The following is a 57,671-nucleotide window of genomic DNA, read 5'->3' on the forward strand; positions in this document are numbered from 1 at the left end:
GCGGCTTCGGAATCAGCTTGACGGTGATCTCCGTGACGATCGCGAACATGCCTTCACTGCCGATCATCACCGCGAGCAGATCGAGGCCGGGCGCATCGGGGCCGAGCGAGCCGAATTCGATGACATCGCCGTCCATCGTCACCGCGCGCACGCGCAGGACGTTGTGAACCGTGAGCCCGTATTTCAGGCAGTGCACGCCGCCCGAGTTTTCGGAGACGTTGCCGCCGATCGTGCACGCAATCTGCGACGACGGATCGGGCGCGTAGTAGAGGCCGAACGGCGCGGCGGCTTCCGAAATGGCGAGATTGCGGACGCCCGGTTGCACGGTCGCCGTGCGCGCGTACGGATCGACCTCGATGATCTTCCGGAAGCGCGCGAGCGACAGCACGATGCCGTGGCGGATCGGCATCGCGCCGCCGGAGAGGCCGGTGCCCGCGCCGCGCGGAACGATCGGCACGGCGAGACGCGCGCAGATCTGCACGACGCGCTGCACCTGCGCTTCAGTTTCAGGCAGCGCGACGGCGAGCGGCAAACGCCGATACGCGGCGAGGCCGTCGCATTCGTACGCGGCCGTGTCTTCCTCGCGAAAGAGCAGACAGTGCGTCGGCAGCACGGCCATCAGCGCCTGCACGACTTCACGCTGACGCGCGGCGAGCTGATCTTCGGTCAGCGCGGGCGCGTCTTCGTGCGGCAGATTCGGCGACATCTGCTCGGCTTTGAGCTCGTCGGGTGCGTTCACGTCTCCTCCTTGTTCGATGACCGCGCGGTCGGCGCCGCGTCTTCATGCGTGCATCTTGCGCGACTTCGTCAGCCTTCGAAAGCGAAGATTTTCCCCGGATTCATCAGATTCTTCGGATCGAGCGCCTGCTTGATGGCACGCATCGTGTCGACGGCGTCCTCGCCGTGTTCGTCGATCAGAAAGCCCATCTTGTGCAGCCCGACGCCGTGTTCGCCGGTGCAGGTGCCGCCCATCCTCAGCGCGCGTCCGACGATGAGCCGATTGATGCGCTCGGCTTCTTCGAGCTCTTCGGGCTTGGCCGGATCGAGCAGCATCGCGACGTGGAAATTGCCGTCGCCCACATGCCCGACGATCGGACTCGGCAAGTACGAGCCTTGCAGGTCCTTCTCCGTTTCCTCGACGCATTCGGCGAGGCGCGAGATCGGCACGCAGACGTCGGTCGTGACGGCGCGGCAGCCGGGCTTCAGTTGCAGCATCGCGAAGTAGGCGGAATGGCGCGCGTTCCAGAGACGGCTGCGATCTTCGGGGCGCGTCGCCCACTCGAAGTCCTCGCCTTTGTTTTCCGCGACGATGTCCTGCACCGTCTGCGCCTGTTCCGCGACGCCGGATTCGGTGCCGTGGAATTCGAAGAACAGCATCGGCGATTCGCGCAGCGTCAGATTCGAATGCTTGTTGATGGCGCGCACGGCGAGCTTGTCGACGAATTCGACGCGCGCGATCGGCACGCCCATCTGAATGGTTTCGATGACGGCGCGCACGGCGTCGCCCATCGACGGAAACGCGCACACGGCCGCCGAAATCGCTTCGGGTTGCGGATAGAGGCGCACGGTGATTTCGGTGATGACGCCGAGCGTGCCTTCCGAGCCGACGAAAAGACGCGTGAGGTCATAGCCCGCCGACGATTTGCGCGCGCGCGTGCCGGTTTTGATGACGCGGCCATCGGCGAGGACGACGGTGAGCGCGAGGACGTTCTCGCGCATCGAGCCGTAGCGCACGGCGTTGGTGCCGGAGGCGCGCGTCGCGGACATGCCGCCGATGCTCGCGTCCGCGCCCGGATCGATCGGAAAGAAGAGGCCGGTGTCTTTGAGCGCTTCGTTCAGTTGCTTGCGCGAGATGCCGGGCTGCACGGTGACGGTGAGGTCTTCGGCGTTGATCGAGACGACCTGGTTCATCTCCGACAAATCGATGGAGACGCCGCCTTGCACCGCGAGGAGATGGCCTTCGAGCGACGAGCCGTTGCCGTAGGGGATGATCGGGACGTCGTGTTCGGCGCAGAGCTTGACGATGGCTTGCACTTCGTCGGTGCTGCGCGCGAAGACGACGGCATCGGGAAGTTGCGGATCGAACGGCGATTCGTCGCGGCCGTGGTGTTCGCGCACTGCCTGCGCAGTGGAGACGCGGTCGGCGAATTGCTGCTTCAGGGCATCGAGAAGCACGGCGGGGAAGGGGCGTTTCTGAAGCGCCTGATGTTCGGTCGGGTGATTCACGTGCGTGTCTCCGGGCGGTGCGGCTTTGGTTTCTGTTCTGGGCGTGGCTTTCTATCTCATTTTACGCCGTCGAGGAGCCGGTCGGCGCCGCGGGCTTCGCGCGGAGGCGCGTGCCTATAATGGGTCGGGGTTTTTGTCCGCTTTTCAGGAGTCGATGATGGGTCACCGCTTGAGCAAGATCGCCACGCGTACCGGCGATGATGGAACGACGGGTCTTGGCGATGGAAGCCGCGTTTCCAAAGACGATGCGAGGATTGCGGCGATCGGGGATGTGGATGAGTTGAATTCGTGTATCGGCGTTTTGCTTTGTGAGCCGATGCCTTCAGATGTGCGCGATGCTTTAACTCGGATCCAGAACGATTTGTTCGATCTCGGCGGCGAGTTGTCGATTCCGGGGCATTCGATGATTCAGGAATCGCATCTCGCTCAATTAGACGCGTGGCTGGAGGAGTACAACGCGACATTGCCGCCGCTCAAGGAATTTATTTTGCCGGGTGGGTCAAGGGCGGCGGCGCTGGCGCATGTCGCGCGCACTGTCTGCCGTCGGGCAGAGAGGGCTATTGTCGCGTTGGGGCGCATTGAAACTGCTGGGGTTAATGAGGCGCCGCGGAGGTATGTGAATCGACTATCCGATCTTTTATTTGTTCTGGCGCGAGTACTTAATCGCGCGGATGGCGGCGAGGACATCCTCTGGATTCACATCAAATCACCTATGTGAAGGCGGCCATATTGGCATATACGTCACGCCGTGTTGCTTATTGAAGCCTTTTGTAGTTTTCCAAAGAGAAAAACCATGATTCTCCACGCTGAGCCCTTTTGCGTTCAGTTTAGACGTCGATTCAGTATTCTCTGAAATTATTTCCTGTGCGATTTTGTCGCCACTCCGACTAGAAAATCGGAGTACTCTGTGGTCATTGATAACCAATACAACACTGAGGGCGCGACTACATCATGCACAGCGAAAATGCTCCGGCAATGACGCTCGCGGAAATGAGAGGCTGCGGATGGGAGTTAATCGTAAAAAATAACCTTTGCAAAGGTTATACCGGTCTTTTCCAAGATTTTTCGAACGCCGCCACGTCCGCAGTTGGAGAGAAAGATTTAAGAAAGGGTGAGTGCTTGAGGCTTCTAGCCCATGCGACTTCGATGATGCTCGCACCGATGAGCATCAATGAGCCATTCAGGCCGATGTTGTCGCTAACCGATGGAAGGCGTTCCGCGCTTCCGTCGGACTTTTCGATCGAAGACCTGAGCCTACTCGCTAGCTTCGTTGACTTCGTAGACAACCCTTGGCTAAGAGCAAGGTTATCGGACCTCGCTTGGCTCACGTTGAGGCCGCCGAATCCGAAGTTTGCGTTGATGGCCATCAACGCCTACGTAACGATTCCGTTGAGGCTTGAAACTTGGATTGCTGGTGGAGATGACTGCTGGCGTCGCGCCGTAAGCTTGGCGAGGATGCTTAGGCGAACCGCGGAGAAGAATCTGCAAGCTATTGAGTCGGCTGCCCTGGCGCGTTTTCTCCAACTCGATGCGAGCGATGGATTCATGGCCTTCTGGCTGGCAGAGTTTATGAGGCAAAATCGATTTGGGACAGCTGCTGCTTATGCTATTTCCGAGAGTCTGGGGGCAATTGCGTTCGTCCTTGGAGAGAAAAACGAGTTTCATGCAAGCCGGACATATTTTGAAGAAGCGGAGCATTGGTTCTCGGCGATGGGGGATAAAAATAGCTCGGCGCAAATGCTCGCGAATCTCGCCAAAGCATGGGAGGCTGAAGCGGATGCAGCACTATCGTCATATGTACCCAGCAACATGGTCGCGGCAGATTTTTATGAGAAGGCTATACAATCGTATCGCCGAATCCCCGGCGCGCTTAGGGGTCAACACGCTGTCGAGAAGCGGATCGCCGAAGTGCACGAAAAGTTGACTAGAGCGGGCGCTGGGGCATTAGGTGAGATGCACGTGCTTCGCTCGGACCCGATTGATGTTACGGAGATAATCGACCGTGCAACAGATCTCGTGAAAGGAAAGGCGCCGCTGGATGCGTTAAATGCGTTTGTGAACGTTACACGAGGGATAGGTGCTGAACAGCTGCGTAAACGATCCGAGCAAAGCCTCAAAGAATTCCCGTTGTTGTCGCTTTTTGCCGCGGTTTATTACTCGCGCGACGGTAGAGTAATCGCAAAGCGGCCCGGTGCTGGGCCACGAGACCACGGCTCAGATGATCATGATGCGGCGGTCCATGCTGAGATGATGCGCGAGTACAGAATGCAATTAGGTCTGGTAACGCAAGCGCTCATTTTACCGGCACTCGACATGATAAGGCTTGAGCATCGACTGCGTCGCGCCGACTTCGCAGCGCTGGCATATAAGTCACCGATCGTTCCGGCGGATCGAGCCGAAATGTTTGGACGAGGTTTGTATGCCGGATTCGATAATGACTTTGCTGCCGCTTTACATCTGTTGGTACCTCAAGTCGAGCACGTAGTTCGATACCAACTCAAAGCGGCAGGCGCTAAGACGACGAATATTGCTAGAAACGGCGTTGAGAATGAGAATGGGCTGAGTACACTCCTGGAATTGCCAGAGTTAGAGCAGGTTTTTGGTAACGACCTCGCGTTCGAAATGCGCGCGCTCTTCTGCGATCCGTTGGGGTGGAATATCCGCAACGAACTCGCTCATGGCTTACTGAACGAGGATGACTGCTTTTCTGCAGGTTCCATCTACGCCTGGTGGTTCTGCCTGAAGCTTGTCTTCCTCCCCTTTTGGAATGCAACGCAGAACGGGGAGACAGCGGACGACGAAGGGCCAATATCGACCTGACCTACGCAATCATAGTCGTAGTATGTGGTTTGGAAATGCTGGAGTCGGAACAAATCGGCATTGTGCGTCGGCAAGCCCGCACAATGCCGAGCAAATCAGTTAATTGCCTCCACCCCTCACAACCCGCCGCTGCTTCACCGCTTCCGCCAGTCCTTCAAGCACGCCGACACTCTCATCCCACCCGATACAGGCATCGGTAATACTCTGCCCGTACGTCAACTCGCACCCTTCCTTCAAATCCTGCCGCCCGGCAACGAGATGCGATTCCACCATCACGCCGACAATCCGCTCATCTCCAGCCGCAAGCTGCTTACCAATATCCTCACAAACCGGAATTTGATTCTCATGCTTCTTCGAGCTATTAGCATGACTCGCATCGATCATCAGACGCGCCGCCAACCCCGCCTTCCCGATATCCGAGCAAGCCGCATCCACACTCGCAGCATCATAATTAGGCGCTTTCCCTCCGCGCAAAATGATATGGCAATCCTCATTCCCCGCGGTAGAAACGATCGCCGAATGCCCGCCCTTGGTCACTGAAAGAAAATGATGCGGCTGCGAAGCCGCCTTAATCGCGTCGACGGCGATCTTTACATTTCCGTCAGTGCCATTCTTGAACCCAACAGGACACGACAGCCCCGAAGCCAATTCCCGATGAACCTGCGATTCCGTCGTCCTAGCCCCAATCGCCCCCCACGAAATCAAATCGGCGATGTACTGTGGGCTAATCATGTCGAGGTATTCGGTCCCAGCCGGCAGCCCAAGCTCATTGACATGCATGAGCAATTCCCGCGCAGCCCTCAATCCATCATTGATCTTGAAGCTGTTATCCATATACGGATCGTTGATGAGCCCCTTCCATCCAACGGTGGTACGCGGCTTTTCGAAGTACACGCGCATCACGATCTCAAGCTCACCCGCAAAGCGACGACGCTGCTCGATCAGCCTCCCCGCGTATTCCATAGCGGCCTTGGGATCATGAATCGAGCAAGGCCCGATGATGACGATCAGCCGGTCATCCATCCCATGAAGAATGCGGTGCATCGACTGCCGCGCGTTATAGATCAGCTCCGAAACCGGCTCGGCGCAAGGGAATTCGCGGATCAGATGCGCGGGCGGGGTCAGCTCTTTCAGTTCACGGATACGAACGTCATCGGTGTTGTGCGGGGGCATGTCGGTTCTCCAACGGCAGCGTTCTAATCAAACTATGAGACGAAAAAAAACCGCCAGACTCGCTGGCGGTTTTTTCGGGAATTCGGTCTTTCAACCTGTGTACGACTCACCCTCTCGATCCGCCAGCGGTCTGAGATGCCAAAAAAAATAAAAATAAAACTTGGCGGACATGATGGATCGAAGGCGTGTCAAAAAAGTTGTGACTGCTTTTATAACCTCAAACGCACGGCGTTGACAACCCCGCAGCTACGAGAACGCGGACAATCCGCATCGAACGAAACAAAGACGGTACATCCACGCCCGATCGATGCGGAAATCCCGCATGCACGCGGTGGGCGATCAGACCGTGCCGCCGACCGTCATCTTCTCGATGCGCAACGTCGGCTGACCGACGCCCACCGGCACGCTCTGTCCTTCCTTGCCGCAGACGCCGACGCCGCTATCCAGCGACATGTCGTTGCCGATCATCGTCACGTACTTGAGCGACTCAGGCCCGCTGCCGATCAGCGTTGCGCCCTTCACCGGATACGTGATCTTGCCGTTCTCGATCATGTACGCCTCGGACGCCGAGAACACGAACTTGCCGTTGGTGATATCGACCTGACCGCCGCCGAAGTTCACCGCATACAAGCCGTTCTTCACCGACGCCAGAATCTCCTGCGGATCCTTGTCGCCGTTGAGCATGTACGTGTTGGTCATGCGCGGCATCGGCAGCGCGGCGTACGATTCGCGGCGCGCGTTGCCCGTCACCGGCATCTTCATCAGGCGCGCGTTCAGCGAATCCTGAATGTAGCCCTTGAGAATGCCGTCTTCGATCAGCGTCGTGCACTGCGTCGGATTGCCTTCGTCGTCGATATTGAGCGAGCCGCGCCGATTCGGCAGCGTGCCGTCATCGACGACGGTGACGCCCTTCGCCGCGACCTGCTCGCCGATGCGTCCCGCGAACGCCGACGAGCCCTTGCGGTTGAAATCGCCCTCCAGGCCGTGTCCGACCGCCTCGTGCAGCAACACGCCGGGCCAGCCCGGCCCGAGCACGACGGTCATCGCGCCGGCCGGAGCAGGGCGCGCTTCGAGATTGACGAGCGCGGCATGCACGGCATCGTCGACGTACTTCTGGAGGATCGCGTCGGTGAAATAGCCGTAGTCGAAACGCCCGCCGCCGCCGCCGGTGCCGATTTCGCGCCGGCCGTTCTGCTCGGCGATCACCGTCACGGAGACGCGCACGAGCGGGCGCACATCCGCCGCGAGCGCGCCGTCGCTGCGCGCGACCAGCACGACATCGTATTCGCCGGCCATGCCGGCCATCACTTGCGTAATGCGCGGATCTTTCGCCCGCGCCATTTGCTCGACGCGTTCCAGCAATTTCACCTTGGCGGTGGCGTCGAGCGAATGCAGCGGATCGGCGGCGAGATAAAGATCGCGGCCCGACACGCCCGTAAGCGTGCTCGCCGGCTTGATCTTGTGCTTGCCGCCGCCCGCCTTGGCGATCGCGCGCGTGGCGATCGCGGCCTGACGGATGGATTCGGGCGAGAGGTCATCGGAATACGCGAACGCGGTGCGCTCGCCCGATACGGCGCGCACGCCGACGCCCTGATCGATGCTGAAACTGCCCGATTTGACGATGCCTTCTTCGAGACTCCACGCTTCGCTGCGCGTGGACTGGAAATAGAGATCCGCGTAATCGACGCGATGCGTGAAGATTTCCGCCAGCGTGCGGGTGATCAGGCCTTCGTCGAGGCCGTAGGGCGTGAGCAAAACGTCCTTCGCCGTGACCAGGTTACGAATGCCGGGTTCGATGATATTCATGCGGTGCCTATTGCGTGTTCTGTGACGAGTTCGATGATATTTGCAGACGATTTGCAGCCTATTCTACGTTCCGATTCGCTCACATCATGTGCGGGGAGAAACCCGCGTCTTCAAGTTCGCGCGCGCTTCAACGGAGCACGCGATGCCGGTAAGCCGGCAAACTCTGTCGCACGGCGGCGATGCGCTGCAGATCGATGCCGCCGATCACGACGCCCGGTCCTTCATCCTTCACATCGACGATTTCGCCCCACGGATCGATCAGCATGCTGTGACCCCACGTGCGCCGTCCGTTCTCGTGATTGCCGCCTTGCGCCGCCGCGAGCACGTAACACTGATTCTCGACGGCGCGCGCCGTGAGCAGCGTCTGCCAGTGCGCGCGGCCGGTCGTGTAAGTGAACGCGGATGGCACGACCATCAGCGCGCAATCGCCGAGCTTTCGATACAACTCCGGAAAGCGCAGGTCGTAGCACACCGACAATCCCACGCGTCCGAACGGCGCGTCGAATGAGCGTACTTCGTTCCCCGGAAAGATCGTGCGCGCTTCGTCGAACGATTCCTCGCCCTTTTCGAAATTGAACAGATGAATCTTGTCGTAGCGCGCGACCTGCTGTCCGCGCGGATCGAAGACGAGCGTCGTGTTCATCACGCGATCCGGTTCCGGCGACTGCAACGGCAACGTCCCGCCGATGATCCATACGCCGTGTTCGCGCGCCGCGTCGGAAAGGAACCGCTGGATCGGCCCGTCGCCCGGCGTTTCGCGTATCGCGAGCTTATCGGTGTCCTTGAAACCCATGTAGCAGAAATATTCGGGCAGGAGCACCAGTTGCGCGCCGCTTCGCGCAGCCTGGGCGATAAGCCGTCCGGCGTCCGCGAGATTCCGGTCGCGATCCGGCGCGCTGACCATCTGCAGCGCGGCGACCTGAAACGGGGCCGCGCTTTCGCTCGATCTTTCGCTCATGTCTTGGGTGCGCTGTCTAAAAAGGGGACGAAAACCGCGCCGCCGAACGCCCGTTTCAGCGGGCAGCGGCCGGAGCCACGGCGGCGGGGGGTGTTTCGATCTTACCCTGATCGCCAGTGAGCCGCTTAACGACGGGTTTGCTCCACGAGCCGGTGATCGAATAGTCGAGCGCGAACGCTTTCTGAATCGACGCCGACAGCGCGAGATCGGCGGCGAGCGCGCCGAGGCCGAGCAGCGGATTGATGACCGCCGCGCCCAGTGCGACCGCGCCGGCGCCGACGGTCGGAATCACCTTGACGTGGAGGTCTTGCGTCTGCTTCGGCATATCGACGATGCCCTGCATCTGCACGCGCGCCGGCGACGTGACCATCAGGAAGTCGTCCGTGCGGCTGATGCCATCGACGATCGTCGCGTTGCCGGTGATCTTCTCGAACGGCAGGCCCTTGCCGACGACATCCTCGAAATGCAGCGTCAACAGGCTCGCGAGACTGCGCAGGCTGAAGACGCCGAGCCACTTCGCCGAGCCCGGCGCACGCAGAATCTGCCCGTGACGCAGATCGACGGCGACGTTGCCATCGAGCGTGTTCACGTCGACGGCAGTCGGCCCGCCGTTCCACGCCGCGTGACCCGACACGGTTCCGCTGCCCGAACCGACCACGTGCGGCGCGCCGAAACGGTCGATCAACTGGCCGCCGTTCTTCACGTCGAGCTTGAAGTTGAGCGACGTGCGGCGCGGAGTGACGTCATCGGCCTGACTGCGCATCGCGTCCGGTTGCGCGGCGGCCTGCACGACGCCGCCCGGCAGCGTGCGCCACGTCGCGTTCGCGGTGAGCGTCGCGTCGGGGTTCGCGAGTTCGAGTTTGTCGAGCGTCCAGATCGGCTCATCGGCGATGACTTCGTTATGTGCGTCGACTTCGAGCCGGCCGAGGTCGTGGTCGCGGAACACGATCTCGTTCACGATGAGATCGATCGTCGGCATGTTGCGCGGCGGCTTCATCACGAGCTTGCCGGCGGCATCGTGCTCCTTCTTCTCCGGAATCACGATCTTCGCGAAGCGCGCCTGCAACGCGCCGGGGCTTTCCTTCTTCGCGCCGGGCGTCCACGAGACATCGCCCGAAATCTGATTCGACGCGATGTTCGCTTGCCATGTGCGACCGGTTTCGCTTTCACTCGCGGCAATCGCGACGTTCTCCCAGCGCCGGTCGAGCAGATTGAGCGTCGTGAAATGGATGGCGGCGCGCGTTGGGATGAATTGCTTCACGTTCTCGCTCATCGGTGCGCGCGGCGCGTTCGCGTCGGCGGGCGAGTCGGCGGGCGAGTCAGGCATCGCGGCGCTGAGTTCGGCGAAAGTCTTGCGCCAGGCATCGGCATCGAATTCGTTCAGATCGGCGGTCGCGCTCACGCCTTCGGCCGGCAAATCCGCCGGCTTGTTCAGGCCGATCGCGCCGCGCACGACCTTCACGCGCGCGCGCATGTTCATCGGCTCGGCGACGTTCTGCGGATCGATCTTGACCTGAGCCTTGCCGATCTGCTGAAACACGTAATGCGCGGCCACCGGCCCGACGTTCAACTGCGCGTCATGCAGATCCGGCGCGCCGCCCGATGATGGCTGGAAGCTGAAGGTGAGCGGCATCGGCGCGCCTTTCGCCTTGCCGAACGGCGCGGGCAGATCGATGCCGAGTCCGGTCAGATCCGAACTCGCCTGCACGACCGGCAGCGCGTTCTTGACGCCGTGAACGTGCATCTCGTAAGGCGCGGCGCCGTCGATGCGCTTCATGAAAGCCGCGACTTGCGGCGTCATCGGCTTGTTGAGGCGGCCCGCGGCATCCGCGCCGATGCGTCCGTTCACGTCGAACGCATAGCTGCCGTCCGCCTGCACGCCGCCCTTGGCGCGCACATCGCCGCCGAGCAATTGCGCCGAGAGGCCATTGAGCGTGACGGTTTTCGCGGCGAAATCGGCACGGCCGCGCAGATGCGAGAGCGGCGGCAGATTGGCGTACCTGACTTCGTTGTCGGCGAAGGTGAGCGAGCCTTTGTACTCCGGCTTGATCGGCGGCTGCGGCGCGGGCGGCCGATAGCGCGGAATGCCGAGCGTGAGCGCGAGATCCGCGTTGCCTTTTGCGTCGATCTTGCGGGTCGCGTGCTTCGCCATCAGGCCGAGCGAGCTGTCGTCGACGTACTTCAGCATGTCGGCGAGCGGGCCGCGCGCCTTGCCGTCGATCCACAGCTTGGTTTCGCGATTGCCCGTATCGTCGATGCGCCCGACGACCTTCGAGACCTTCACGCCACGATAATGCCCGCGGCCGATATCGAAGCCGAGCTTGTTCTGCGCGAGCGTGAACGTCCCGTCGATACCCTCGAACGCCGGCCAGAAGTTCGGCAGGCCGTTGGCCATCTTGCGCGGCGGGAAGGGCGTGGGATCGAACTTGCCGCCGGTGAACGGCGCCTCGATGCGGAAGATGCCCGCATCGGGAAATTTCGCGTACGGAAAGCGCGTGAGATCGCCGTGCACTTCGATCGTCCCGTTCTTCGCGACGCCCGCCTGCAGCGCATGGCCGAGATAGACGCGCACGCGCTCGTTGAGGCTCGTCGGCAGATAGCGCACGAGACTCGTCACTTTCAGATGCGAGACCTTCGCCTTCAGATCGAGATTGCCGCGCCCGTGGCCCTGATTCCAGTAGTCCGCGGTGGCCTCGCCTTCGGCATCCGCGTTCTTCACGCGCAGCGTCTCCAGATGCAGCGTGAACGCGCGGCGCAGTTCGCCGGGCGCGATCGCATCGGCGACGGTCCAGCGCGCGCGGCCTTGCAGCGAATCGAAGACGAGGCGCGGATCGTCGAACGCGCCGGGAACGGTGACGGCGACGTTCTTCGTGTCGATCGTGATGTGGCCGCCTTTCTCGTTCGCGTCGACGCTGCCCCACAGATTCTCGACGCCCGGAATGCCGGCGCGCGGATGGTTGTTGATCGTGAGCCCGGGCGGCGGCTCCTGCGCCTGCACGCTCAGGCCGTTGAGATCGCCCTTGAACGCGTAGTGCAGAAGCGGCGCGTCGCCTTTCTTGCGCTGCTGCTGCGCTTCTTCCTCGGTCTTCGGCGCGGCGCGCTCGGTGTAGATCGTGTAATCGGACACCTGGCCGCGCGGATTGAAGCGCACGAGCTCGTTGAGGATCTTCGCCGGCAGCGGCAGCGCACGCGCGAATTCCGCGAGGATGCCGATATCGACGCTATCGCCCGTCAGCCGCAGCAATTGCCCCTTGCCGACCGAAGGCAGCCGGTACGTGGCCGTCAGCGCGCGCGACACGAGCAGACGCGCGACCGGCGTGCCGTCGTCGAGCGGCAACTGGCCGAACTCCGCGTGCAGGTCGCGCAGATCGAGCGTGTACGCGTTGTCCTTCTTGTCGATGTTCCAGTTGAAGCTGGCGATCGGAAGATCGAGGCGCGGCTGCGTCGGGCGCGTGCGCAGCGCGACGTTCGCGCCGGTCAGGTCGCCGGTCGCGTTCTGCAATTGGCCGCCCGCGAAGTTCAGCCAGATCTGGTTGTTGATGCGGCCGCTGTACATCTGGAACGGCAGCTTCACGTAGCGCGCGAGCGTCGGCAGATCGACGGGACCGGTCGAAACGTAGAGACGGCCGGTCCAGTTCGCGGGCGCGCCCATCGCCGAGAAGGGTTGATGACGGAAGTCCGCGCGGAAATCGAGCGGGCCGTGCAGCACGTCGCCATCGGCGGGCGCCTTGAGCGCAAGCCGATGACGCGCGCCGTCGTTGACGATCGCGAGGTGCAGGCGCTTGAACGCGATCTCGGGCGCGGCGCGCTGCGCGTCGCGCCAGCGCAGCGTGCCATCGCGCAGAAGAATGCGGTCCTGGCCGAGCAGCCAGGTCGTGAATGCGTTCGAACCGGTGCGATGCGTGGGAATCGGCACGCCCGCGACAGTAACCGCGCCATCGGCGTTGCGCGCGATGATGACATCGGGTCCGTCGACGGTCAGATCGGCGAGCTTGGGCCGCAGATGCAGCAGCGATCCCCACGCGATGCTCGCGCTCGCGTGCGGCACGGCGAGGCCCGGCGAGCCATCGGCGGCGTCGATGCGCAGGTTGTCGATATCGATCGTCGGCGAGAGCCCGGACCATCGCGCGGAAATCCTGCCGATGCGCAACTGGGCGTGAATCTGCGATGAGACGAGTTGCTCGATCCGCGGCCGGAACGAATCGACCTGCGGCATGACGATATAGCGCAGGCCGACATACACGCCCGCCACCGCGAAATACGCGATGGCCGCAATGACGAGAAGGAATTTGAAGACGCGCGCAAGCACGCGCTCGGCGTTGCCGCTGGGCCTGGCTTGTCCAACTTCGGTCGGGTCGACGGATCGTCTGCTGTCGGACATGCTGCTGCTGTTCGGCGATATGGTAGTTTTGCGTGTTTGACGCTGAAATGTAACACGGGCATTGCGGCGACGGCCGCTGCCTGCGCACTCGTGGAGGCTCGCTGAGCCGCGCCCGGCAAGACTTGCGGCGCGGTGTTATACCGCGATGCCTTTCCGGAAGCAATGAGCGAACCTAACCTTTCATGACCGACGCAACTCTTCTCAGTTCCGATTATTCCAACTATGCGGCGCGCGCGTACTCGGCGCGTCCCGAACTGGCGTCGAATGTCGCGCAATGGGCGCAGACGCGCATCACGCGTGGGTGGATCGAAGCGCGGCTGGACGCGCACTGCACGCCTTGCACCGAAAGCGGCGTGCTCGATGAAGCCGCGCTCAAGACCGCGTTGCGCCGCTTGCGGACCGAAGTCTTCTGCACGGTGATGGAGCGCGATCTCGCGGGCACCGCCGATGTCGCCGAAGTCACCGGCGCGATGACCGATCTCGCCGAAGTCACGGTGCAGCGCGCGCTGGCGGTGCTGTCGGCCGATCTCGAAGCGCTCTTCGGCGAGCCGCGCGGACCGGACGGCGAGCGGCTCACGCTCGGCGTCGTCGGCATGGGCAAGCTGGGCGGGCGCGAGCTGAACGCATCGTCGGATATCGATCTGATCTTCGTCTACGAAGAGGACGGCGAAACCTCGGGCGGCACGCGCTCGGCACTCCCGACGCAGGAATTCTTCACACGGCTCGGCCGGCGGCTGATCGGCGCGCTCGCGGAAATGACGCAAGACGGCTACGTCTTTCGCGTCGACATGCGGCTGCGTCCCAACGGCGACTCCGGCCCGCTCGTGTGCAGTCTCGGCATGCTCGAAGAGTATTTCTACGTGCAGGGCCGCGAATGGGAGCGCTACGCGTGGATCAAGGGCCGGCTCATCTCGGAGACGAAGAGCGATTCGGCGAAGCGTCTCGCGAAGCAGCTCGAAGCCATCGCGACGCCCTTCATCTACCGGCGCTATCTCGATTACGGCGTGATCGCCGCGATCCGCTCGCTGCATCAGCAGATTCGGCAGGAAGCGCGGCGGCGCGCGTCGATGCGCCCCGACAAGGCCGACGACATCAAGCTCGGGCGCGGCGGCATTCGCGAGATCGAATTCAGCGCGCAAGTATTTCAGTTGATTCGCGGCGGACAGGCAGCGGATTTCCGCATTCGTCCGACGCTCGCGGTGCTCGAACGCGCCGCTGCGCATGGCCTGCTCGCGCCGCAGGTGTGCAAGGCGCTGTCCGACGCCTATCTCTTTTTGCGCACGGTCGAGCACCGGCTGCAATACCGCAACGATGCACAGACGCACGCGATGCCCGTCGCCGACGACGAGCGCGCGTTGCTCGCGAAATCGCTCGGCTTCGCGGACTACGCCGCGCTGATGGAAACGCTCGACGCGCATCGCGAGCTCGTCGAGCAGCAGTTCGACGCGATCTTCGCCGACAAGGTGAGCGGGCAGGGCGGCTGCGGCGTCGCGGAGGATTCGGTGGCGTCGTGGATCTGGAGCGGCGCGCTCGCCGACGATTCCGCGCAGGAAGAGCTCGCCGCGCGCCTCATGGAACTCGGCTTCGCGGACCCGGCGCCGGTGCTCGCACGTCTGACGGGCGTGTGGAATTCGGCGCGTTACGCCGGCTTGCCGTCGCAGAGCCGCGAACGCTTCGATATCGTCGCTCAACGCTCGATAGAAGCCGTGCAGTCGATCGATGCGCCGCGCCGCGCCGACACCATCATGCGGCTTTTCGATCTGCTCGAAGCGACGGCCAAGCGCGGCGCGTATCTCGCGCTGCTGACCGAATATCCGGCGGCGCTCGCGCGCGTGCTCTCGGTGCTGTCGGGGTCGCGCTGGGCGGCGGGCTATCTGATCCGCCATCCGCAATTGCTCGATGAATTGCTCGACGACGAAGCCATCGCCAGCCCGTTCGACTGGGCCGCGTTCAAACGCTCGCTGATCGCACGGCTCGATGCCGCCGAGGACGCGGAACATCAAATGGATCTGCTGCGTCACGCGCATCAGGCCGAAGTATTTCGCATTCTGCTGATCGATCTCGCCGGGCATCTGAGCGTCGAGCACGTGAGCGACCGTCTCTCCGAACTCGCCGACGCCGTGCTCGACGTCACCGTGCAGACCGTGTGGAAGCAGTTCCCGAAGCGGCATCGCGAGACGCCGCGCTTTGCGGTCATCGCGTACGGAAAGCTCGGCGGCAAGGAACTGGGCTACGCGTCGGACCTCGACCTCATCTTTCTGTACGACGATCCCGACGACGCGGCCTCCGACATCTACGCGATGTTCACGCGCCGCCTCATTACGTGGCTCACGTCGGCGACGGGCGCGGGCACGCTCTTCGACGTCGACTTGCGTCTGCGGCCGAATGGCGAATCGGGCCTGCTCGTGACCGATCTCGCATCGTTTCGCCGCTATCAGATTCGCGAGGGCGACGCGGCGAACACGGCGTGGGTCTGGGAGCATCAGGCGCTTTCGCGCGCACGCTACAGCGCGGGCGATGCCGAAATCGGCGCGGAGTTCGAGCAGATTCGCGCCGACGTGCTCGTCATGGAACGCGACGCGGCCGCGCTCGCGCGCGAGATCGTGTCGATGCGCCAGCGCGTCGCCGATGGCCATCCGAATCGCAGCGACCTGTTCGATCTGAAGCACGATCGCGGCGGCATGGTCGATATCGAGTTCATCGTTCAGTACTGGGTGTTGCTGCACGCGCGCGAGCATCGCGAGTTTCTGCGCAACGCGGGGAATATCACGCTGTTGAAGATCGCCGCGAAAAGCGGATTGATCGCCGAAGCAGAAGCCGATGCGATCGGCGCGGCGTATCGCCATTACCGCAAGCTGCAGCACACGCTGCGGCTCGACGGTATGGAAAAGGCGCGCGTCGATCCGGCCACGGTTCAGACCGAACGCGACGCGGTGACGGCGCTGTGGGACCGCGTGTTCGCAGTGGCGTCGGCGGGCTGACGCGGATGCTTAAGCCGCCAGCATTTCCTTCGCGTGCTTGCGGGTGGTCGCGGTGATTTCGAGACCGCCGAGCATGCGCGCGACTTCTTCCACGCGTTTTGCGCGATCGAGTTGCTTTACCGTGCTCACCGTGCCGCCCGCATCGTCCGACGATTTCGCGACCTGGAAATGCTGATCGCCACGCGCGGCCACTTGCGGCAAGTGCGTGACGCACAGCACCTGACGGTCGCGGCCGAGCTGATGCAACAGACGCCCGACCACTTCCGCGACGCCGCCGCCGATGCCCGTGTCCACTTCGTCGAAGATGAGCGTGGGCGTCGGACTCGCCGTGCTCGCGATGACGGCGAGCGCAAGACTGATGCGCGCCAGTTCGCCGCCCGACGCGACTTTCGCGAGCGGCCGCAGCGCGACGCCCGCGTGTCCCGCGACGCGGAATTCGATCTGCTCCAGCCCGTTCGCGCCGCCTTCGGCGAGCGGCACGAGCGCGACCTCGAAGCTGCCGCCTGCCATCGACAGTTCCTGCATGCCTTCCGTGACCGCTTTCGACAGATTTTTCGCGGCCTTCGCGCGCGCCTTGGACAGCACCTTGGCTTGCGCGAGATATTCGCTCTTCGCTTTCTCGGCGGCGGCGTTGAGCGCATCGAGATCGGCGGCGGCATCGAGTTCGGCGAGCTGGCGGCGGCGCGCGTCGTGTTCTTCCGGCAGCGTTTCGGGTTGAAGGCGAAACTTGCGCGCGGTGGAGTGCAGTTGCTCCATGCGTCTTTCGACTTGCGCGAGCCGGTCAGGATCGAGCTCCAGCCGCTGCGCGTAGTGCGATAGCGAATACGACGCTTCCTGCAACTGGATTTCCGCCGGTTCGAGCGACGCGAGCACGTCGTTCAACGCGGGATCGATATCGGACAGGCCGCGCAGCTTCGAGATGATAGCGCCGAGCTGCGAGATCATCGCTTCGTCGGATTCGGAGAGCGCGCCGAGCGCACCCTGCACGCCGTCGATGAGACTCGCCGAATGCGACAGCCGATGATGCTCCGCGCTCACTTCTTCCCATTCGCCGGGCTGCGGCGCGAGCTTGTCGAACTCGCTCAGTTGCCACGCGAGACGCTCGCGTTCCAGTTGCAGCTCGCGGTCGCGATTCTGGGCGGTCTCGACGGCTTGCTGCGCGTCGCGCATCGCTCGCCACGCACGATTCACCGCGCCGGCCGTGTCGAGCAACTGCGCGTGCGTGTCGAAGAGTTCGCGTTGCGCGTCCGGTCGCATCAACAATTGATGCGCGTGCTGGCCGTGGATATCGACGAGCATTTCGCCGACTTCGCGCAACTGCGCGAGCGTCGCGGGCGTGCCATTGATGAACGCTCGCGAGCGGCCGCCCGAATCGATCACCCGCCGCAGCATGACCGAATCGGCGTCCTGCGTGAGCGCGTGTTCGTCCAGCCAGCGCACGACGAGCGGATGCGTCGAAAATTCGGCGGTGATGTCGGCGCGCGCCTGACCGGCGCGCACGACGCTCGCGTCGCCGCGCGCGCCGAGCGTGAGCGCGAGGGCGTCGATGAGGATCGACTTGCCCGCGCCGGTTTCACCCGAAAAGACCGTGAAGCCTGGATCGAAATCGATATCCAGCGTGGCGACGATGACGAAATCTCGAATGGAAAGATGACGGAGCATGGACGCTTCGGGGAAGGAAGTTCTGGCAGATCAGAGAGCGGACGAATCCTGCGACGGATGCTCGTTCCAGTGCAGCTTCTTGCGCAGCGTGGCGTACGTGCTGTAGCCGACCGGATGCAGCACCGGCACCGTATGCTTCGAGCGCCGCACTTCAATCGCGTCGTTCAGTTCGACGGCGGTGAACGACTGCATGTCGAAGTTCACGTTGACGTCGCGACCGCCGATGATCTGAATGGTCACTTTCGAATCGTCGGGCAGCACGATCGGCCGGTTCGACAGCGAATGCGGCGCGATCGGCACGAGCACGAAGCCCTGCAATTGCGGATGCAGGATCGGCCCCGCCGACGACAGCGCGTAGGCGGTCGAGCCGGTCGGCGTCGCGACGATCAGTCCGTCGGAACGCTGGTTGTACATGAAGTGGCCGTCCACCGACACGCGCAGCTCCGCCATGCCGGAGAAGCCGCTGCGATTCACCACGACGTCGTTGAACGCGAGCGCGTGGTAGATCGGCTTGTCGTTGCGCACGATGCGCGCTTCGAGCAGGCTGCGTTCCTCGCGCTCGAACTGGCCGGCGAGCATTTGCGGGACGATTTCCTGCATCGCCTTGAGCGGAATGTCGGTGATGAAGCCGAGCCGGCCATGATTCACGCCGATGAGCGGTGTTTTATACGGCGCGAGCTGCCGTCCGATGCCGAGCATCGTGCCGTCGCCGCCGAGCACGATTGCAACGTCCGCGCGCGCGCCCATCTCCGCGATGGAGAGCGCCGGGAACTCCGTCACGCCGACGTCCTTCGCGGTGCCCGCCTCGAAGACGACCTCGAAGCCCTGGCTCCTGAGGAGATCGGCGAGCGATCTCAGCGGCGCCTCGATGCCCGGCGTGTTGGTGCGCCCCACGAGGGCGACGGTCTTGAATTGGCCAATTTCCATGCCGGCATTACACCATAGTCAGAGAGCGAAAAGAACCGTGGGCGATGGCCGCCGGGCGCGCCGCGACGAGACCGTGCGGCATGACGCGGGCAGGCTCGCCGTTTGTCGCTAGAATGGAGCGGACGTTGAATGCCGACCACCCGGCGCGGCTCGCCGCTATCCGACACGTTGAGCTAAAATTTCCCCATGCTAGACCCACGTGCACAAACCCTCCTCAAAACGTTGATCGAGCGCTACATCGCCGAAGGTCAGCCGGTCGGTTCGCGCACGTTATCACGTCATTCCGGCCTCGAACTGAGCCCCGCGACGATCCGCAACGTCATGTCGGATCTCGAAGACCTCGGGCTGGTCGCGAGCCCGCATACGTCGGCGGGACGCATTCCCACGCCGCGCGGCTACCGGCTCTTCGTCGACACGATGCTGACTGTAGAAGCACCGCAAGACGAGGCCATGACCACCGCGGTCAAGACTCGCCTGCAAGGCGAGGAGCCGCAGAAGATCGTCGCGGCGGCGGCGAGCGTGCTGTCCAATCTGTCTTCGTTCGCGGGCGTCGTGCTCACGCCGCGCCGGAGCCACATGTTCAAGCAGATCGAGTTCATGCGGCTGTCGGACAAGCGCATTCTGCTCATCATCGTGACGCCCGAAGGCGACGTGCAGAACCGCATGATGGCCACGCAACGCGACTATTCGCCTTCGCAACTCGTAGAAGCCTCCAATTACATCAACGCGCATTTCGCGGGCCTGTCCTTCGACGAAGTACGCCGCCGTTTGCGCGAGGAAATCGACCAGTTGCGCGGCGACATGACCGCGCTCATGCAGGCGGCCGTGGTCGCGAGCACCGCCGAGACGGACCCCACTGACACCGTGCTGATTTCCGGCGAGCGCAACCTGCTCGAAGTGGCGGACCTTTCGTCCGACATGGCGCGGCTGCGCAAGCTTTTCGATTTGTTCGACCAAAAGACGAGCCTCCTGCAATTGCTGGATGTATCGAGTCACGCGCAAGGCGTGCAGATTTTCATCGGCGGAGAAAGCAATCTCGTGCCGATCGAGGAAATGAGCGTCGTGACGGCGCCATACGAGGTCAACGGGAAGATCGTCGGCACGCTCGGCGTGATCGGCCCGACGCGCATGGCGTACAACCGCGTGATTCCGATCGTCGATATCACCGCGCGTTTGCTGTCGATGTCGCTCAGTCATCAGTGACGCCATCTTGGCGCGCCGCGAAAGAGCGCGCCACTAGGCCGTTCGGCCAATGATGCGTCCGGAAACGCGCCGCTATAATGGTCCTCAACTTTTCCGACGACCATCTTCAGGCTCGCTTCCCTTATGCGTTTCGACCTCGAGTTGCCCTCGCAGCCCAGCGCTTCGCATCGCGTCGCGGTGCTGCTGATCAATCTCGGCACGCCGGACGCGCCCACGCCGCGGGCGGTGCGCAAGTATCTGGCGCAATTCCTGTCCGATCCGCGCGTCGTCGAAATTCCGTCATTCGTGTGGCAATTCATTCTGCGCGGCCTGATCCTGCCGTTTCGCGGGCGCGCATCGGCGAAGAAGTACGCGCAAGTGTGGATGCCCGAAGGCTCGCCGCTGCGCGTGCACACGGAAAAGCAGGTCGACGGCTTGCGGCGGCTCTTCGCGGCGAATGACTATCACGTCATCGTCGACTATGCGATGCGCTACGGCACGCCGGGCATCGGCGCGATGCTCAATCAGCTGAAGCTCGAAGGCGCCGACCGCATTCTCCTGTTGCCGATGTATCCGCAATACTCGTCGTCCACGACGGCCACCGCGTTCGACGACGCGTTCGCCGCGCTCAAGCGCGTGCGCAATCAGCCGGAAATCCGCACGATCCGCCATTACGCCGATCATCCGGCGTATATCGCGGCGCTCGCGGAGCAGGTGCGCGACTATTGGCGGCATCACGGCCAGCCGGATTTCGCCGCGGGCGACAAGCTCGTGCTGAGCTTCCACGGCGTGCCGAAGCGCACGATGGATCTCGGCGATCCGTATCACGACCAGTGCCAGCTGACCGGTTCGTTGCTCATGGCCGCGCTCGGGCTTACGCCGGTCGAATGCCGCGTGACGTTCCAGTCGCGCTTTGGGCGGGCGGAGTGGCTTCAGCCGTACACCGCGCCGACGGTCGCGGAGCTCGGCGCGGGCGGCGTTTCTCGTGTGGACGTGTTCTGTCCCGGCTTCACGGCGGATTGTCTCGAGACGATCGAGGAAATCGGCATCGAGGTGCGCGACGAATTTCTGAAGGCGGGCGGCAAGCATTTTCACCGGATTGCCTGCCTGAACTCAGCGCCCGCGTGGATCAAGGCACTGGGCGAGATCGCCGCGCAACATCTTCAGGGATGGCCCGTGCAGACTGTGCAGCCGCTCAGCGCAGTGGCCTGAGCGCGGCTTTTTCAGGCATTCACCCATGAACTACAAGATTTCGACGGAACCTGGCGCGCGTTTGCGCATCGATAAGTGGCTTTGGGCAGCGCGTTTCTTCAAGACGCGTTCGCTCGCGAGCGATGCGGTCGAGAAAGGCCGCGTGAAGATCGGCGGGGCGAATGTGAAGCCGTCTAAGGACGTGCGCGTCGGCGATATCGTCGAGATCGATATCGAACGGCTGGTGTGGCAGGTCGAAGTGCTCGGGATATGCGATGTGCGCGGCCCGGCGTCGGTCGCCCAGACGCTCTATGCCGAAACCGGGGAAGGCCGTGCGAAACGCATGGCCGAGGCCGAGCGCCGCAAGAATTTCCGCGAGCCCGCAGCGGAACTGCAGGGAAGGCCGACGAAGCGCGACCGGCGCACTATCGACAAATTTTCTCGTTCGGATTGAAGTAGCTTTCGATGGTCGCGTGAACGCCGCCGTACTCGGTGGTACGTTCGGTCACGACGCCGGACATGCAGATGGTGGTCGTTCCCGCGACGAGTACCAGGGCGACCACCGCGATAGCAAAGGTCAGTTTCATGGTATCCCCGGGAAGCGGGTTGCCCGGTCAGAAGGCGGCCGGATCAGGAAACGGGCAAGGGCTGAAAGCGGTTTGAAGCAATTCGTAGGATTAGGGTTAACGTGCGTCCTGCGCTGCTTTTTTGAAGTGTAGGCGACTCAGGGCTTTCCCTCAATCCGAAAATCGCGCGCCGCGGCGAAGTGTGTATTACGAGCCATTGCGGCGCCACCTTGCTGTCGAGATTTGTCCGAAAAACCGTTTCGAAGGCTTGAAAAAGCTTTCGGCGCCCTCATTTCGGCCGTTAGTGCGAAAAATGCGTCCGACTTTCGGTCTGGCCGCTTTCGCAGCCGATTCAACTCACTGCAATACATATTCAGCGACATGGAAAACACGCAAGAGAATCCAGCGAGCCAGAACGCAACGCCCGCCGACGATAACGCGCGCCAGTCCGCCGACCCGACCAGCGCGGCGGCTCCCGCGTCCCAAGGCGCACCGGCTGATGCCGCCGCCGCGCCGCAAGCCGCGCCGAATGAGGCCGAAGCTGCGCTCGCCGAAGCGCAGGCCACCATCGCCGCGCTCAAGGAAGACTTCCTGCGCGCGAAGGCCGAAACCGAGAACGTGCGCCGCCGCAGTCAGGAAGATGTCGCGAAGGCGCATAAATTCGCCATCGAAAATTTTGCGGAGAACCTGCTTCCGGTGCTCGACAGCCTGGAAGCCGCGCTCGCCGACCAGTCGACGGATGTCGCCAAGGTTCGCGAAGGCGTCGAACTGACGCTGCGTCAACTGACGGGCGCGTTGGAGAAAGGCCGCGTGATCGCGGTGAACCCGGTCGGCGAAAAATTCGATCCGCATCGCCATCAGGCCATCTCGATGGTTCCGGCGGAACAAGACCCGAATACTGTCGTCACGGTGCTGCAGAAGGGCTACGTCATCGCCGACCGCGTGCTGCGCCCGGCGCTTGTGACCGTCGCCGCGCCGAAGTAATCGGTCTCGCGGCGTACGTGCCGGCCGTGTCGGTCGCCGCACAAAAAAAACTTATAGACCGCATCGTTTGCAGGGTCTTGAAATCGAAACTGACGCTCTTATCTTGCGTACAGGTATGAATTTTGGGCGTTCGGCCCGGTAAATCGGCAAAAGCCGGCATCGAAAGGCCGGCCGCAACGCCACTGCGATCAAAGCTAGGAGAGGATAAAAAATGGGCAGAATCATCGGTATCGACCTCGGCACCACGAACTCGTGCGTGGCGCTGATGGAAGGCAATCAGGTCAAGGTCATCGAGAACTCGGAAGGCGCGCGCACCACGCCGTCGATCATCGCGTACATGGATGACAACGAGATCCTCGTCGGCGCGCCTGCGAAGCGCCAGTCGGTCACCAATCCGAAGAACACGCTGTACGCGGTCAAGCGCCTGATCGGCCGCCGCTTCGACGAGAAGGAAGTGCAGAAGGACATCAACCTGATGCCCTACAAGATCGTCAAGCACGACAACGGCGATGCATGGGTCGAAGCGCACGGCAAGAACCTCGCGCCGTCGCAGGTTTCGGCTGAAGTCCTGCGCAAGATGAAGAAGACCGCTGAAGACTACCTCGGCGAGCCGGTGACGGAAGCCGTCATCACGGTTCCGGCGTACTTCAACGACAGCCAGCGTCAGGCAACGAAGGACGCGGGCCGCATCGCCGGTCTGGAAGTGAAGCGCATCATCAACGAGCCGACCGCGGCCGCGCTCGCGTTCGGTCTCGACAAGGCCGAAAAGGGCGACCGCAAGATCGCCGTGTTCGACTTGGGCGGCGGCACATTCGACATCTCGATCATCGAGATCGCGGACGTGGACGGCGAAATGCAGTTCGAAGTGCTGTCGACGAACGGCGATACGTTCCTCGGCGGTGAAGACTTCGACCAGCGCATCATCGATTACATCATCGGCGAGTTCAAGAAAGAGCAGGGCGTCGACCTGTCCAAGGACGTGCTCGCGCTGCAACGCCTGAAGGAAGCCGCTGAAAAGGCGAAGATCGAACTGTCGTCGACGGCTCAGACCGACATCAACCTGCCGTACATCACGGCGGACGCGTCCGGTCCGAAGCACCTGAACCTCAAGTTCACGCGTGCCAAGCTCGAAGCGCTCGTCGAAGAGCTCATCGAGCGCACGATCGAACCGTGCCGCATCGCGATCAAGGATGCGGGCGTGAAGGTCGGCGACATCGACGACGTGATTCTCGTCGGCGGCATGACGCGTATGCCGAAGGTGCAGGAGAAGGTGAAGGAATTCTTCGGCAAGGATCCGCGCCGTGACGTGAACCCGGACGAAGCCGTCGCCGTGGGCGCCGCGATTCAAGGCCAGGTTCTGTCGGGCGACCGCAAGGACGTGCTGCTGCTCGACGTGACGCCTCTGTCGCTCGGCATCGAGACGCTCGGCGGTGTGATGACGAAGATGATCAACAAGAACACGACCATCCCGACGAAGCACTCGCAAGTGTATTCGACGGCGGACGACAACCAGGGCGCCGTGACGATCAAGGTGTTCCAGGGCGAGCGCGAAATGGCCGTCGGCAACAAGCTGCTCGGCGAGTTCAACCTCGAAGGCATTCCGCCCGCACCGCGCGGCGTGCCGCAGATCGAAGTGACCTTCGACATCGACGCGAACGGCATTCTGCACGTTGGCGCGAAGGACAAGGCGACGGGCAAGGAAAACAAGATCACCATCAAGGCGAACTCGGGTCTGACGGACGCGGAAATCGACAAGATGGTGAAGGACGCCGAAGCCAACGCCGAGGAAGATCACAAGCTGCGTGAGCTGGCCGACGCGCGCAACCAGGGCGATGCGCTGGTTCACAGCACGAAGAAGGCGGTCGCGGAGTACGGTGACAAGGTCGACGCTTCGGAGAAGGAAAAGATCGAAGCGGCGCTGAAGGACCTCGAAGAGGCGCTGAAGAGCAGCTCGAGCGACAAGGCCACGATCGAAGCAAAGGTCGAGGCGCTGGCTCAGGCTTCGCAGAAGCTCGGCGAAAAGATGTACGCCGACATGCAGGCGCAGCAAGGCGCGGCGAGCGCGGCCGCGGGTGCGGCAGGCGCGGGCGCGTCGGCGGATGCGGGCGCGAGCCAGCATCACGATGACGTCGTCGACGCCGACTTCAAGGAAGTGAAGAAGGACTAACGCCGAATCGGGCGCGTGAGTGGCGACATTCACGCGCTTTTCGGTGGTATCACCGGGACGCGTTGGCGTCTGACGTGGAGCGCGCCTGGCGAGCCTTTCGGCTCTCCGGGCACGTTGTTTTTAGAGGCGCGTTGCTTCTGGCGAGGCGCAAAAAGTTTTACGCGCGGGTTGCGAGCGACATCCGCAGCATCTCGCAGCATCTGACAGGAACCGCGGCGCTCAAGCGCGGCGGCATCGAACCGACATGGCGAAACGGGATTACTACGACGTTCTGGGCGTCGCGAAAAATGCGAGCGACGACGAGATCAAGAAGGCGTATCGCAAGCTCGCGATGAAGTATCACCCTGACCGCAACCCGGACAACAAGAAGGCGGAAGAGAATTTCAAGGAGGCGAAGGAAGCCTACGAAATGCTCTCCGACCAGCAGAAGCGGGCCGCCTACGATCAGTACGGCCACGCGGGCGTGGATCCGAACATGGCGGGCGCGGGCGCGCAAGGTTTCGGCGGTTTCGCCGATGCCTTCGGCGATATCTTCGGCGACATCTTCGGACAGACGGCGGGTGGCGCCGGCGCGCGCGGCCGCAGCGGTCCACAGGTGTATCGCGGCGCGGACTTGCGCTACAGCATGGAAATCACGCTGGAGCAGGCGGCGCACGGCTACGACACGCAGATTCGCGTGCCGAGCTGGGTGAACTGCAACGTCTGCCACGGCTCCGGTGCGAAGCCGGGCACGAAGCCCGAAACCTGCCCGACCTGTCATGGTCAGGGCCAGGTACGCATGTCGCAAGGGTTTTTCAGCATCCAGCAGACGTGCCCGAAGTGTCACGGCAGCGGCAGCTACATCCCCGATCCGTGCGCGAACTGCCACGGCGCTGGTAAGGTGAAGGAAACGAAGACGCTGGAAGTGAAGATTCCGGCGGGCATCGACGACGGCATGCGAATCCGCTCGGCGGGCAATGGCGAGCCGGGCATCAACGGTGGTCCGGCCGGCGACTTGTATGTGGAAATCCACATCAAGCAGCATTCGGTGTTCGAGCGTGACGGCGACGACCTGCATTGCCAGATGCCGATTCCGTTCACGACGGCGGCGCTCGGCGGCGAGATCGAAGTGCCGACGCTCGCGGGCCGCGCGAGCTTCACGGTGCCGGAAGGCACGCAGTCGGGCAAGACGTTCCGTTTGCGCGGCAAGGGCATCAAGGGCTTGCGTTCGAGCATCGCCGGCGATCTGTATGTGCATGTCCAGGTGGAAACGCCGGTCAAGCTCACCGACGCGCAGCGCGATTTGCTCAAGCAGTTCGAGAAGTCGCTCGTCGAGGGTGGCGCGCGGCATAGTCCGCAGAGCAAGAGCTGGTTCGACCGCGTGAAGAGCTTCTTCGATTGATGCGGTCGAGTGCGTAGTACGTCGGGCAGGTATGACGATGAAAACCGAAGAGCGCAGCGCGGTGTTCGCGCTGCTCGACGATTGCGATGCGACCGCCGAAAGGCGGTCGAGTCGTTTGTACACAGACTTCGTGCGCGAACGCGTGTGCGTGAACGCGCGCGATCTCGATGCCGTTTGCGCCGAAATCGAGCGCGATCTGCAGAGCGGCCTGCATGCGCTTGTCGTCGCGGATTACGAGTTCGGACGCAATCTCCAGTTCGGTGAAATCGGGCGTGGTGAAGATCAGGCGCTTCGCGTGCTGATGTTTCGCTCGTGCGTGTTTCTGTCGCGTAAGGAAGTGAGCGCCTGGCTCGCCGATGACGACGTTGCAGGCGTCGCGGGCATTGCGCCGAGCGTCACCCGCGACGAGTTCGACAAGGCCATCGCCACGGTTCAGGAGGCGTTGAAGGAAGGCGAGTCGTATCAGATCAACTACACGTATCGGCTGAATTTCGATGTATTCGGCACGCCGCTCGCGCTGTATCGGCGATTGCGCGAGCGGCAAGCCGTGCATTTCGGCGCGTTCATCGCGTTGCCGGACGGCAGGTCGGTCGTGTCGTGCTCGCCGGAATTGTTCGTCGAGAAACATGGCGATCTGTTGCGCGCGCGGCCGATGAAAGGCACCGCGCCGCGGGATGCCGATCCCGAATCGCTGCGCCTCGACCCGAAGAATCGCGCCGAGAACGTGATGATCGTCGACTTGTTGCGCAACGACATGTCGCGCGTGGCGGTCACGGGTTCGGTCAACGTACCCGCGCTGTTCTCGGTCGAGCCGTACGCATCGGTGTGGCAGATGACGTCGACGATCGAAGCGCGCGTCATACCCGGCACGTCGTTCGCGGACATCGTGCGCGCGCTCTTTCCGTGCGGCTCGATTACCGGCGCGCCGAAGTATCGGACGATGCAACTGATCGACGAAATCGAGAGCACGCCGCGCGGGCTTTACACCGGCGCGATCGGCTGGCTCGATGCGAGCGGCGACTTCTGCATGTCGGTGGCGATTCGTACGCTCGTCGTCGATGCGGCCGCGCGGCGCGGCGTGCTCGGCATCGGCGCGGGCATCGTGCTCGATAGTGTCGCCGCCGACGAATACGAGGAGTGTCTGTTGAAAGCGCGTTTTCTGACGGGCGCGGATCCCGGCTTCGAACTGTTCGAGACGACATACGCGACACGCGATGAAGGCGTGCGCCATTACGCGCGCCACGTCGCGCGGTTGAAGGCGAGCGCGGCGTATCTCGGTTTCACGTTCGACGAAGCTTCGTTGCATGAGCAGACCGCGCAACATATCGCGGACTTCGAAGGCCAGAAACCGTATCGAATGCGTATCGCGCTGGCCAAGAGCGGGCGCATCACGATGACGAGCGCGCCGCTTGCGCCGTTGCCATCGGATACGGTGAACGTGCTGCTCGCTTCGGAGCGCGGATTCGCGCCGCAAAGCTCGGCCGATCCGCTGCTCAGACACAAGACGACGCGTCGCGCGGATTACGATCGTGCGTGGAAAGCCGCCGAAGCCGAAGGCGCGTTCGACATGTTGTTCGTCAACGAGCGCGGCGAGTTGACCGAGGGCGGCCGCTCGAGCGTGTTCGTGAAGCTCGACGGCGAGTGGTTCACGCCGCCCATCGATGCCGGCGTGCTGCCGGGCGTGATGCGCGCGGTGTTGATGGAAGAACTCGGCGCGCGCGAACGCGCGCTTACGCCGAACGAACTCGACAACGCGCAGAGCCTGCTGATCAGCAACGCCCTGCGCGGCGCGGTCGAAGCGCGCCTCAAGCGTTAGCCAGAATCACCACTCGGCGACGCTGCCATCCGCGTGACGCCACACCGGATTGCGCCAGCGATGGCCGACCTTCGCCATTTCGCGCACTTTCTCCTCGTTCACCTCGATTCCCAAGCCCGGCCCTTGCGGAATCGACACCATCCCGTCTTCGTACTTGAAGACTTCCGGATTCCTGATGTAATCGAGCAGGTCATTGCCCTTGTTGTAGTGAATGCCGAGGCTCTGTTCCTGGATGAACGCGTTATAGCTGACCGCATCGATCTGCAGACAGGTTGCGAGCGCGATCGGACCGAGCGGGCAGTGCAGCGCGAGCGCGACATCGTAGGCTTCGGCCATCGTCGCGATCTTGCGGCATTCGGTGAGACCGCCCGCGTGCGACGCGTCCGGCTGAATGATGTCGACGTAACCGCCCGCCAGAATGTGCTTGAAATCCCAGCGCGAGTAGAGCCGCTCGCCGAGCGCGATCGGCGTGCTTGTCTGGTTGACGATATCGCGCAGCGCCTCGACGTTTTCCGAAAGCACCGGCTCTTCGATGAACATCAGCTTGAACGGATCGAGCTCCTTCGCGAGCACTTTTGCCATCGGCTTGTGCACGCGTCCGTGAAAGTCGACGCCGATGCCCACGTTCGGCCCGACCGCTTCGCGCACCGCTTGCACGTTGTCGATCACGCCCTGAACCTTGTCGAAGGTATCGATGATCTGCAGCTCTTCCGAGCCGTTCATCTTCACGGCCTTGAAGCCGCGCTCGACCACCGCCCGCGCGTTGTTCGCGACGTCGCTCGGACGGTCGCCGCCGATCCACGAATACACCTTGATCTTGTCGCGCACCTGGCCGCCGAGCAGCGCGTGCACCGGCACGCCGTGATGCTTGCCGAGAATGTCCCACAATGCCTGATCGACGCCCGCGATCGCGCTCATGCCGATCGGGCCGCCGCGATAGAAGCCCGCGCGGTACATGACCTGCCACAAGTCTTCGACATGGCGCGGGTCCTTGCCGACGAGATAGTCGGCGAGTTCATCGACGGCTGCGGCGACCGTATGCGCGCGGCCTTCCACAACCGGCTCGCCCCAGCCCGTGATGCCCTCGTCGGTTTCGATCTTGAGGAAGCACCAGCGCGGCGGAACGATGAAGGTCTCGAGTTTCGTGATTTTCATTGAGCGTCTCCTGAAGGGTTTTACATGGTAGCAAAAAGGCGATGTCTGGGCATATTAATAGTATTATTCGCGTAAAGATTGGGACTTACGAAACATCAGTCGAATGCCCGATAATCGTGCTCAAAATATGAAGGGAGACCATCATTTACCGCGATCTGCATGGCCGTGTGACGCATGAACTGGGCATGGCGATCCTGCGCGGCGACTTTGCGCCGGGTTCGCCATTGCCGCGCGAAGCGGAACTGATGGAGCGCTTCGGCGTGAGCCGCACGGTGTTGCGCGAGTCGTTGCGCACGCTGACATCGAAAGGATTGATCGAGTCGCGGCCGAAAGTCGGTACGCGCGTGCGCGCGCAAGACGCGTGGAATCTGCTCGATGCCGACATGCTCGACTGGTACTCGCGCGTCGCGCCGCCGCTGCAATTCGCACTCAAGCTTCAGGAAATGCGCGAGATGATCGAGCCGTACGCCGCCGCGCTCGCCGCCGACAACCACGAAGAACGCACGCGCGAACGACTCACGCGCGCGCATCAGGCGATGGCGGACGCGCAGAACGTCGATGAATGGGTGCGCGCCGATCTCGACTTCCATCTGGGCGTGCTCGCCGCGTGCAGCAACGAATTGCTGATTCCGCTCGGCGCGCTGATCGAGCGCACGCTCGAAGGCCAGTTGCGCCTGAACGCGAAGCGCGCCGACGTCTACAACGCGTCGCTCGCGGAACATACGGCGGTTTTCGAAGCGATCATCGCGCGCGATTCGAACGGCGCGCGCCGCGCGATGGCCGGTCTGCTTGGTGTGACACGCGGCCGGATTGAGGGCTAGAACGCGTTCAGCGGAATCTTCAGATAGGTCGTGCCGTTGCTCGCCGCGTCGGGAAAGTGGCCCGCGCGGATATTGACCTGAATGGCGGGCAAGATGAGCGTCGGCATGCCGAGCGTCGCGTCGCGCGCCTCGCGCATCGCGACGAACTCGTCCTCGGTCTTGCCGCCGCCGACGTGGATGTTCTTCTCACGCTGCTCGCGCACCGTGGCTTGCCATTGCGGAGCGCGCGTCTCCGGCGGATAGTCGTGACACACGAAAAGCCGCGTGTCGGGATCGAGCGCGAGCAGGCGCTGAATCGATCGATACATCGCGCGGGCGTCGCCGCCCGGGAAATCGCAGCGCGCGGTGCCCAAGTCCGGCATGAAGAGCGTGTCGCCGACGAACACCGCATCGCCGACGCGATACGCCATGTCGGCGGGCGTATGTCCCGGCACGAAGAGCGCGGTTGCTTCGAGCGCGCCGATCATGAACCGCTCGCCGTCGGCGAACAGATGATCGAACTGCGAGCCGTCGAGCTGGAACTCGGGTTCGAGATCGAAGATCTTCTTGAACACGCCCTGCACCGTGCGTATCGACTCGCCAATTCCGATCTTCCCGCCGAGCGTGCGTTTCAGATACGGCGCCGCCGAGAGATGATCGGCGTGCGCGTGCGTCTCCAGAATCCATTCGACGGAAAGCCGCTGGTCCCGCACGAACGCGACGACCGCATCGGCGGAATTCGTCGATGTGCGCGCGGCTTTGGGATCGTAGTCGAGCACCGGATCGACGATAGCCGCGGCGGAGCCGGGCGCTTCGTAGACGACGTACGTCATCGTGCCGGTGTTGATGTCGAAGAAGGGCTGAATGATCGCTTGCACGTTGATTCCCCCGGTGCGTCACGCGATCCTGTGCTTTTGCGGCCCGGATGGATTGGGCGTGTTTGTCAGGATCGCGATACAGTGTAACCCTTTGCGCCGGGCATCGATGCGCCGGCCGTCGTCTTCGCGAAAGCTCCATCGAGAGGTTTGAATGCCGCACGTCCCGACCGCGCTCGCGTCGTCCTGGGGCGCGTGGGCCGTGTTCGTCAGCGTCCTCGCGACGCAGCTCGGCGTGCCGGTCCCCGCCGCGCCGATGCTCATTCTCGCCGGCACGCTCGTCGCCGCCGGCAACGTGCCGTTCTGGCAAATGCTGGTGGCCGCAGTGCTCGCGGTGCTCATCGCCGATTCCTTGTGGTTCACCGCGGGCCGTCTCTACGGCCGCACCTTTCTCAATTCGCTCGTGCGCTTCTCACTGTCGATCGATACCACGCTGCGCACCGCGCGCCGATGGTTCGAGCGCTTCGGCGTGCCGCTGCTCGCGCTGTCGAAGTTCGTGCCGGGGCTCGGGCTGGTGTCGGCGCCGCTGCTCGGCACCACGCAGATCGAAGTGCGCGTCTTCGTGTTGTGGGATCTGATCGGCGCGACGGCGTGGGCGAGCTTCTGGATGCTCGGCGGCGCGGCGCTCGAGGCGCAGATCGGCCGGCTCATCGAACTGGTGCGCGCGAACGGCACGACGCTGATCGACGTGCTCGTGATCATCGCGCTCGGCTTCGTGCTGTATCGATGGATCCGGCGCGAGCAGTTTCGTCAGTGGCTCGCGAAGTATCACATCACGCCCGATCAGCTCGACGCGATGATGCACTCCGACACGCCACCCGTGATCTACGACGCGCGTCCGGCGGACATTCGCCGTCGCGAGCCGTATCGCATCGCGGGCGCGATCGCGCTCGATCTCGATTCGCCGGATCGCGTCGATCAGTTGTATGCGGAGCACGAGGTCGTCGTGTATTGCGTGTGTCCGAACGAGGCGACGGCGAAGACCATCGCGCGTCAATTGCGGGCGAAGGGCTTCAGACACGTGCGGCCGCTGAAGGGCGGGCTCGATGCGTGGGAAAAGCACGGCTATCCGACCGAGCCGATTCCGCCCGAGCACTTGCGCGCGCCCGCCGATCACGACGACATCGATCACGATATGGTGACGATCCGCGCGACCGCGCCGGAATGAGCCGACCCTAGCTGCGGCGCGCCGGCCGGTTCACGAGCGCGATGCCCGCGAGGACCATCGCGGCGGCGACCATGAAGCGCGCGGTGAAATGCTCGCCGAGCAAGAGCACGCCGAAGGTGACGCCGAAGATCGGCGTGAGAAACGAGAACACGGAAAGCCGCGACGCCATGTAGCGCGTGAGCAGCCAGAACCACGTCAGATAGCTGATGAACGCGACGACGATCGCCTGATACGCGAGACTCGCGATCGCTATGGGCGACACGGCTTCGACGTGCGTCTGCCCGATGCCCGCCGCGAGCACGAGCAGCAGAACCGCCGATACCGCCAGCTGATAGAACAGCGTCTTGCTCGCGCTCGCATGGGAGAGCGCGGACGCGCGCACGACGACCGTCGTCGCGGCCCAGAAGATGCCGGCCATGATGCCGAGCGCATCGCCAGCGATGCCTTGCAACGTCGATGCGCTATTCGGATTGCCGTGCAGAAAGCCGTCCGCGAACGCGAGCGCGATGCCGCAGAACGCGAGCACGATGCCGCTCCACTGCGTGCGCGAAAGCCGCTCGCCCGCGACGAACCAGTGCAGCCCGAGCGCGGTGAAACAGGGCGCGGTGTAGAGAAACACGGCCATGCGTGTGGCCGTCGTGAGACTCAGGCCGAAGAAGATGCAGACGAATTCGCCGCCGAACAGCACGCCCGCGAGCAGTCCGGCGGGCAGCGTGTCGTCGCGCTGAAAGAGCGGCACGCCGCGCGTGCGCGTCCAGACCCATACGAGCAATGTCGCGATCAGCGAGCGGATGCCGGCCTGCAGCATCGGCGGAATCGAGGCGTTGGCTTCCTTGATCGCGACTTGCTGGAATCCCCACGCGCCGCAGAGGGCGATCATCACGATGACGGCGGTGGCGTCGGGGGCGCGGCGCAGGGAGAGGGATGGCGAGCTCATCGGCTGTCGGTTAAGCGTGCACTGATCTGGAGCGTCGATTGTGCCAGCGAACCGCTGCGATGAACGAAAGGTCGGGACGAGCCCGTGGAGATTGCGCGCCGCGACGAGCGTGCGGCGCGCGCTTTGAAAGCGTGGATTGAGCGCGGTTCAGGAATGCTTTTCGATCAGTTCGACCTTGTAGCCGTCCGGATCTTCGACGAACGCGATCACCGTCGTGCCGCCCTTCACCGGACCGGCTTCGCGCGTCACCTTGCCGCCCGCCTGACGGATGCGCTCGCACGCATCGGCGGCGTTATCGACTTCGAGCGCGATATGACCGTAAGCCGTGCCGAGATCGTACTTGTCGGTGCCCCAGTTGTAGGTCAGTTCAAGCACGCTGTTCTCGCTTTCCGGGCCGTAGCCGACGAACGCGAGCGTGTACTTGTACTCGGTGTTTTCGCTTTGACGCAGCACATGCATGCCGAGAATGCGCGTGTAGAAATCGATGGAACGCTGCAGGTCGCCGACGCGCAGCATCGTGTGGAGGAGTCGCATGGTGGGATTCCTGTTTGTAGGTTTGCGGGGACAGGAATGAAATTGTACCGTCGGCGCTTTTTACGCGCTGACCGCGCTCACAGTGCCGGCAGCAAGTCCGGCGGATGATGCTTGAGCGTATGCCGCGCCTCGCGGAACTCGGGGAAGATCGATTCCACCGTCTGCCAGAAACGCGGGCTGTGATTCATCTCGCGCAGATGCGCCAGCTCGTGCGCGACGACGTAATCGATGATCGACATCGGAAAATGGATGAGCCGCCAGTTGAGGCGAATCTTGCCGTCGCTGGAGCAACTGCCCCAGCGCGTCGCCGCCGACGACAGCGCATACGCGCGGTACTCGACGCCGAGCTTCGCCGCATAGACCGCGAGCCGCGCACCGAAGATGCGCTTCGCTTCGCTTTGCAGCCAGCCTTGCACGCGATCCTTGATCTGCTGCGCGTCGGCGGATGCTGGCAGCGGAAGCGTGAGCACGCTGGTTTCGTCATCGAACGAAAGCGCGCTCGCAGAGTTGAGCGACACGCTGATCGTCTTGCCGAGAAACGGAAACTGCGCGCCGTCCTTCCATTCGATGCGCGGCAGCGCGCGCTGCTCCACGCGCGTCTGCCATTCGGTGAGCTTCCTGACGATCCAGTTCTGCTTGTCGAGAATCGCGCTTTCGATATCGGCGATCGTCACCCAGCGCGGCGCGGTGATCGCGAGCCCGGTTCCGTCGATGCAAAAGCCGATCGTGCGCCGCGACGAACGACGCAACCGGTATTCGAGCGCGCCCGCTTTGAGCACGATGCGACGCAGGCGCACGCCATCGGGCAGCGGTGCGGTGGGCGCGTTCGGTGCAGCGGGCGTGAGGACGGGAACGGGATCGGCGGGGGGAACATCGCCGCGCAGCGGAGCCGGTCCGTTCGCGGGCGGCGCGCCGGAGTAAGCCGGCGCATGCTCGAACGGCAGATCGAGTTGCAGGGTATCGAGCGCGACGGCGGGGCGCTGTCGCGAAGGGGCTTTCTGCATCGGCTCCGCTTTGCGCTCACGGCGCAGGAATGACGAGAAGAAAGAGTAGGGCACGCCTCGGCTCGAATCGACCGCCGCCGCGTCAGCGGCCCGCGCCCGCAGCGCCGGCTTTGGCCGGCTGCGCGTTCGACACGGCGTAAGCGTGCGGATCGATGCGGCGCATTTCCGTCTCGATCCAGCTTTCGACGCGCGCGTTCACTTCCTCGGGCGTGAGACCGGCCGTATCGATCGGCTTGCCGACCGACACCGTGACTATACCCGGATATTTGATGAACGAATTGCGTGGCCACACGTGACCGGCGTTGTGCGCGATGGGCACGACCGGCGCGCCGGTTGCAACCGCGAAGCGTGCGCCGCCGGTCTTGTACTTGCCCTGGCTGCCGACGCGTGTGCGCGTGCCTTCGGGGAACATGATGATCCACGCGCCTTCGTCCATGCGCGCGCGGCCTTGCCTGGTGACGGAGACGAAGGCGTCGCGGCCCTGCTTGCGATCGATGTGCACCATCTTCAGGAGTCCGAGCGCCCAGCCGAAGAACGGCACATAGAGCAGCTCGCGCTTGAACACGTAGCAGAGCGGCCGCGGCATCAGCGCGGGAAACGCGAGCGTCTCCCATGCGGACTGATGCTTCGACAGCAGCACGGCCGGACCATTCGGCAGGTTCTCCATGCCTTCGATCGTGTAGCGAATGCCGATCAGATGCCGCAGCACGACGATCGTCGACTTGCACCAGCCGGCGGCCATCCAGTAGCGCTTGTCGGCGCGCATGAACGGAAACGCGATGAAGCAGGCGATCGCGTACGGCACCGTGTACACGACGAAGTAAAGCATCAACAGCAACGAACGGATGAAGCGCATGGAATGTCTGTTACTGAGCCGCGGCGCGATCCTGATGCCGCGCGAGGAAATCGAGCGCGAATGCGCGCAAGTCCTTGTGAACGAGGGTGCCTTCGGGCAACTGGCCTTCCTTGAGCGTCTTTTCGCCTTTGCCGGTCAGCACGAGATGCGTGGGAAAGCCGAGCGCCGCGCCCGCCTGGAGATCGCGCAATGAATCGCCGACGACCGGCGTATCTTCCGGATCGATCTCGAAGCGGTCGATGATCTGTTGCAGCATGCCGGGCCGGGGCTTTCTGCAATCGCACTGATCTTCGGCCGTGTGCGGGCAGAAAAACACCGCGTCGATGCGCCCGCCGACGGCCGCGACCGCGCGATTCATCTTCTGATGCATTGCGTTGAGTGCGGCCATGTCGAATAGACCGCGCCCGATGCCCGACTGATTCGACGCGATCGCCACGCGATAGCCCGACTGGTTCAGCCGCGCGATCGCTTCGAGACTGCCGGGAATGGCGACCCATTCGTCCGGCGACTTGATGAAGGCATCCGAATCGACGTTGATGACGCCGTCGCGATCGAGGATGACCAGTTTGCGGTTCATGACCATGGGCGGCGTTTCTTAAGCAGCGAGCTTCGAGATGTCGGCGACGCAGTTCATCTGCTGATGCAGCGCGTTGAGCAGCGCAAGACGATTGTTGCGCAGCGCCGGGTCTTCCGCGTTCACCATCACGTCGTTGAAGAACGTATCGACGGATTCGCGCAACGCGGCGAGCGCGGTGAGCGCCTCCGTATAGTTGCGCGCGGCGAGCTGGCTTTGCACGCGCGGCGTCACTTGCTCGATCTGCGCGTACAGATCCTTCTCGGCCGCTTCGACGAGCAGTTCCTTGTTGACCACCGAAGGCGCGCCTTGCTCCGACTTCTTCAGAATGTTCGAGATGCGCTTGTTGGCCGCCGCGAGCGCCGCGGCTTCCGGCAGCGCCGCGAATTCGCGCACGGCGTCGAGGCGCGCGACGATGTCGTCGAGGCGCGTCGGGTTCAGGCTCAGGACCGCTTCGATATCGTTCGCTTCGAAGCCGCGCTCGCGCAACAGTCCGCGCAGACGATCGAGGAAGAAGGCGTAGACCGCTTCGGTCGAATCGGCGACTTGCGGCATGCCCGCGAACTGACGTTGCGCCGCGCCGACGAGATCGCGCAGATCGACCGGCAGCTTCTTTTCGAGCAGGATGCGCAGCACGCCCAGCGCGTGACGGCGCAGCGCGAACGGATCTTTCTCGCCCGTCGGCGCGAGCCCGATGCCCCAGATGCCGACGATCGTTTCGAGCTTGTCCGCGAGCGCGACCGCGGCACCGACGCCCGTCGACGGCGTTTCGTCGCCCGAGAAGCGCGGCTGATAATGCTCCGAGCACGCGAGCGCGACTTCTTCCGGCTCGCCGTCGTGACGCGCGTAGTACGTGCCCATCGTGCCTTGCAGCTCGGGGAATTCACCGACCATGTCGGTCAGCAGATCCGCCTTCGCGAGACGCGCGGCGTGGCGCGTCAGCGCGGGATCGACCCCGACCATCGGCGCGATTTCGCCCGCGAGCGCTTCGAGACGCTCGACGCGCTGCAGCGTCGAGCCGAGCTTGTTGTGATAGACGACGTTCGCGAGCAGCGGCACGCGATCTTCGAGGCGCTTCTTCTTGTCCTGCGTAAAGAAGAACTTTGCGTCGGCGAGGCGCGGGCGCACGACGCGCTCGTTGCCTTCGACGATCTCGCCGGGCGTCTTCGTATCGATATTCGACACGATCAGAAAACGCGAGCGCAGCTTGCCGTTCTGGTCCGTGAGCGCGAAGTATTTCTGGTTCGTCTGCATCGTGAGGATCAGGCATTCCTGCGGCACCTGCAGGAATTCCTCGTCGAAGCGGCATTCGTAGACGACCGGCCATTCGACGAGCGCGTTCACTTCGTCGAGCAGCGCTTCGGGCATCACGACGCGATCTTCGCCCGCAAACGCCTGCAGTTGCGTGCGGATCGATTCGCGGCGATCGTCGAAGTTCGCGACGACGCGGCCTTTGTCGAGCAGGGTGTCGGCGTAGTCGTCGGCATGAGCGATCGCGACGAAGCCTTCCGACATGAAGCGATGCCCGATGGTCGTATCGCCCGCATCGACGCCAAGCGCGCTGACCGGCACGACGTCGCGGCCGTGCATCGCGATCAGGCGCTGCACCGGACGCACGAACTGCACGCTGGTGCCGTCCGGACGCTGATACGTCATGACCTTCGGAATGGGCAGCTTGCCGAGGGTTTCGTCGAGCGCGGCTTGCAGGCCGTCGGCGAGCGTCGCGCCGGGCGCGGCGTAGCGCAGGAAGAAGGCTTCGGCCTTGCCGTCCTGCGCGCGTTCGAGTTCGGCGATGGGAAAGTCGGGGAAGCCGAGCGCCGCGAGTTTCTTCGCGAGCGGCGGCGTGGGGTTGCCTTCCTTATCGAGCGCGACCGTTACCGGCAAGACTTTCTCGCGCACCTGCTTTTCCGGCGCGACATCGCGCACATTGCGGATGAGCACGGCGAGGCGGCGCGGCGTCGCGTACTTTTCGAACGAAGGCGCGCCGTCGATGAGATCGCGCGCGGCGAGACGCTCGACGATGCCATCGGCGAAAGCGGTGCCGAGACGCGCAAGCGCTTTCGGCGGCAGTTCTTCGGTGAGCAGCTCGACGAGGAGCGAAGCGTGGTTGGATTGCGTCATTGTTCTAGCGAGCCTCGTCAAGCCTGTTCGTTGTTGCTGGGTTCGCCCGGCGGCGTGCTTTCCACCTTGAGCGGCGGCGCCCATGCCGGACGCTGCGCTTCCTGCTCGTCGCTGACGAGATCGCGATCGCCCTTGACCGGATTGCCGAGCATCGGGAAGCCGAGCGCTTCGCGCGAATCGTAATAAGCCTGCGCCACGAGGCGCGACAACGCACGGATGCGGCCGATATACGCCGCGCGCTCAGTCACGGAAATGGCGCCGCGCGCATCGAGCAGATTGAACGTATGGCCGGCCTTCAGCACGAGCTCATACGCGGGTAGCGCGAGCTTCGCATCGATCATCTTCTTCGCTTCTTCTTCGTAGCTCTTGAAGAACGTGAACAGCAGATCGACGTTCGCGTGCTCGAAGTTGTACGTGGACTGCTCGACCTCGTTCTGGTGATACACGTCGCCGTAGGTGAGGCGGCGCAGTTCGCGGCCGTTCGGGCCGTCTTCTTCCCATTCGGTCCAGATGAGGTCGTACACGTTCTCGACCTTCTGCAGGTACATGGCGAGGCGTTCGAGACCGTAGGTGATTTCGCCGAGCACGGGCTTGCAGTCGATGCCGCCCGCTTGCTGGAAGTACGTGAACTGCGTCACTTCCATGCCGTTGAGCCACACTTCCCAGCCGAGTCCCCAGGCGCCGAGCGTCGGGTTCTCCCAGTCGTCCTCGACGAAGCGCACGTCGTTCTGCTTCAGATCGAAGCCGAGCGCTTCGAGCGAGCCGAGGTACAAATCGAGGATGTTTTCCGGCGCGGGCTTCAGCACGACCTGATACTGATAGTAGTGCTGCAGGCGGTTGGGATTCTCGCCATAGCGGCCGTCCTTCGGGCGGCGCGACGGTTGAACGTAGGCCGCGCGCCACGGCTCCGGGCCGATCGCGCGCAGGAACGTGTGGACGTGCGAGGTGCCTGCGCCGACTTCCATGTCGATCGGCTGGAGGAGCGCGCAGCCCTTTTCGTTCCAGTAGGACTGCAGCGTCAGAATGATTTGCTGGAAAGTGAGCATGATTGCCTTTTGCGGGCGAACGCGGCGCGGCCATCGTCGTGACGACGCGACTCGGAGGCTCGGCCGAAGTACTTAAACGGAGAATTTTAGCCGAACGGACGGGCGGGTGCGGCTTTTTGGGAGAAGGCGGGCCGCGTCGCATCGCGCGACGCGGCTTTGTTTCAGCCGATGTTCAACGCTCGCCCGAACGTTTCCGATTCGGCGCGAATGCAAACGCGAACGCCAGCAGAATCAGCGATACCGCGATCACCGTCATGTTCCCGCTCGTCACATACGGCGTGCTGCCCGACGTGCCTTGCACGCGCGCTTCGAGCACGCCCGTGGCGAACGTCGGCAGCTTCGAGATGACATCGCCGTTGGCCGCGATCGCCGCCGTCATGCCCGTGTTGGTCGCGCGCAGCATCGGCCGGCCGGTTTCCATCGACCGCATCCGTGCGATCTGCAAGTGCTGATCGAGCGCGATGGTATTGCCGAACCACGCGAGATTCGTCGAGTTGATGAGAATGCCCGCGGGCGTTTCCTGCTCGCGGATCGTGCGCGCGATCTCTTCGCCGAAGATGTCCTCGTAGCAGATATCGACGGCGACCGGCTGGTTGTGCACGACGAATGCCTTCTGCGCGATCGGCCCGCGCGCGAGATCGCCGAGCGGAATGCCCATCATGCGCACGAACCAGTGAAAGCCGGGCGGCACGAATTCGCCGAAGGGCACGAGATGATGCTTGTCGTAGCGATACACGCCGTTCACATGCGGCGTGACGCCGAAGAGACTGTTGGTGAAATCGGTTGCGCGGCCATCGGGCAGAATCGTGACGCCGATCGCGCCGAAGAGAATCGACGAGTTCGTGTCGTCGGCGAAATTGCGGATCGCGACGGCGAAATCCTGCGGAATCTGCACCGACAGCACCGGCAGCGCGGTTTCCGGCGTGACGATCAGATCAGCGGGCTTCTCGGTGATGAGGCGCTTGTAGAGCGCGAGCGAGTCATCGACGCCCGACTGCTCGAACTTCATTTCCTGCTTCACGTTGCCTTGCAAGAGACGCACGTCGAGCGGTGCGTTGGCGGGCGTCGTCCATTGGACGAGCGACAGCAGCATGCCCGCGACGATCAGCGCAACCGCGACGACGCCCGGCGCGAACGCGAGCCGCCGCGTCTTGCGCAAGTGATAGACGGCCTGCACGATCAGCGCGGCGACGAGCGCGAGCACCCAGCCGACGCCGTACACGCCGACGATCGCGCCGAAGCCCTTGAGCGGACCGTCGACTTGCGCATAACCGCTCGCGAGCCAGGGAAAGCCGGTGAACACGAGGCCGCGCAGCCATTCGCCGAGCGCCCAGGCGCTCGCGAACGCGAACGCGCCGTGCCATGTCGGCGCATAGCGCGGCGATGCTTCGATGTCGCGTGCGGTGGCGGCGTCTTCATCGCCGAAGCGCGCGCGCCCCGCGACGAACGACCAGACCACGCTCGACAACGCCGGATAGATCGCGAGATACAGCGAGAACAGTGCGACGGCGGCGGCGGCGAGCGGCGCGGCCATGCCGCCGTAGACATGCATGCTGATGTAGAGCCACCACACGCCCGTCACGAAGTTGCCGAAGCCGAATGCCCAGCCGGTCGCGGCGGCGCTTTTCCAGCCGTTCGTGCGCGAGAGCCACGAGAAGAACAACGCGAACACGGCGAGCTCGATCCATCCGCCGTGCGGCGTCGGCGCGAAGGAGAGCGTATTGATCGCGCCGAGCACGGCGGCGACGAGGTAATGCCAGAACGGCAATGCGCGACGCGTATCGGGTGTCACGGAGACGTCGCGTTGACGGGAGAGAAAGCGAAACGATGAATCGGCCATTGATGACGGTCGAGATGAAACGGCAAAAGCGAGTGTAGGACTGACAGCGGGCGCCGTTCGGCTGCGGCGCCCGCGAAGCGCTTAGTCGCGCAGTTCGTCTTCGTCGTCGCCCGCGTGGTGATGTTGCTGCGCGAGATTCGGCACGCGCCGCACGAGAAGAACGTGAATCTGGCGGGCGTCGCCGCGCAGGATCTCGAACACGAAATCGTCGATGCGTACTTTTTCGCCGCGATGCGGCACGCGCCCGAAGCGATGCGTGACGAGTCCGCCGATGGTATCGACTTCTTCGTCGGAGAAATCGGTGCCGAATTCCTCGTTGAATTGCTCGATGCCGGTGAGCGCGCGCACGCGATACTTGCCGTCGGGCGTCGCGATGATATTGCCGGCTTCCTCGTCGAAGTCGTATTCGTCCTCGATGTCGCCGACGATCTGTTCGAGCACGTCCTCGATCGTGATGAGGCCGGCGACGCCGCCGTATTCATCGACGACGATCGCGATGTGATTGCGGTTCACGCGAAAGTCGTGCAGCAGTACGTTCAGACGCTTCGATTCGGGGATGAAGACGGCGGGGCGCAGCATGCCGCGCACGTCGAATTCTTCTTCGGCGTAGTAGCGCAGCAGGTCTTTCGCGAGCAGCACGCCGATGACGTTGTCGCGATTGCCTTCGTACACCGGATAGCGCGAGTGTGCTTTTTCGAGCACGAAGGGGATGAATTCCGCGGGCGTTTCCGCGATGTTGATGGCGTCCATCTGGGCGCGCGGCACCATGATGTCGCGCGCGCAGAGGTCGGACACCTGAAAGACGCCTTCGATCATCGAGAGCGAGTCGGCGTCGAGCAGGTTGCGCTCGTGCGCGTCCTGAAGCACTTCGAGAAGTTCGTCGCGCGATTCCGGCTCGTGCGAGATGAAATCGGTCAGGCGTTCGAGGAGCGAGCGCTTTTCTTGCGGTTTGTCGGTGTGGCGTCGACTGGGATAGGGATCGTTCATAGCGGAGCGCCCGGGAGTTCCCGGGCGCAGGTTAGCGGAAAGTTAAGCATACACCAAGGCAAAAAGCGGGCTGCGTGGCGCGGCGCGCATGACTTCAGCCATGCTAGCCGATAAATGTGCGAGAAGTATGTCCAGCGGAAAGCGTTGGCCGAATGGACGATATCAGGCGCGAAAATCATATGGAGGCAAAAAGCGCCAACGTCAGCGTCCGCCCTGCGCCTGGCAACGCTTCAACAACGCCTCCAGCGCCCGATCCGGCATGCCGCTCTCGCGCAGCGCCTCCACCGTCCGGCTGACGTAATCCAGCGTCGTCCCATATCGGCCGCTCGCGCAGCCGAGCACCGTGCGCACGACCGGATCGGCGAGCTTGCCGGTATAAGACGCCGCATCGCGCCGCATGACGAACGCGAGCGCATCGACGCGCCGTCCGTCCGCGAGCGTACAGGGCAGCCACGCGGGGCGGTACGAACCCATCGCCATTTCGCGGCGCCACAGCACGTCGAGATGCTCGATCGCTCCGACGCCCGCGAGCCGGAACGCCATGCCGGTGCACGAGCCGCCGCGATCGAGCGCGAGCACGAGACCCGGCTGCTCCGGCGTGCCGCGATTCACGCGCGACCACAGATAAAGCCCGCGATGATAGCCATGCACTTTGCCGCGCACCGCTTCGACTGTCGGCAGCCCCGGGTTCCAGATCAGCGAACCGTAGCCGAAGAGCCACACGTCCGACTCGCCGTCCCAATGCGCGAACGCCGCCTCGCGCGATGCCGCAAGTTCGGCATCCGTCCACAATGCGGATTCGCCGAGCGCGGGCGGATAGCCGGCGCACGGCTCGGGCGCGATGTCAGGAAGTGACTCGGGATGCGTGGGTTCGGGCAGCTTGTCGTTCACGGCGCGTTGGGAACATCGGGGACATCGGACCGGCTTCAGGTCGAAGGCACGTAAGGATCGGAAAATCCCAGAGACTGCATGATATCCGTCTCGATGGATTCCATCTCTTGCGCTTCGCTCTCGACTTCATGGTCGTAGCCCTGCGCATGGAGCGTGCCGTGGACGATCAGATGCGCGTAATGCGCGGCGAGCGGCTTGCCCTGTTCGGCCGCCTCGCGCTCGACGACCGGGCAGCACAGAATCAGATCGCCCGCGACCGGATCGTCCTCCGATTCTGCATACGCGAAAGTCAGCACGTTCGTCGCGTAATCCTTCTGCCGATACGTGCGGTTGAGCATCCGGCCTTCTTCTTCGTCGACGAAGCGCACGGTCAGTTCGGCGTCTGCGAACAGCGACGCCTTGATCCAGCGCGCGACCGTCGCGCGCGGCAGGATCGCCTTGTGCGACGGATACGCCTTCGCCGCTGGAAACTGCAGGGTCAACGTGAGGCGCGGCATTATTCGGGCTTCTGCGCTTGCTGTTGCGCAGCGCGCGCGGCCTCGGCGAGCGCGGCGTCTTTCTGCGATTGCGCGTCGTAAGCCTCGACGATGCGCGCGACGAGCGGATGCCGCACCACGTCCGCCGACGTGAAATGCGTGATCGCGATGCCGCGCACTTCCGACAGCACATACTGCGCCTCGATCAGGCCGCTCTTGTGGCCGCGCGGCAAGTCGACCTGCGTCGTATCGCCGGTGACGACCGCCTTCGAGCCGAAGCCGATCCGCGTCAGGAACATCTTCATCTGCTCGGGCGTGGTGTTCTGCGCCTCGTCGAGGATGATGAACGCGTGATTCAGCGTGCGCCCGCGCATGTACGCGAGCGGCGCGATTTCGATCATCTGGCGCTCGAACATCTTCGCGGTCTTGTCGAAGCCGAGCAGATCGTAAAGCGCGTCGTAAAGCGGACGCAGATACGGATCGACCTTCTGCGCGAGATCGCCCGGCAGAAAACCGAGCCGCTCGCCCGCTTCGACGGCGGGGCGCGTCAGCACGATGCGCTTGACCTGATCGCGCTCGAGCGCATCGACCGCGCACGCGACCGCGAGATACGTCTTGCCCGTGCCCGCCGGCCCGATACCGAAGGTCACGTCGTGCGCGATGATCTGCTTCAGATACTCGCGCTGCGCGGGCGTGCGTCCGCGCAGATCGGCGCGTCGCGTGTAGAGCTTCGGACCGTGGTCTTCGTCTTCGCCGAGATCGATCGTCGCGCTCGGTTCATCGAACGGATGATCGGGATCGCCACGAAAACGCGGATCGATTTCGCCTTCTTCGCCGTTAGCTTCGCGCGCATCCTTCGCGCGACGCGTCGCATGACGCGCTTCGACGAGCGCGAGCTGAATGTCGTCGACGGAAATCGGATCCCGCGCGCGGTTGTAGAAGTTTTCGAGCGCCGCGAGCGCGACTTTGGCGCCGCGTCCGCGAATCGCGATCTTGTGGCCGCGTCGCGAAAGCGTCACATCGAGCGCCTGCTCGATCTGCCGCAGGTTTTCGTCGAGCGGGCCGCAGAGGTTGGCGAGCCGCGCGTTGTCGTCGCGCGGAGCGGTGAATTCCAGATGCTGCGTGGGAGCGTTCTTCAAAGTGAACTTGAGTTCCTGTCTTTAGTGCGCAAGCTCGGGCGCCATGACCAGTTCGCCGCGCAGCGAGTGCGGATAGGCATGCACGATCTTCACGTCGATCATCTGGCCGATGAGCCGCGCGTGCGATTCTGCCGGCGCCGGGAAATTGACGACGCGATTGTTCTGCGTGCGTCCCGCGAGTTCGTTCGGATCCTTGCGCGCCGGGCGTTCGACCAGAATGCGCTCGACCTTGCCGACCATCGATTCGCTGATGCGCTGCACGTTTTCCTCGATCGTCGCCTGCAAATGCTGCAGACGCTTCAGCTTGACTTCGCGCGGCGTGTCGTCGTGCAGATTCGCTGCCGGCGTGCCGGGGCGCGGGCTGTAGATGAACGAGAAGCTCGTGTCGTAGCTCATCTCGTCGACGAGCGCCATCATCTTGTTGAAATCGTCTTCGGTCTCGCCGGGAAAGCCGACGATGAAATCCGTCGACAGCGACAGATCCGGGCGGATCGCGCGCAACTTGCGGATGACCGACTTGTATTCGAGCACGCTGTAGCCGCGCTTCATCGCCATCAGAATGCGATCCGAGCCGTGCTGCACCGGTAAATGCAGATGCGAGACGAGCTTCGGCACTTTCGCGTAAGTGTCGATCAGGCGCTGCGTGAATTCCTTCGGATGCGACGTCGTATAGCGGATGCGTTCGATGCCCGGAATGTCCGCGACGTATTCGATGAGCGTCGCGAAATCCGCGATCTCGCTCGAACCGAGCGTCAGCGCGCCGCGATAAGCGTTCACGTTCTGGCCGAGCAGCGTGACTTCGCGCACGCCCTGGTCCGCGAGACCGGCGACTTCGGTGAGCACGTCGTCGAGCGGGCGAGACACTTCCTCGCCGCGCGTGTACGGCACGACGCAGTAGCTGCAGTATTTCGAGCAGCCTTCCATGATCGACACGAACGCGCTCGGGCCATCGACGCGCGCCGGCGGCAGATGATCGAACTTCTCGATTTCCGGAAACGTGATGTCGACCTGCGCGCGGCCGGTCGCGCGGCGCTGATCGATCATCGCGGGCAGACGATGCAGCGTCTGCGGACCGAACACGAGATCGACATACGGCGCACGCGCGACGATCGACGCGCCTTCCTGACTCGCGACGCAACCGCCGACGCCGATCAGCAGATTCGGGTTCGCTTCCTTCAGCTCGCGCACACGGCCGAGATCGGAGAACACCTTCTCCTGGGCTTTTTCGCGCACCGAGCACGTATTGAACAGAATGACGTCCGCGTCTTCGGGCGTATCCGTCTTGATGAGTCCTTCCGCCGCGCCGAGCACGTCGACCATCTTGTCGGAGTCGTACTCGTTCATCTGGCAGCCGAAGGTCTTTACATAAACTTTCTTGGTCATGAATCGTCGCCGGTCGCAGTGGTTAACCTGGGGGCGCTGTAAAAGAGATTAAAGAGGGAATTTGCGGCGCAATTACACTGATCTGCACCGCTTTTTACTGTATTTGACCCAATATTATAGCTCTGGCCGCCATTCCCGACGCTTCCCGCGCGCGTCGGGCGGATACGCCAGGTCGCCGAGCAGGTCGTTCGTCGTTTTTTCGAAACGCTCGACGAGAAAGTCCAGCAGCACCCGCACGCGCGGCGCCATGTAGCGATTGGCGTGAAAAAGCGCGTGCACGGCGGCTTCGTGCGTACACCAGTCGGGCAACACCATCTGCAGCGTGCCGGCGCGCACGTCGGCGGCGATATCCCAGATCGATTTATGCGCGATGCCGTGGCCCGCGAGCGCCCATTCGCGCAGCAGCGCGCCGTCGTTGGTTTCCCAGGCGTCGGCGAGCGGAATCGTGTACGCGTAACGCTCGTCGCCGCGCACGAAGACGAGCTCGTTGAGCGGCCCGTTCGCCGTAACGACGACGAGGAAGTCATGCCCGGTCAGATCGGCGGGCGTTTCGGGCACGCCCATGCGCGCGAGATACGCGGGCGACGCGCACAGCACGCGGCGATTCGGCGCGAGCGCGCGGGCGGCGAGGCCGCTGTCGGGCGGGGCGCCGAAGCGGATCGCGAGATCGATCTCTTCCAGCAAAAGATTCGACACCGAATCCGATAGTGTGAGCGCGAATTTCACGTCCGGATGCAGCGCGCTGAATCCGTCGAGCCAGCCGTTCAGCATCGAGCGACCGAAATTCGATGTCGCCGAAATGCGAACCTTGCCGCGCACGACGTTCTGGCCGGCCTGCAGCGCGGCTTCGGCATCGTCGATCGCCTGCAGCGCGATCCGGCAATGCTGCAAATACACGCGGCCTTCGTCGGTTACGCGCAATTGGCGCGTCGTGCGCTCGAAGAGCCGCGTGTGCAGCGCTTTTTCCAGCTTGATGAGCCGCGCGCTCGCCGCCGCCGGCGACAGGCCCAGCTTGCGGCCCGCCGCCGACAGGCTTCCCGCCGACGCAGCTTCCACGAACAGGCGCATGTCGCCGAGCCGATCCATCGTCATTTTCAAATCCGGTTTGAGAATAATTCAAAGGGTAGGCCAATTCTCAAATCGCTGCGTGGCTTGCACAATGCGCTACGTGTAAACCCTTCCATCTCATCATGCCTCTTCCACTTCTCGCGCTTGCGATCAGCGCATTCGCCATCGGCACGACGGAGTTCGTCATCATGGGCCTCTTGCCCAACGTGGCGCACGATCTCTCTGTGACGATTCCATCGGCGGGGCTGCTCGTCACGGGCTACGCGCTCGGTGTCGCGGTCGGCGCACCGCTGCTCGCCGTGCTGACGAGCAAGCTGCCGCGCAAGCTCGCGCTGCAGTTGCTGATGCTCGTGTTCATCGTCGGCAACGTGCTGTGCGCGCTCGCGCCGGGCTATGGCCTGCTGATGGTCGCGCGCGTCGTGACCTCGTTCGCGCACGGCTCGTTCTTCGGCATCGGCGCGGTCGTGGCCGCGTCGCTCGTCCCGGCGGAAAAGCGCGCGAGCGCCATCGCGCTGATGTTCACCGGGCTCACGCTCGCGAACGTGCTGGGCGTGCCGTTCGGGACGTTCATCGGGCAGGAGCTCGGCTGGCGCGCGACGTTCTGGATCGTCGCGGGCTTGGGCGTATTGTCCGCGCTCGGCGTGACCGCGCTCGTGCCGAACCGCCACGACGCCGCGCCGAGCACGCTCGGCCGGGAAGTGCGCGTGCTGCGCGACGGCCAGGTCTGGCTCGCGCTTACGATGACGGTGCTCGGTTTCGGCGGCGTGTTCGTCGTGTTCACGTACATCGCGCCGATTCTCGAACAGGTGGGCGGCTTCTCGCCGCGCGCCGTCACGCTGATCCTGGTGCTGTTCGGCGTCGGGCTGACGATCGGCAACACGATCGGCGGCAAGCTCGCGGACCGCGCGCTGATGCCGTCGCTGATGGGCATTCTGTTCGCGCTCGCCGTCGTGATGGCGGTGTTCGCGAAGACGAGCCACAGCCAGACCGGCGCGATCCTGACGATTTTCGTCTGGGGCATCGCGGCGTTCGCGACGGTGCCGCCGTTGCAGACGCGCGTCGTCGAGAAAGCGAAGGACGCGCCGAATCTCGCTTCGACGCTCAATATCGGCGCGTTCAACGTCGGCAATGCGGGCGGCGCGTGGCTCGGCGGCGCGGTGCTGACGCACGGTCACGGTCTCGACGCGCTTCCGTGGGCCGCGGCGGCGGTCGCGCTGGCCGCGCTCGCGGTGACGTGGTTCGCCGCGCGCCTGGATGTCCCGCGCGTTACCTCGGACATAAAAGCAGCCGACGCTTGCTGAGCGCTTATCATGTTGGCTCAACGTAATTCGAGCCAACATGATCGATCATCTCATCTGCGATTGCGACGGCGTGCTCGTCGATAGCGAAGTCATCGCGGATCGCGTGATGCTGGACGTGCTCACCGAGACGTTTCCCGGCATCGACTTCAGACCGGTCGTCAAGACGGCTTTCGGACAGCAGACCTCGCGCTTCCTGACTCATCTGGAGACGAAGTTCGGCATCGTGATGCCGCCCGATTTCGTCGATACGATCGAGGCGCGCGTTTCCGTGGAACTCGCGCGCTCGGTCGGACCGATCGCCGGCGTGCGCGCCGCGCTGGAAGGCTGCGGCCTGCCGGTGGCGGTCGTGTCGAACAGCCGGATGGAGCGCGTGCGCGCGTCGGTGCGGCGGGCGGGGCTCTCCGAGATCGTCGGCGCGCGCGTGTTCAGCGCGCAGCAAGTCGAGCGGCCGAAGCCTTATCCCGACGTGTATCTGCTCGCGGCGCGCACGCTCGATGTCGCGCCCGAGCGCTGCCTCGTCGTCGAGGACAGCGTCGCCGGACTGACGGCGGCGCGCGCGGCGGGCATGAAGACCATCGCGTTCGTCGGCGCGAGCCATATTCCGTCCGGCTACGCGCAAGTGCTGCGCGAAACCGGCATCACGCGAATCATGGAGCACATGGACGAGCTGCCCGCGCTCGTCGCGGCGGGCGTGCGCGGGGATTTCGGCGACGTGCTCTCCTGATCCTTACGCCGCTTCCTCGACGGATTCACGCGCGGCGGCCAGCGCCGCGCGGAATTCCACCAGTTCCGCGATGGTCAGCATCGGCAGGCCGCGCTCCTGCGCGAAACGCTCGACTTGCGCGCCGCGCGTCATGGTGCCGTCGGCGTTCATCAGTTCGCAGAGTACGCCGGCAGGCTTGAGGCCGGCGAGGATCGCCAGGTCGACCGTGCCTTCGGTGTGACCACGCCGCGCGAGCACGCCGCCGGGCATCGCGCGCAGCGGAAAGACGTGGCCGGGCCGCACGATGTCCGCCGGCTTCGCGTTTTCGGCGATGGCCGCGCGGATCGTCGTGACGCGATCCGCCGCCGATACGCCCGTCGTCACGCCTTCCCGCGCTTCGATCGACACGGTGAACGCCGTGCCGTAGCGGCTGCCGTTCGCGGCGGCCATCGGCGGGAGTTCGAGCGCGCGTACTTTGTCGTCGGGCAGACACAGGCACACGATGCCGCTGCATTCGCGGATCAGAAGGGCCATGGTGGCGTCGGTGAGTTTTTCGGCGGCGACGATCAGATCCGCTTCGTTCTCGCGATCGTCGTCGTCCTGAAGCACGACCGGACGGCCTTCGCGCATGGCGTCGAGCGCGGCGGCGATGCGCGGCGGAACGCCGAACGAAGCGAGCTGGGGAAGGTCGGCAGAAGCGTCATCGGCGATGACGGCTGGTGTGGCGAACGACAGGCTGGCAGCTTGGGACTGGGACATGTGAAACGCTCTCGCAGGAAATGTAAGCGAAAAACGTTTCAGGGCATTGCAAACAGACAGAACGGCACCCCACGGCGACGCGCCAAGAGGCGCGGCGGCGTCCGGTTCGGCACGATGCGGAAATCGCCAAGGGGACGGACATGACCATCTGCACATCTTCTCTCATCCGGACTATGACCGTCGGCTCTGGCATCTCACCAGATCTGCTGACCCCGCGCGTGAATCCTGCGCGGGCGCTCGCGGGCTCGTGGTCCGGCCGCGAAGCCTCGCCACATACCGCCGGTGGGGAATTGCACCCCGCCCTGAAGACGTACTCGATGCCGCAAGCCGCAAGGCTCGCGAGCTTTTTTAGGATACCGCACGCCGGCGGTTTTTGCACCGCCGCATGACGCGAAAGGGTGCGATACGCCATGCATAGCCGTTAGCTGTCCGCCCATGCCTTCGCGGCGTTGACCGCGCGGCGCCACCCGGCGAGGCAGGAATCGATCTCCGGTTTCGGCATCGACGGCGTGAAGCGGCGCTCCAGTTGCCATTGCGCCTTGAGTTCGTCGACGTCCTTCCAGTAGCCGACCGCGAGCCCCGCGAGATAAGCCGCGCCGAGCGCCGTCGTCTCGGCGATGCGCGGACGCGCGACATCGACGCCGAGAATGTCGGCCTGGAATTGCATCAGCAGATCGTTCGCGCAGGCGCCGCCATCGACACGCAATTCGCCGATGCGGATGCCCGAGTCCGCTTCCATGGCTTTCAAGACGTCGAGGGACTGATAGGCGATCGAATCGAGCGCCGCCCGCGCGACATGACTCGATGTCGTTCCGCGCGTGACGCCGAAGAGCGTGCCGCGTGCGCGCGCGTTCCAGTGCGGCGCGCCGAGCCCGGCGAACGCAGGCACGAAATAGACGCCGTCGCTGTGCGGCACGCCGCGCGCGAGCGTCTCGATTTCGCTCGCGCGCCGGATGAGGCCGAGGCCGTCGCGCAGCCATTGAACGACCGCGCCCGCGATGAAGATGCTGCCTTCGAGCGCATAGCTGACGTGATCGCCGATCTGCCAGGCAATCGTGGTGACGAGGTTGTTGCGCGACTCGATGGGCTTGTCGCCCGTGTTCATGACGAGAAAGCAGCCGGTGCCGTAGGTGTTCTTCACCATGCCGGAATCCGTGCACATCTGGCCGAAGAGCGCGGCGTGCTGATCGCCGGCAAGCGCTGCAAGCGGGACATCGGCGTTGAACACGGTGCCTCGCGCCGTGCCATAACGTTCCGACGACGTCCGCACTTCGGGAAGCATGCTGCGGGGAATGTCGAGCGCGTCGAGCAGTTCGTCGTCCCAGCGGCGTTCGTGAATGTTGAAGAGCATCGTGCGCGAGGCGTTCGTGACGTCGGTGACATGCAAGCCGTGACGCGTGAAATTCCACACGAGCCAGCTATCGACGGTGCCGAACGCGAGCCGCCCTTGCTTCGCCTTGTCGCGCGCACCTTCTACGTTATCGAGAATCCAGCGGATTTTCGTCGCCGAAAAGTATGCGTCGATAGGCAAACCGGTTTTCGCGCGAACCATCGCTTCGAGGCCGCGCGACTTGAGCTCGTCACAGAAGCCGGCCGTGCGGCGGTCCTGCCAGACGATCGCGTTATAGATCGGCGCGCCCGTCTCGCGATCCCAGACGATCGTAGTCTCGCGCTGGTTCGCTATTCCGACTGCCGCGATCGAAGCAGCGCTCGCGCCGGCGCGCGTGACGGCTTCCGCGGCGACGCCTGCCTGCGTCGACCAGATTTCGCGCGGATCATGTTCGACCCAGCCCGCCTCGGGATAAATCTGCTGGAATTCCTTCTGCGCCAAGGACACGATGTTGCCGTTCCGGTCGAACAGCATGGCCCGTGAGCTGGTGGTGCCCTGATCGAGCGCGAGAACGTGCTGATCCTGCATGGTCTCCTCCGGTTCGAACGGACATCGACGTTTCGGGCAGCAAAGGCGCTGTCCGTTTGCGCAATCTATCGGAGCGAGGCGACGCGGACAAGCTGGCCGAACGGCATAAGCCGCGCGACATCGACCGCTCGAATGCGGATTTGGCCTATGCCATTCGGCCGAGTGGCGCGGCGTTCGTGTTCGTCCGATACTGGCGGCACGAAACCGATTGAAGGGTGAGTGCGATGCGTATGCTGTTGATTTCCGGCGTGCTGGGCGCGGCGCTTCTGACGGGCTGCGTGGGCACGCCCAGCCTGGACGGCTCATTGGGCGCGCCGTCGTTCAGCGCGCTGCAGGACATGTGCGGGACCTCGCCCGTCGACTACGGCGCGGACGCGCGATCGGTCTATTCAGCCTTCTACGATGCCTATGTGGCCGAACGGCGCGGCGGGTTGCAGAAGGAGCGCTTCTGCGCGTTCCAGGCGGCGATTGCAGAACGGTATCGTGCTTATCGCGCGAATCCCGGCCCCGAAGCGCAAAGCGCGTGGGCGAAGTTCTTCCTGGAGCAGCGCGCGCAGGCGCTGAGCTGGCGCGCGGCAGTGGACCCGACACTGCGGGCCGGCTGACGCGACTTGACGCTAGGTGAAGGGAAAGTGAAGCGGACGCGGCCTTGCACCGCGTCCCGAGTCCTGCCGCGTGCTACGAGTAACGCTTGAAAGCCTTGACTGTGGAGTCGCCGGTGGCGGTGAGGCGCCATTGCTGACGTCCCGATGCGAGATTTTCGAGTTGGACGAGCTGACGTTCGAGCAGGGCGTCGAGCTCTTCGCGTTCCATGTCGACCTGATTAGGCGCTTCCTGAACCAATAGCAGCGTGGCGAATTCGTGCGGACTCAGCATTGTGTTCTCCATGACGACCGAACGGCATAAGCAACCGGCCTTGTAAGCCGGGTCTTTTTGCTTCGAAACGTTGTACGGGAAAACTGAAAAATTGCCGGGCAAACGCGTCGATTTTGTGCTGCGGATGCCGGGAATTGGGATTGTAGGCAAGCGTCTGACAAGTGCCAAATTTGCCGAGAAAATTTTGGCTTTGACTTTTTATCAATGCAGAAGCGGTTCATCGCTCACGCGAATTCGAAGAATCCACTTGAGGTTCGTGCGGCGGCGCACACAAGGATCGGCATGCGAGCACACGCAATCAGCGACGCCTGATCGCCCGGTTAATGCGCAATGCGCATTAATTTATACGATAAATGAATTTGTTTTGGATTAAGCGGACAATGCAATATTCCCCCTTTGCCCGGATTGGCCACAAGGTCGGCCGGCACGTTCTGCCCGCTGGAATTTCGGACTTCATTCAATGACTCGCTTCAACTGGCAAAACCCGTATCCCACCCCGCGCCTTCCGGTGTTCGCCCGCAATATCGTTTCGACATCTCATCCGCTCGCCGCGCAGGCCGGTCTGCGCATGCTATGGAAGGGGGGCAATGCGGTCGATGCAGCCATCGCGGCCGCGGCGGCCATTACCGTGGTGGAACCCGTGTCATGCGGGCTGGGCGGCGACGCTTTCGCGCTCGTCTGGGACGGTCGGAAGCTGCACGGGCTGAATGCTTCGGGCGTATCGCCGGCGGCGTGGAACGTCGATTATTTCCGGCGCAAGTACGGCGAGGAAAACGGTCTCGCGCGCCAGCCCAAGCGCGGCTGGGACGCCGTGACGGTGCCGGGTGTCATCGCCGGGTGGGAAGCGTTGCATGCGAAGTTCGGCACGCTGCCCTTCGCGGATCTGATGGAGCCAGCCATCGAAATCGCCGAGCGCGGTCACGCGGTGGCGAGCATCGTCGCCTACAAGTGGGCGGCGGCGGTGCCGGAGCTCAAGGACATGCCGGGTTTCGCCGATGTATTCATGCCGCACGGCCGCGCGCCTGACGTGAGCGAACTCGTGCGCTTCCCCGGCCACGCAAAAACGCTGCGCCTGCTCGCGCAGCAAGGTCCGCGCGCGTTCTACGAAGGCGAGATCGCCGAGCGCATCGCCGCGTTCGCGCGCGCGGGCGGCGCGGCGTTGACGATGGACGACCTGCGCAACTATCGCGCGGACTGGGTCGAGCCGATCAGCAAGGATTATCGCGGCTACACGGTGCACGAGATTCCGCCGAACGGACAGGGCATCGCGGCGCTCATCGCGCTCGGCATTCTCGACAAGTTCGACGTGAGCGCTTTGAACGTCGATCGCATCGAGTCGCAGCATCTGCAAATCGAGGCGATGAAGCTCGCCTTCGCGGATGTCTATCGCTACGTCGCCGATCCGCGCTCGATGGAAGTCACGCCGGAACACATGCTCGACGACGCCTATCTGACCGAACGCGCGAAGCTCATCGATCCGAAAAAGGCGACGCACTTCGACTTCGGCATGCCCAAGGCGGGCGGCACCATCTATATGTCCGTCGCCGATGAGCGCGGCATGATGGTCAGCTTCATCCAGTCGAATTACATGGGCTTCGGTTCGGGCGTGGTCGTTCCCGACACCGGTATCGCGCTGCAGAACCGCGGTTGCGGCTTTTCGATGGATCCGAAGTCCGCGAACGTCGTGGAAGGCGGCAAGCGTCCGTTCCATACCATCATTCCGGCTTTCCTCACTCAGCAGGTCGATGGCAGGCAGGAAGCCGTCATGAGCTTCGGCGTGATGGGCGGCGACATGCAGCCGCAAGGCCATCTGCAATCCATCGTACGCATGCTCGACTACGGCCAGCAGCCGCAGGCCGCGTGCGACGCGCCGCGCTGGAAGGTGAACCGCGACTTCACGATCGACATCGAAGCCACGCTCGATCTCGAAACCGCGCGCGCGCTCGAGGGTCTCGGCCACACGATCAAGTCCATCGACGATCCCTACATGGACTTCGGCTCCGGCCAGTACATCTGGAAGCTGGATCGCAATGATCCGGAGCGCGGCTATGTCGCGGCGAGCGACAGCCGGCGCGACGGACTCGCCGCAGGCTTCTGAGGCTGCCATCGGAGGCCGCGCCGTCGGCCGGTCTCCGTCGATAAAAAACCACGCATCCGATCGCCGCAATTGTGCAGGCGAGGGGGCTGCGCGCCCGCGCCTCGTGGCCTCGGTCGGACATCACGACATGGAAGCGGGATAGGAGAAATCATGAATGAACGCGTGTATCAAGGCGCTGCTCCGACGCAGGCGCAAACGCCCGCGCCGCACCCGGCGCCATCCAAGGCGATGATCCGCCGCATCGTGTTCTCGTCGTCGATCGGCAACGCGCTCGAGTGGTTCGACTTTCTCGTCTATGGCTATTTCGCGACGGTCATCGCGAAGGCGTTCTTCCCGTCGAATGACGAATGGCTCTCGACGATGCTTGCCATCGGCACGTTCGGCATCTCGTTCCTGATGCGCCCGCTCGGCGCGATCGTGCTCGGCATCTACGGCGACCGCAAAGGACGCAAGGCCGCGCTCACGCTCGCCATTCTGCTGATGATGGTCGGCACGCTCACCATGGCCGTGATGCCTTCGTATCAGCACATCGGAATCGCCGCGCCGCTTTTGATCTTGCTCGCGCGTCTCGTGCAGGGCTTCGCGGTCGGCGGCGAGTTCGGCAGCGCGACCGCGTTCATGGTCGAGCACAGCGAAGCGCGGCGCGGCTACTACGCGAGCTGGCAGTTCGCGAGCCAAGGGCTTGCCGCGATCATGGCCGCGGCGTTCGGCTCGGTACTCAGCGCCTGGCTGCCGCAGCCGCAACTCGAAAGCTGGGGCTGGCGCATTCCGTTTGTCTTCGGTCTGCTCGTCGGGCCGGTTGGCTATTACATCCGCTCGCATCTGGACGAAACGCCGGAGTTTCTCGCGACGCGCTCCGCGCAGAAGGCGAGCGCGCCAGGCGTGTCGTTCGCGAATCAATGGCTGAATCTTTTGCTGGCCGTGGGCATCGTCGCGCAATCGACGGTCGGCGTGTACGTCCTGCAACTCTATATGCCGCTGTACGCAGTCAAGCAGTTGCACCTGCCGGCGACCGCATCGTTCGCCGTCGTGGTGCTCAATGGCGGACTTCAGTTCATCTTCTCTCCGTTGATGGGCGCGCTCTCCGACCGGCTCGGGCGCATCCGCATCATGCTCGGTACATCGATTTTCATGGGCGTCACGATTTATCCGATGTTTGCGTGGCTGCAAGCGCATCCGACAGTCGCGTCGCTGGTCGTTCTCCAATCGGTCGCGGGCATTCTCAAGGCCGCGTATTCCGGTCCAATGCCCGCGCTTATGTCCGAAATCTTCCCGACTCGCGTGCGTTCGACGGGTCTTTCCATCGGCTACGCGCTCGGCGTCACGCTGTTTGGCGGTTTTGCGCCGACCATCGTGGAAGCCTTCATCCATGTCACGGGGGACAAGCTCGCGCCGAGTTACTACGTGTTGCTGGCTGCCGTCTTGTCGGGAATCTCGCTGGCGATCGTCGCCTGGCGCATGCGCGCGGCACGACGCGCAACGTAACGGCGCGCTGCGCGACGGCATCGCGCGAAACAATCGAGGCGGCTTCGGCCGCCTTTTGCATTTCGAACACGACGCAACCATATACAGAGCCGACCGGCATGAATAATGCTGCAGCGCACCGACGACTCGACCGCGCCGGATCGTAAGAATTTGGAACGCATGGAACTGGCGGGCCGCGGGTGAGTCTGTCCCCATGTCTGCAAACTCATTGCAGGGCGGCTAAGATGAAAACAAGCCGCTGACACTTGAAGTCAACAGCGCCGGGGTCGATCCAATCACGGCGTCGCCTGAACCTCGGCCGTTTCTCATCGGCCGATGGCGCGTTCAGTCCAGCCAGGGAGCGCGATATATGCATACGGACAGTACACATGTGATGCCTTGGCGCATCGAAGACATCGATCTCACGCGAATCGATCGTCAGAAGGCGGCATCCAACGAGCATCTTCTCTTGTTGTTGTGCGCCTGCTCGTTCATCGAGAGCGGGACGGACCTCTATACGAGCAATCTCAGCAAGTATTTTCACGACGATCCCGAAATCTCGGCGTGGCTCAACAACGAATGGGAGCCCGAAGAGATGCAGCACGGCAGGGCGCTCAAGACCTACATCAACCACGTGTGGCCCGAGTTCGACTGGGACACTGCGTTCAGGAATTTCTTCGACGAATACTCGCTCACTTGTTCATACGAGGAGTTCGAGAAGAAGCGCGCGCTCGAGATGGTTGCGCGCTGCGTCGTCGAGACGGGAACGGCCACGCTTTATCGCGCGATCAACGATTGTTCGGATGAACCGGTGCTGAAGGAAATCACCGACAACATCCGCACGGACGAAGTGCGGCATTACAAGCACTTTTTCCATTTCTTCAAGAAGTGGAACAAGATCGAGGGCAATGGCCGCATGGCCGTGCTCGGCGCGCTCGTGCGGCGCGTCGTGGAACTGAAAAGCGAGGATTCGGAGATCGCGCTGCGGCACGTCTTCGCGATTCGTTATCCGGAGCGCGCGCAGGATGTCGAGTACAACCGCGAGCTCTCCGCGCGAGTGAATGCGCTCGTGCGGCGCAATCTGTCGGCGGATCAGGCCATCAAGATGCTGCTCAAGCCGCTCGATCTGCCCGCGCGCATTCAACCCGGCGTGCACTATCCTCTGTCGAAGATGACGCAGTTATTCTTCCGCTAACCTTGTTCGACGATGCCGGCGCAAAGCCGGCATCTTTTCATGACCGATCACAACACGCCCCGACCGTCGCTTTCGTCGCAATCCGTTTTCGATGAATGGCCGCCCGAGCTGCGCGCGCGCTTCGACGGCGCGCTCGCTCGCGCCGACGACGGCTTCACCGTTTCGCTATGCGCGGCGGACGAGGCTCATCGCGTGCGAACCGCTTTGTTGAGCGCCGGTGAGCTGTACGCGCCGGATGCGCGCAGACTCGCGTTCGCGTTGTGGCCGTCGTCGCGGACGGCG

The 57,671-nt window shown here is 63.4% G+C and carries 47 protein-coding genes and 1 riboswitch (2 of these 48 cut by a window edge); of the genes, 19 read left to right on the forward strand and 28 right to left on the reverse strand.

The genetic code is table 11. The features are described from left to right. Both QCE58_RS03275 and QCE58_RS03280 read right to left on the reverse strand, forming a co-directional pair. Positions 1 to 706 carry the 5' end (the start) of an FAD-linked oxidase C-terminal domain-containing protein gene (locus tag QCE58_RS03275; protein WP_033536577.1) on the reverse strand. Its footprint begins 806 nt before the window's first position, so only the first 706 of its 1,512 coding nucleotides appear in the window; it begins with the start codon at positions 704 to 706; its stop codon lies off the left edge, out of view. 101 nt (positions 707 to 807) lie between these two features. Then, positions 808 to 2,226, reverse strand: a complete 1,419-nt coding sequence (locus tag QCE58_RS03280; RefSeq protein WP_250480278.1) for an FAD-binding oxidoreductase — start codon at positions 2,224 to 2,226, stop codon at positions 808 to 810. A 157-nt stretch (positions 2,227 to 2,383) separates the two neighbouring features. Between QCE58_RS03280 and QCE58_RS03285 the strand changes: the two genes are divergently transcribed. Both QCE58_RS03285 and QCE58_RS03290 read left to right on the forward strand, forming a co-directional pair. Beyond that, complete coding sequence (locus QCE58_RS03285; RefSeq protein WP_244808095.1) at positions 2,384 to 2,944, forward strand: cob(I)yrinic acid a,c-diamide adenosyltransferase; 561 nt, start codon at positions 2,384 to 2,386, stop codon at positions 2,942 to 2,944. 233 nt (positions 2,945 to 3,177) lie between these two features. Next, the gene (locus QCE58_RS03290; protein WP_250520928.1) at positions 3,178 to 5,046 is read left to right on the forward strand and encodes a DUF4209 domain-containing protein; all 1,869 of its coding nucleotides are present in this window, start codon (positions 3,178 to 3,180) and stop codon (positions 5,044 to 5,046) included. A 99-nt stretch (positions 5,047 to 5,145) separates the two neighbouring features. On the opposite strand, the gene aroG is transcribed toward QCE58_RS03290, so the two are convergent. The 4 genes from aroG to QCE58_RS03310 form a co-directional block, all read right to left on the reverse strand. Continuing rightward, on the reverse strand, positions 5,146 to 6,219 hold the full coding sequence (gene aroG / locus QCE58_RS03295; RefSeq protein ID WP_034470648.1) for a 3-deoxy-7-phosphoheptulonate synthase AroG: 1,074 nt from the start codon (positions 6,217 to 6,219) through the stop codon (positions 5,146 to 5,148). 339 nt (positions 6,220 to 6,558) lie between these two features. Next, positions 6,559 to 8,025, reverse strand: coding sequence for a metalloprotease TldD (gene tldD, locus QCE58_RS03300; RefSeq protein ID WP_008351481.1), 1,467 nt, complete (start codon positions 8,023 to 8,025; stop codon positions 6,559 to 6,561). Between the two features lie 127 nt (positions 8,026 to 8,152). Continuing rightward, a complete protein-coding gene (locus QCE58_RS03305; RefSeq protein WP_008351480.1) occupies positions 8,153 to 8,983 on the reverse strand; it encodes a carbon-nitrogen hydrolase family protein in 831 nt (276 codons plus the stop codon). A gap of 55 nt (positions 8,984 to 9,038) precedes the next feature. Beyond that, positions 9,039 to 13,364, reverse strand: coding sequence for a YhdP family protein (locus QCE58_RS03310; protein ID WP_250520929.1), 4,326 nt, complete (start codon positions 13,362 to 13,364; stop codon positions 9,039 to 9,041). Positions 13,365 to 13,546: 182 nt separating this feature from the next. On the opposite strand from QCE58_RS03310, the gene glnE reads away from it, so the two are divergent. Then, the gene (glnE, locus tag QCE58_RS03315; RefSeq protein ID WP_034470659.1) at positions 13,547 to 16,345 is read left to right on the forward strand and encodes a bifunctional [glutamate--ammonia ligase]-adenylyl-L-tyrosine phosphorylase/[glutamate--ammonia-ligase] adenylyltransferase; all 2,799 of its coding nucleotides are present in this window, start codon (positions 13,547 to 13,549) and stop codon (positions 16,343 to 16,345) included. A gap of 9 nt (positions 16,346 to 16,354) precedes the next feature. Here glnE and recN read toward each other — a convergent pair whose 3' ends face one another. Both recN and QCE58_RS03325 read right to left on the reverse strand, forming a co-directional pair. After that, a complete protein-coding gene (gene recN / locus QCE58_RS03320) occupies positions 16,355 to 18,007 on the reverse strand; it encodes a DNA repair protein RecN (protein ID WP_034470661.1) in 1,653 nt (550 codons plus the stop codon). A gap of 30 nt (positions 18,008 to 18,037) precedes the next feature. Then, positions 18,038 to 18,934 (reverse strand): NAD kinase, encoded by an 897-nt coding sequence (locus QCE58_RS03325; protein ID WP_008351476.1) that lies wholly within the window; start codon positions 18,932 to 18,934, stop codon positions 18,038 to 18,040. Between the two features lie 186 nt (positions 18,935 to 19,120). Between QCE58_RS03325 and hrcA the strand changes: the two genes are divergently transcribed. The 3 genes from hrcA to QCE58_RS03340 all read left to right on the forward strand — a co-directional run bounded on the left by hrcA (position 19,121) and on the right by QCE58_RS03340 (position 21,761). Beyond that, on the forward strand, positions 19,121 to 20,137 hold the full coding sequence (hrcA, locus tag QCE58_RS03330) for a heat-inducible transcriptional repressor HrcA (protein ID WP_008351475.1): 1,017 nt from the start codon (positions 19,121 to 19,123) through the stop codon (positions 20,135 to 20,137). 123 nt (positions 20,138 to 20,260) lie between these two features. Then, on the forward strand, positions 20,261 to 21,328 hold the full coding sequence (gene hemH / locus QCE58_RS03335; protein ID WP_008351474.1) for a ferrochelatase: 1,068 nt from the start codon (positions 20,261 to 20,263) through the stop codon (positions 21,326 to 21,328). 25 nt (positions 21,329 to 21,353) lie between these two features. After that, entirely contained in the window at positions 21,354 to 21,761 is a 408-nt protein-coding gene (locus QCE58_RS03340; protein WP_250520931.1) for an RNA-binding S4 domain-containing protein, read from the forward strand. Here the strand turns inward: QCE58_RS03340 and QCE58_RS03345 are convergent. Beyond that, positions 21,733 to 21,894, reverse strand: a complete 162-nt coding sequence (locus QCE58_RS03345) for a hypothetical protein (RefSeq protein WP_008351472.1) — start codon at positions 21,892 to 21,894, stop codon at positions 21,733 to 21,735. The genes QCE58_RS03340 and QCE58_RS03345 overlap by 29 nt on opposite strands. A 360-nt stretch (positions 21,895 to 22,254) precedes the next feature. Between QCE58_RS03345 and grpE the strand changes: the two genes are divergently transcribed. The 4 genes from grpE to pabB all read left to right on the forward strand — a co-directional run bounded on the left by grpE (position 22,255) and on the right by pabB (position 28,221). Further along, entirely contained in the window at positions 22,255 to 22,857 is a 603-nt protein-coding gene (gene grpE / locus QCE58_RS03350) for a nucleotide exchange factor GrpE (RefSeq protein WP_008351471.1), read from the forward strand. Between the two features lie 211 nt (positions 22,858 to 23,068). Next, a complete protein-coding gene (gene dnaK / locus QCE58_RS03355; protein ID WP_008351469.1) occupies positions 23,069 to 25,024 on the forward strand; it encodes a molecular chaperone DnaK in 1,956 nt (651 codons plus the stop codon). Positions 25,025 to 25,268: 244 nt separating this feature from the next. After that, complete coding sequence (gene dnaJ, locus QCE58_RS03360) at positions 25,269 to 26,405, forward strand: molecular chaperone DnaJ (RefSeq protein ID WP_008351467.1); 1,137 nt, start codon at positions 25,269 to 25,271, stop codon at positions 26,403 to 26,405. 37 nt (positions 26,406 to 26,442) lie between these two features. After that, complete coding sequence (pabB, locus tag QCE58_RS03365; protein ID WP_409014091.1) at positions 26,443 to 28,221, forward strand: aminodeoxychorismate synthase component I; 1,779 nt, start codon at positions 26,443 to 26,445, stop codon at positions 28,219 to 28,221. Positions 28,222 to 28,227: 6 nt separating this feature from the next. On the opposite strand, the gene dgoD is transcribed toward pabB, so the two are convergent. Then, on the reverse strand, positions 28,228 to 29,376 hold the full coding sequence (dgoD, locus tag QCE58_RS03370) for a galactonate dehydratase (RefSeq protein WP_244807694.1): 1,149 nt from the start codon (positions 29,374 to 29,376) through the stop codon (positions 28,228 to 28,230). A 140-nt stretch (positions 29,377 to 29,516) separates the two neighbouring features. On the opposite strand from dgoD, the gene QCE58_RS03375 reads away from it, so the two are divergent. Next, on the forward strand, positions 29,517 to 30,197 hold the full coding sequence (locus tag QCE58_RS03375) for a FadR/GntR family transcriptional regulator (protein ID WP_033536533.1): 681 nt from the start codon (positions 29,517 to 29,519) through the stop codon (positions 30,195 to 30,197). Here the strand turns inward: QCE58_RS03375 and QCE58_RS03380 are convergent. Continuing rightward, entirely contained in the window at positions 30,194 to 31,054 is an 861-nt protein-coding gene (locus tag QCE58_RS03380) for an MBL fold metallo-hydrolase (protein ID WP_250433721.1), read from the reverse strand. The genes QCE58_RS03375 and QCE58_RS03380 overlap by 4 nt on opposite strands. 151 nt (positions 31,055 to 31,205) lie before the next feature. Here QCE58_RS03380 and QCE58_RS03385 point away from each other — a divergent pair, with 151 nt between their 5' ends. Continuing rightward, positions 31,206 to 32,219, forward strand: coding sequence for a DedA family protein/thiosulfate sulfurtransferase GlpE (locus QCE58_RS03385; protein WP_008351458.1), 1,014 nt, complete (start codon positions 31,206 to 31,208; stop codon positions 32,217 to 32,219). Positions 32,220 to 32,226: 7 nt separating this feature from the next. Here the strand turns inward: QCE58_RS03385 and QCE58_RS03390 are convergent, their stop codons facing one another. The 14 genes from QCE58_RS03390 to QCE58_RS03455 all read right to left on the reverse strand — a co-directional run bounded on the left by QCE58_RS03390 (position 32,227) and on the right by QCE58_RS03455 (position 47,093). After that, positions 32,227 to 33,156, reverse strand: a complete 930-nt coding sequence (locus QCE58_RS03390; RefSeq protein WP_008351457.1) for a DMT family transporter — start codon at positions 33,154 to 33,156, stop codon at positions 32,227 to 32,229. A 147-nt stretch (positions 33,157 to 33,303) separates the two neighbouring features. Next, positions 33,304 to 33,690: a lactoylglutathione lyase gene (gloA, locus tag QCE58_RS03395; RefSeq protein ID WP_008351454.1), complete on the reverse strand. Its 387-nt coding sequence runs from the start codon at positions 33,688 to 33,690 to the stop codon at positions 33,304 to 33,306. Positions 33,691 to 33,767: 77 nt separating this feature from the next. After that, on the reverse strand, positions 33,768 to 34,694 hold the full coding sequence (locus QCE58_RS03400; RefSeq protein WP_034470804.1) for a M48 family metallopeptidase: 927 nt from the start codon (positions 34,692 to 34,694) through the stop codon (positions 33,768 to 33,770). An 82-nt stretch (positions 34,695 to 34,776) separates the two neighbouring features. Beyond that, on the reverse strand, positions 34,777 to 35,550 hold the full coding sequence (locus tag QCE58_RS03405) for a 1-acyl-sn-glycerol-3-phosphate acyltransferase (RefSeq protein ID WP_244807695.1): 774 nt from the start codon (positions 35,548 to 35,550) through the stop codon (positions 34,777 to 34,779). Between the two features lie 10 nt (positions 35,551 to 35,560). Next, positions 35,561 to 36,133 (reverse strand): D-glycero-beta-D-manno-heptose 1,7-bisphosphate 7-phosphatase, encoded by a 573-nt coding sequence (gmhB, locus tag QCE58_RS03410; RefSeq protein ID WP_008351447.1) that lies wholly within the window; start codon positions 36,131 to 36,133, stop codon positions 35,561 to 35,563. Positions 36,134 to 36,145: 12 nt separating this feature from the next. Beyond that, positions 36,146 to 38,245, reverse strand: coding sequence for a glycine--tRNA ligase subunit beta (glyS, locus tag QCE58_RS03415; RefSeq protein WP_250520934.1), 2,100 nt, complete (start codon positions 38,243 to 38,245; stop codon positions 36,146 to 36,148). A 17-nt stretch (positions 38,246 to 38,262) separates the two neighbouring features. After that, positions 38,263 to 39,291, reverse strand: coding sequence for a glycine--tRNA ligase subunit alpha (gene glyQ / locus QCE58_RS03420; protein ID WP_075583488.1), 1,029 nt, complete (start codon positions 39,289 to 39,291; stop codon positions 38,263 to 38,265). Between the two features lie 172 nt (positions 39,292 to 39,463). Then, positions 39,464 to 41,131, reverse strand: a complete 1,668-nt coding sequence (gene lnt / locus QCE58_RS03425; protein ID WP_250501726.1) for an apolipoprotein N-acyltransferase — start codon at positions 41,129 to 41,131, stop codon at positions 39,464 to 39,466. 81 nt (positions 41,132 to 41,212) lie between these two features. Beyond that, on the reverse strand, positions 41,213 to 42,118 hold the full coding sequence (locus tag QCE58_RS03430) for an HlyC/CorC family transporter (RefSeq protein WP_008351437.1): 906 nt from the start codon (positions 42,116 to 42,118) through the stop codon (positions 41,213 to 41,215). A 201-nt stretch (positions 42,119 to 42,319) separates the two neighbouring features. After that, on the reverse strand, positions 42,320 to 43,009 hold the full coding sequence (locus tag QCE58_RS03435) for a gamma-glutamylcyclotransferase (RefSeq protein ID WP_008351435.1): 690 nt from the start codon (positions 43,007 to 43,009) through the stop codon (positions 42,320 to 42,322). 35 nt (positions 43,010 to 43,044) lie between these two features. Further along, positions 43,045 to 43,506 carry an rRNA maturation RNase YbeY gene (gene ybeY / locus QCE58_RS03440; RefSeq protein WP_008351433.1) on the reverse strand — a complete coding sequence of 154 codons (462 nt, stop codon included), beginning with the start codon at positions 43,504 to 43,506 and terminating at the stop codon, positions 43,045 to 43,047. Then, positions 43,506 to 44,624 (reverse strand): PhoH family protein, encoded by a 1,119-nt coding sequence (locus tag QCE58_RS03445; protein WP_250480287.1) that lies wholly within the window; start codon positions 44,622 to 44,624, stop codon positions 43,506 to 43,508. Before QCE58_RS03445 ends, ybeY begins: the two co-directional genes overlap by 1 nt. Positions 44,625 to 44,645: 21 nt before the next feature. Next, positions 44,646 to 46,007 carry a tRNA (N6-isopentenyl adenosine(37)-C2)-methylthiotransferase MiaB gene (gene miaB, locus QCE58_RS03450; protein WP_008351429.1) on the reverse strand — a complete coding sequence of 454 codons (1,362 nt, stop codon included), beginning with the start codon at positions 46,005 to 46,007 and terminating at the stop codon, positions 44,646 to 44,648. A 114-nt stretch (positions 46,008 to 46,121) separates the two neighbouring features. Then, positions 46,122 to 47,093, reverse strand: coding sequence for a LysR family transcriptional regulator (locus QCE58_RS03455; protein ID WP_200889180.1), 972 nt, complete (start codon positions 47,091 to 47,093; stop codon positions 46,122 to 46,124). A gap of 104 nt (positions 47,094 to 47,197) precedes the next feature. On the opposite strand from QCE58_RS03455, the gene QCE58_RS03460 reads away from it, so the two are divergent. After that, positions 47,198 to 48,376, forward strand: a complete 1,179-nt coding sequence (locus QCE58_RS03460; RefSeq protein ID WP_034470678.1) for an MFS transporter — start codon at positions 47,198 to 47,200, stop codon at positions 48,374 to 48,376. A gap of 37 nt (positions 48,377 to 48,413) precedes the next feature. Continuing rightward, entirely contained in the window at positions 48,414 to 49,100 is a 687-nt protein-coding gene (locus QCE58_RS03465) for an HAD family phosphatase (RefSeq protein ID WP_008351424.1), read from the forward strand. A 3-nt stretch (positions 49,101 to 49,103) separates the two neighbouring features. On the opposite strand, the gene ribB is transcribed toward QCE58_RS03465, so the two are convergent. Further along, entirely contained in the window at positions 49,104 to 49,814 is a 711-nt protein-coding gene (gene ribB / locus QCE58_RS03470; RefSeq protein ID WP_250520949.1) for a 3,4-dihydroxy-2-butanone-4-phosphate synthase, read from the reverse strand. Between the two features lie 174 nt (positions 49,815 to 49,988). Continuing rightward, positions 49,989 to 50,152, reverse strand: a riboswitch (FMN riboswitch). Between the two features lie 107 nt (positions 50,153 to 50,259). Beyond that, a complete protein-coding gene (gene glpK, locus QCE58_RS03475; protein WP_250520935.1) occupies positions 50,260 to 51,756 on the reverse strand; it encodes a glycerol kinase GlpK in 1,497 nt (498 codons plus the stop codon). Between the two features lie 224 nt (positions 51,757 to 51,980). Between glpK and QCE58_RS03480 the strand changes: the two genes are divergently transcribed. Further along, complete coding sequence (locus tag QCE58_RS03480; protein WP_175979821.1) at positions 51,981 to 52,361, forward strand: hypothetical protein; 381 nt, start codon at positions 51,981 to 51,983, stop codon at positions 52,359 to 52,361. 73 nt (positions 52,362 to 52,434) lie between these two features. On the opposite strand, the gene QCE58_RS03485 is transcribed toward QCE58_RS03480, so the two are convergent. After that, positions 52,435 to 52,632: a hypothetical protein gene (locus QCE58_RS03485; protein WP_008351420.1), complete on the reverse strand. Its 198-nt coding sequence runs from the start codon at positions 52,630 to 52,632 to the stop codon at positions 52,435 to 52,437. 460 nt (positions 52,633 to 53,092) lie between these two features. On the opposite strand from QCE58_RS03485, the gene ggt reads away from it, so the two are divergent. From ggt to QCE58_RS03505, 4 genes are all read left to right on the forward strand, one after another. Further along, the gene (ggt, locus tag QCE58_RS03490) at positions 53,093 to 54,730 is read left to right on the forward strand and encodes a gamma-glutamyltransferase (RefSeq protein ID WP_034470684.1); all 1,638 of its coding nucleotides are present in this window, start codon (positions 53,093 to 53,095) and stop codon (positions 54,728 to 54,730) included. Positions 54,731 to 54,880: 150 nt separating this feature from the next. Beyond that, complete coding sequence (locus tag QCE58_RS03495) at positions 54,881 to 56,215, forward strand: MFS transporter (protein WP_008351418.1); 1,335 nt, start codon at positions 54,881 to 54,883, stop codon at positions 56,213 to 56,215. 349 nt (positions 56,216 to 56,564) lie between these two features. Beyond that, positions 56,565 to 57,389, forward strand: a complete 825-nt coding sequence (locus QCE58_RS03500; protein ID WP_008351417.1) for a ferritin-like domain-containing protein — start codon at positions 56,565 to 56,567, stop codon at positions 57,387 to 57,389. Between the two features lie 39 nt (positions 57,390 to 57,428). Further along, positions 57,429 to 57,671 carry the beginning of a hypothetical protein gene (locus QCE58_RS03505; protein WP_033536572.1) on the forward strand. It continues 270 nt past the right edge of the window, so the window shows 243 of its 513 coding nt (coding positions 1-243); it begins with the start codon at positions 57,429 to 57,431; its stop codon lies off the right edge, out of view.

It is taken from the genome of Caballeronia sp. LZ028, assembly GCF_031451415.1.
Taxonomy (GTDB): Bacteria; Pseudomonadota; Gammaproteobacteria; order Burkholderiales; family Burkholderiaceae; genus Caballeronia; species Caballeronia zhejiangensis.

Bases quoted from the DNA above. Each gene is read 5' to 3' on its own strand.
- QCE58_RS03285 (WP_244808095.1), top strand. From the start codon at position 2,384: ATGGGTCACCGCTTGAGCAAGATCGCCACGCGTACCGGCGATGATGGA.
- QCE58_RS03290 (WP_250520928.1), top strand. From the start codon at position 3,178: ATGCACAGCGAAAATGCTCCGGCAATGACGCTCGCGGAAATGAGAGGC.
- aroG (WP_034470648.1), bottom strand. From the start codon at position 6,219: ATGCCCCCGCACAACACCGATGACGTTCGTATCCGTGAACTGAAAGAG.
- tldD (WP_008351481.1), bottom strand. From the start codon at position 8,025: ATGAATATCATCGAACCCGGCATTCGTAACCTGGTCACGGCGAAGGAC.
- QCE58_RS03305 (WP_008351480.1), bottom strand. From the start codon at position 8,983: ATGAGCGAAAGATCGAGCGAAAGCGCGGCCCCGTTTCAGGTCGCCGCG.
- QCE58_RS03310 (WP_250520929.1), bottom strand. From the start codon at position 13,364: ATGTCCGACAGCAGACGATCCGTCGACCCGACCGAAGTTGGACAAGCC.
- glnE (WP_034470659.1), top strand. From the start codon at position 13,547: ATGACCGACGCAACTCTTCTCAGTTCCGATTATTCCAACTATGCGGCG.
- recN (WP_034470661.1), bottom strand. From the start codon at position 18,007: ATGCTCCGTCATCTTTCCATTCGAGATTTCGTCATCGTCGCCACGCTG.
- QCE58_RS03325 (WP_008351476.1), bottom strand. From the start codon at position 18,934: ATGGAAATTGGCCAATTCAAGACCGTCGCCCTCGTGGGGCGCACCAAC.
- hrcA (WP_008351475.1), top strand. From the start codon at position 19,121: ATGCTAGACCCACGTGCACAAACCCTCCTCAAAACGTTGATCGAGCGC.
- hemH (WP_008351474.1), top strand. From the start codon at position 20,261: ATGCGTTTCGACCTCGAGTTGCCCTCGCAGCCCAGCGCTTCGCATCGC.
- QCE58_RS03340 (WP_250520931.1), top strand. From the start codon at position 21,354: ATGAACTACAAGATTTCGACGGAACCTGGCGCGCGTTTGCGCATCGAT.
- QCE58_RS03345 (WP_008351472.1), bottom strand. From the start codon at position 21,894: ATGAAACTGACCTTTGCTATCGCGGTGGTCGCCCTGGTACTCGTCGCG.
- grpE (WP_008351471.1), top strand. From the start codon at position 22,255: ATGGAAAACACGCAAGAGAATCCAGCGAGCCAGAACGCAACGCCCGCC.
- dnaK (WP_008351469.1), top strand. From the start codon at position 23,069: ATGGGCAGAATCATCGGTATCGACCTCGGCACCACGAACTCGTGCGTG.
- dnaJ (WP_008351467.1), top strand. From the start codon at position 25,269: ATGGCGAAACGGGATTACTACGACGTTCTGGGCGTCGCGAAAAATGCG.
- pabB (WP_409014091.1), top strand. From the start codon at position 26,443: ATGAAAACCGAAGAGCGCAGCGCGGTGTTCGCGCTGCTCGACGATTGC.
- dgoD (WP_244807694.1), bottom strand. From the start codon at position 29,376: ATGAAAATCACGAAACTCGAGACCTTCATCGTTCCGCCGCGCTGGTGC.
- QCE58_RS03385 (WP_008351458.1), top strand. From the start codon at position 31,206: ATGCCGCACGTCCCGACCGCGCTCGCGTCGTCCTGGGGCGCGTGGGCC.
- QCE58_RS03390 (WP_008351457.1), bottom strand. From the start codon at position 33,156: ATGAGCTCGCCATCCCTCTCCCTGCGCCGCGCCCCCGACGCCACCGCC.
- gloA (WP_008351454.1), bottom strand. From the start codon at position 33,690: ATGCGACTCCTCCACACGATGCTGCGCGTCGGCGACCTGCAGCGTTCC.
- QCE58_RS03400 (WP_034470804.1), bottom strand. From the start codon at position 34,694: ATGCAGAAAGCCCCTTCGCGACAGCGCCCCGCCGTCGCGCTCGATACC.
- QCE58_RS03405 (WP_244807695.1), bottom strand. From the start codon at position 35,550: ATGCGCTTCATCCGTTCGTTGCTGTTGATGCTTTACTTCGTCGTGTAC.
- gmhB (WP_008351447.1), bottom strand. From the start codon at position 36,133: ATGGTCATGAACCGCAAACTGGTCATCCTCGATCGCGACGGCGTCATC.
- glyS (WP_250520934.1), bottom strand. From the start codon at position 38,245: ATGACGCAATCCAACCACGCTTCGCTCCTCGTCGAGCTGCTCACCGAA.
- glyQ (WP_075583488.1), bottom strand. From the start codon at position 39,291: ATGCTCACTTTCCAGCAAATCATTCTGACGCTGCAGTCCTACTGGAAC.
- lnt (WP_250501726.1), bottom strand. From the start codon at position 41,131: ATGGCCGATTCATCGTTTCGCTTTCTCTCCCGTCAACGCGACGTCTCC.
- QCE58_RS03430 (WP_008351437.1), bottom strand. From the start codon at position 42,118: ATGAACGATCCCTATCCCAGTCGACGCCACACCGACAAACCGCAAGAA.
- ybeY (WP_008351433.1), bottom strand. From the start codon at position 43,506: ATGCCGCGCCTCACGTTGACCCTGCAGTTTCCAGCGGCGAAGGCGTAT.
- miaB (WP_008351429.1), bottom strand. From the start codon at position 46,007: ATGACCAAGAAAGTTTATGTAAAGACCTTCGGCTGCCAGATGAACGAG.
- QCE58_RS03455 (WP_200889180.1), bottom strand. From the start codon at position 47,093: ATGGATCGGCTCGGCGACATGCGCCTGTTCGTGGAAGCTGCGTCGGCG.
- QCE58_RS03460 (WP_034470678.1), top strand. From the start codon at position 47,198: ATGCCTCTTCCACTTCTCGCGCTTGCGATCAGCGCATTCGCCATCGGC.
- QCE58_RS03465 (WP_008351424.1), top strand. From the start codon at position 48,414: ATGATCGATCATCTCATCTGCGATTGCGACGGCGTGCTCGTCGATAGC.
- glpK (WP_250520935.1), bottom strand. From the start codon at position 51,756: ATGCAGGATCAGCACGTTCTCGCGCTCGATCAGGGCACCACCAGCTCA.
- QCE58_RS03480 (WP_175979821.1), top strand. From the start codon at position 51,981: ATGCGTATGCTGTTGATTTCCGGCGTGCTGGGCGCGGCGCTTCTGACG.
- QCE58_RS03485 (WP_008351420.1), bottom strand. From the start codon at position 52,632: ATGCTGAGTCCGCACGAATTCGCCACGCTGCTATTGGTTCAGGAAGCG.
- ggt (WP_034470684.1), top strand. From the start codon at position 53,093: ATGACTCGCTTCAACTGGCAAAACCCGTATCCCACCCCGCGCCTTCCG.
- QCE58_RS03495 (WP_008351418.1), top strand. From the start codon at position 54,881: ATGAATGAACGCGTGTATCAAGGCGCTGCTCCGACGCAGGCGCAAACG.
- QCE58_RS03500 (WP_008351417.1), top strand. From the start codon at position 56,565: ATGCATACGGACAGTACACATGTGATGCCTTGGCGCATCGAAGACATC.